Raw genomic sequence first — 56,421 nt, 5'->3', positions numbered from 1 at the left:
ATTTGGCTGTCTCATCAGGTTCCGCGTGTACATCGGCAAGCCTCGAACCTTCATATGTACTAAGGGCATTGGGAATGAATGATGAATTAGCTCATAGTTCAATTCGTTTCTCTTTTGGTCGATTCACCACAGAAGAAGAAATCGATTATGCCATCCAGCTAATTCATAATGCGATAGGTCGGCTGCGTGATCTTTCTCCTCTATGGGAGATGTATAAGCAGGGTGTCGATCTTAATAGCATTGAATGGGCTCATCATTAATAGACGGATTAAGGAGTTTGCAATATGGCATATAATGAAAAAGTGATTGATCATTATGAAAATCCACGTAACGTAGGTTCGTTTGATAATGATGATCCAATGGTGGGCAGTGGGATGGTAGGGGCACCTGCATGCGGTGATGTCATGAAGCTTCAGATCAAAGTTAATGACGCAGGCATCATCGAAGATGCGCGTTTCAAAACCTATGGCTGTGGTTCGGCAATTGCATCTAGTTCATTAGTAACGGAATGGATGAAAGGTAAGACATTGGATGAAGCGGAGACTATCAAAAATACGGCTATTGCAGAGGAATTAGAGCTGCCTCCGGTTAAAATTCACTGTTCTATTTTGGCAGAAGATGCGATTAAAGCCGCCATTGAAGACTATAAAAATAAACGGCAAAGCAAATAATTAATTAATTAATTAATTAATTAATTAATTAATTAATATAAAAATCCCTTTTAGGCGTGATGCTATTTTATTTTTGTTTATGGTATCCGCCTGCACTGGTTTTGATTGAGAGGTGTTGTATGTCAATTTCTCTAACAGAAAATGCTGCAGAGCGTATTCTGACTTTCTTACATAACCGAGGAAAAGGTGAAGGATTACGTTTAGGTGTTAGAACTTGTGGCTGCTCGGGCATGGCTTATGTGCTTGAATTTGTTGATATCATTAATGAAGATGATATAGTATTTGAAGACAAAGGCGTAAAAGTTATCGTTGATGGTAAAAGCATTGTTTATCTCAATGGGACAGAATTGGATTTTGTTAAAGAAGGTCTTAATGAAGGTTTTAAGTTTAACAATCCTAACAGCCAAAATGAGTGTGGCTGCGGTGAAAGCTTTAACGTATGAGAATTTATTTATTATTTGTTAAGTCCAAAACTAAATAGACGACGTGATAAATTTTTTAACCGTCTATTTAATATTTTCAACTTAGAGCATTTATGGATTATTTTACCCTTTTCGGTCTGACATTTTCATATTCTATTGATCTTGAGCAATTAACTTACCGTTATCAGGAGTTACAGCGCCAGTATCATCCTGATCGCTTTGCTAACCAATCTGACAGTGAAAAAGTATCTGCACTGCAACAGGCTGCGACAATTAATGCTGCTTATCAAGCCTTAAAACACCCTTTGAAACGTGCTGAATATATGCTCACTTTATATGATATTGATATCAATAATGAGCAATATACTATGCATGATACAGCTTTTTTGATGGAGCAACTTGCGCTACGTGAAGAATTGGAATGTATCGAAACCAGTGTTCAAGCAGAAGAGGCATTAGCCTTGTTTTCCTCTATTTTAGTTAAAACAATAAAAAGCAACTTACAGGAAATGGAAAAACAACTAAATAGTGAACAGTGGATAAATGCAGCTGATACTGTTCGGAAACTTCGTTTTCTTGATAAGTTGCAGCAACAAGTTGAACAATTGGAAGAGCGCTTATTCAATCGTTTTTAGAGTAAATTTTATGGCATTATTACAAATTAGTGAGCCGGGCATGTCGTCGATGCCACATCAGCACCGTTTAGCCGCTGGTATTGATTTAGGTACCACAAATTCGTTGATTGCAACGGTTCGCAGCGGAAAAGCGGAAACAATACCTGATCCAGCAGGATATGAATTGCTACCCTCAATAGTTAGTTATCAACCAACGGCTATTACAGTAGGTAAGCAAGCGCAAGCAAAAGTAGAACAAGATCCGGCTAATACCATTATTTCAGCTAAGCGCTTATTGGGACGCTCACTGGCTGAGATCCAGCAACGTTATCCTAATTTGCCCTACCAATTGACAGCAAGTAAAAATGGCTTACCGCTGATCCAGACAGCCATAGGGCAAGTTGATCCTATTCAAGTTTCTTCTGAGATATTAAAGTCGTTGGTGCAGCGGGCAGAAGAAACATTGAATGGTAGATTAGAAGGTGTAGTGATCACTGTGCCTTCTTATTTTGATGATGCACAACGTCAAGGAACTAAAGATGCGGCGCGGTTGGTCGGATTACAGGTATTACGTTTATTGAATGAACCTACTGCGGCTGCTATTGCCTATGGTTTAGATTCACAACAAGAGGGTATCATCGCGGTTTATGATTTGGGTGGTGGTACTTTTGATATTTCCATTCTTAGGTTACAGCGTGGCGTATTTGAAGTCTTAGCAACGAGCGGAGACACGGCATTAGGAGGTGATGATTTTGATCATCTGCTGGTGGATTGGATATATCAACAAGCGGGTATTACTGATCGCCAAGATCATCGCCTACAGCGACAGATTTTAAATATAGCCAGCCAGGCTAAAATAGCATTAACGAATTGTAGCCATACTGAAATTGAAATCAATGGTTGGCGAGGGGTTTTGTCAAGGGAGCAGCTAAACACATTAATTTGGCCATTGATCAAACGCACTTTATTAACCTGTCGTCGTGCATTGAAAGATGCAGCGCTTGATATCGATGATGTTTTGCAGGTTGTCATGGTGGGTGGTTCGACGCGTGTACCGTTGGTGGTTTCTATGGTTGAAGAATTTTTTGGCCTTACACCATTAACTTCCATTGATCCGGATAAAGTTGTTGCTATTGGAGCGGCTATTCAGGCAGATATTTTAGTTGGTAATAAACCTGATAGTGAAATATTGCTACTGGATGTTACTCCTTTGTCGCTTGGCTTAGAAACCATGGGGGGACTGGTTGAAAAAGTGATCCCACGCAATACGACATTGCCTATCGCTAAGGCACAGGAATTTACTACCTTCAAAGATGGGCAAACAGCCATGACATTTCATATTGTCCAAGGAGAACGTGAAATGGTTAATGATTGTCGTTCCGTAGCGCGTTTTACCCTACGTGGGATACCGCCACTAGCTACCGGCGGAGCGCATATTCGGGTCGTTTTTCAAATAGATGCAGATGGATTATTGAGTGTCAGCGCAGTAGAAAAGTCAACTGGTGTCAGTTCTTCGATTCAAGTTAAACCTTCATATGGTTTAACCGATGAAGAAATTGCCAATATGATCACTGATTCAATCACTAATGCTCAAGGTGATATGGTAGAGCGTCGCCTTGCTGAGCATAAAGTTGAAGCTGCTCGGGTAATAGAAAGTTTAATGGCTGCATTAAAACAAGATGCTCATTTATTGAATAAAGAAGAAAAAACAGCAATTAATAATGCTGTAAATAAATTAGTCAACTGCACACAGGAAAGCTCCTCCCCTGTTGCGATTGAAAATGCAATTAAACAACTGGATAAGCAAACACAGGATTTCGCTGCCAGACGGATGGATATCTCTATTCGTCAGGCATTATCAGGTCATTCTGTGGACGAGATATAATAATGCCGAAAATAATTTTTTTACCGCATAAAGAGTTATGCCCTGAAGGGGCGGTTGTGGAAGTCGAGAAAGGTGAATCAATTCTTAATGCTGCTTTACGTAGTGGTATTGATATTGAACATGCTTGTGAAAAATCTTGTGCTTGTACCACATGCCACTGTATTGTTCGTGAAGGTTTTGATTCACTGGAAGAAAGTTCTGAGCTAGAGGATGACATGCTAGATAAAGCATGGGGGTTAGAGCCTGAAAGCCGCTTAAGTTGTCAGGCTATTGTGACTAACGAAGATCTGGTAATAGAAATTCCTAGATATACGATTAATCATGCCAGAGAGCATTAATCCTTATATTTAATCGCAGGTGGGAGGGGATGATGAGTTTAAAGTGGACTGATAGCCGTGCAATTGCAGAGGCACTCTATGATAAATATCCTAATATTGATCCGCAAACGGTTCGTTTTACCGATATGCATCAATGGATTTGCCAATTAGACGATTTTAATGACAATCCGCAAGCTTCAAATGAAAAGATCCTAGAAGCCATTCTATTAGTATGGCTTGATGAGTATCAATGATGATTGATTAAAGCAATCAATTACATATAAAGCTGGGAATTGCCAGCTTTTTTATTGCTATCACTCATCGTGCAATGTATTAACTCATGATAACCTCTATGATTAATATCTTATATCTATCAATTATTCCATAAACACAATATGACAAACTAAGGTGGGAAGAGGGAATGGAAAAGCAGATCATGCAAGTCTCGCTATCTTATCAAGCAGCGGCGCCTTGTTGGGGAAAGAATGCATTAATCAGTTCTAGTGAACAAGGGATAGTCATTCATCTGAAGCCACAAGCAAAACTGTGTGCTATCCAAAGTGCTGGTCATAGATTGGACAGTCAAGGCATTCATCATGTGCTGTTAGCAGGTAATGACTGGGACTTGGAAAAAAGTTGGGCATTTTGGCAAGGTTTTAGAGCACCTAAGGGAGCGCGTTCGATTGAATGGCCAAACTTATCTGAAAATGAAAAAAAAGAGCTACAATATCGCATCCGAATTATTGATTGAGTACGCGATATTATTAACGCACCGGCTGAAGAATTATCGCCTGAACAGCTGGCTCAGCGTAGCGCTGATTTATTATGTGAAATAGTAAAAGATAATATTAACTACCGTATCATTCAGGGTGAAGAGTTAGCCAAACAGAAATATAGTGAATTTATACTGTAGGCCGTGGCTCAAGCCGCCCACCCACATTACTAGTGCTGGATTATAATCCAATTAGCAATTTAAAAGTACCGGTATTTGCTTGTTTATTAGGAAAGGGAATTACGTTTGATTCTGGTGGTTATAGCATAAAGCCATCTTCATCAATGAATTCAATGAAAGCCGATATGGGTGGGGCGGCTATGCTAACTGGGGCGTTAGCCTTAGCAATAAGCCGAGGTTTAAAACAACTAGTAAAACTTTTCCTCTGCATTGCCGATAATATGGTTAGTGGTAATGCCTTTAAATTAGGTGATATTATTCGCTACCGTAACGGCAAATCTGTTGAAATTATGAATACCGATGCGTAGGGAAGACTGGTTTTAGCAGATGGACTGATCGATTTTTGCAAAGAAAAACCAGCATTAATTATTGATGCTGCTACGTTAACTGGCGCTGCCAAAATCGCGGTTGGTAATTATTATCAATCGGTATTGAGTTTTGATGACAAATTGGTGGCTGAATTGATGTCAGCAGCAGAAATGGAGAATGAACTCTTTTGGCGATTACCTTTAGCTGAATTTCATCGCCGTCAATTAACTTCTGGATTTGCTGATCTCAATAATATTGCATCACCTTCTCATACTGCGGGCGCCTGCACCGCTGCTCCTTTCTTATCTCATTTTGTTGAAAATTATCATAAAGGGTGGTTACATATCGATTGTTCGGCGGCTTATCGTAAATCTGCTATGAATTTATGGGCGGAAGGTGCGACTGGTATTGGCGTCAGGACGATTGCTAGTTTATTGCTAAAAAAAGCAAAATAGCGGTTATTTGGTATGATTATTTACCCAGAAATATTATTTCCTAGGGTAAATAATTAGTTAGTTAGCAAAAGAGGATTAGTTAGGAAAGAAGCTAAAATGGCAGTTGATAAAATCAATCAAGCCGCGCTGATTACTACCATTACGGTGCCAGGTGGTAGTGTCATTAAATTGTGCATACCTGAAACTTTGCCGCAACAATTAATCAATGTACTGTGTCAATTTTTCCAACAACATAAAATCATACGCCGTGCATTTTTGCTGCAGGCGGAGGATGATACCACAGTAGAAGCGTCGGTTATGCTTATTGCTTTAGAAATTAATATTGGCTATGAAAAAGAAGGGCAACAATTAATTCCGCAGTTAGGAAGCATAGTACTTGATTATCTGGAAGCTAATCAGTCAGTTGATTTTTATTTTTTGCACCGAATGGTACAGGTATCGATCATTTTATTGTGTGCCATACGCAGCCATTTTATCAACGTAAAATAGGGAGCTAGTTGCGTAGCACCATCGCTGTTAAAAATTGTTAAATTATGTCACTCATTATTCCCTTATTTATACCCCGCTTTTTTATATTTAAATTTGTTTATGCCTAAATCTTAAAGAGAATTGGGCAGATTATTGTTTGTGATTATGTCTGGTGTTTTAAGTTTTATAAAAATGTGATTTAAGCTAAAGAAATAAAAAAATTGTATAAAAAAATTAACAAAATTTATCGTTAAGTGGGCAATTGAATTGCCAATATTTATAATAGCTAGCTATTTTGCCTTAATAAAAATGATGACAAATCTTTTTCTTGGCAGGCAGAATGGATGCAAGGCAAAAATATCCTGATGAAAAATAACAGCAAAGAGGATTTCTAATGACGATACAACGCACGTTTTCCATTATTAAGCCAAATGCAGTTAAGAAAAATGTTATTGGTGCGATTTATGGCCGGTTTGAGCAAGCTGGATTCGAAATTATTGCTGCTAAAATGGTGCATTTAAGCGAAGAACAGGCAGCTGGATTTTATGCTGAGCATAAAGGTAAGCCTTTTTTTGCTGGATTAGTCGAGTTTATGACCTCAGGCCCCATAATGTTGCAAGTTTTAGCGAGTAACGATGCTATACAGCGTTATCGTGATTTGATGGGCGCAACGGATCCTGCTAAGGCATTGCCAGGGACATTACGTGCTGATTATGCTGATAGTTTTACCGAAAATGCAGTCCATGGTTCAGATTCTGTCGCGTCAGCAGAGAGAGAAATTGCTTTTTTCTTTACTGATGACGAAATTTGTCCACGTTAACAAACAGAAATAGGATATTATTAGCAAAATATTAATAAAGTTTGTAAAATACCATGCCTTGTTAAGTGATTTATTGACAAGGTTATGGCATATAAAGCTATTAAAATAAGATTTAATGCCAATGAATATAGTTAATTATTAAAAATCTACAGTTTTCGCCGAAAAGTGTAATAACGAGGCAATAAAAATGTTTAAATCTAAAACAACAGCACAGTGTGTGCCCTCTTTTTCTCCTGTTACCAAATCAACAAAAGTTAATTTATTGGATATGGATCGTAAACAGATGCGGCAATTTTTTAGTAACATGGGCGAAAAACCATTTCGAGCCGATCAGGTAATGAAATGGATTTATCACCACTGTTATGATGATTTTGATTTGATGACTGATATCAATAAGGTGTTGCGGACTAAATTAAAAGCAGTTGCTGAAATTCGGGCTCCTGAAATTGCGCAAGAGCAGCGCTCTGCTGATGGCACTATCAAATGGGCAATGATCACGGTAGGTGAGCAACAAGTCGAAACAGTCTATATTCCTGAAGATGATCGAGCGACACTTTGTGTCTCTTCTCAAGTTGGCTGTGCCCTTGAATGTAAGTTTTGTTCAACTGCTCAACAAGGTTTCAATCGTAACTTACGCGTTGCAGAAATCATAGGCCAGGTGTGGCGGGCTGCTAAAGTCATTGGCTCTTTGAAATCCAGTGGCCGGCGCCCGATTACCAATGTTGCGATGATGGGAATGGGAGAGCCCCTATTAAATCTAAACAATGTTATTCCAGCAATGGAAATTATGATGGATGATTTTGGCTTTGGATTGTCAAAACGACGGGTGACTTTATCGACGTCAGGTGTTGTGCCTGCGCTTGATAAATTGGGTGATATGATCGATGTTGCTTTGGCAATTTCCTTGCATGCTCCGATTGATGAAATTCGTGACCAGATTGTACCTATCAATAAAAAATACAATATTGAAACCTTTCTGGCTAGTGTTCGGCGTTATCTCACTAAATCTAATGCAAATCAGGGACGTGTTACAGTTGAGTATGTCATGCTAAATGGTGTGAATGATAGTATTGAACATGCTCATCAGCTTGCTGAATGTCTTAAGCATACGCCTAGCAAAATTAATTTAATTCCTTGGAACCCAATTCCTGGTGTGCCTTACAGCCGCAGCTCTAATAGTCGTATTGATCGCTTTGCAAAAGTATTGATGAAATATGGTTACACTACTATTGTGCGTAAAATACGTGGTGATGATATTGATGCGGCCTGTGGTCAATTAGCGGGTGATGTTATTGATCGAACAAAACGAACATTGAAAAAACAGCTTGTTGGTGAACCAATTATAGTAAAAGCAGTCTGAATATTAATTATATAAATAAAGGGAATTAGATATCATAATTCCTTTTATTACCAGCTATATAAACAAACGAGAGTGATATGATAAGGATATCTATCATTAATATTCTATTGTTAGTGGGTTTATTAATAGGATGTACTAGTATTAATAAAGACGTTGATATTGCGATTGTGACACGGACACAGCTAGGCATTGCTTATTTACCAGTAGGGAATTATCCAGCAGCATATTATCATTTTAAGAAGATAATACTGGCAGAGCCAAAAAATGGGATAGCAAATTTGGGCATGGCGGTCATTATGGGTCAGCAAAAGCAACCAGCGTTAGCATTAAAATATTTTAAAGTGGCAATTCGTTCATCAGCAATCAATAATACAAGTATGCGATATTATTATTTAGACTTTTTATGCTCTGAAAACGTATCTGAGGAGATAATTAAATTGAGAAAAGAGGAAGAACGTAGTGGGCTGAATTGTTAAAATATTTCAAAAATAAAATAAGAAATATTATCGGTATGAAGGTTTTTTATTAACTTATAGATGAAGTTTTTTAAAAGCCTTCATGATGTTAAAACTCAAAAAAGACCAATATTTCCGCGAATGAATAGCAAACCTAAGACAGAAAAAACAGAAATCACCGTTGGCCAACGTTTATTGCAGGCACGGGAAACGCTTGGTCTTTCCCGAGAAATCGTTGCCGAGCGACTTTGCTTAAAAGTATGCACAATACGTGAGATAGAAGAAAACAGCAATTCCCATAATGTTGATCCTACTTTCTTACGTGGCTACATTCGTTCTTATGCAAAATTAGTGAAAATTCCAGAAAAAGAAATTCTTGAATTATTGGATAAACATACACCAGCAAAAGCAGCTGTAGTTTCTCCTATGCAGAGTTATTCTCTAGGAAAAACCCGCAAAAAACGCGAAGGCTGGTTAATGAAATTTACCTGGCTAATTATCATTATTTGTATTGCTATGGTAGGTATTTGGTGGTGGCAGGGTTATAAAGTACAAAAACAAGAAATTGCTACGATGGCTGAACAGAATCGCTCGAATACTGCTAAAATGCCGGCAGATTTAGCTTCCTCTACTCCTGGTGAAGCGGCAGAGACTGAACGAAATAATTTAAATACATCGTCGACAGAAACTAATGTACAGCCGGTAACCTCATCGATAGCTAATAATGTCATATCACCGGCTCCTAAAACGCCATTAACTTCTGAAACACAGAGAAATAGTGATATAAATGCTAATATAGAGTCAGTAAATCCAGCAGAAGTAAAAACAGTACCATTGCCAAGCAGTATGAATAATAATAGTAATCCAGAACGCGATAGGACAGCAGAGGCTTCTGCTGATACTGATGCTGCTAGTAATAGAATCTGGTGATAGAGTTGTGATGAACTTTAAAGGGGAGTGCTGGTTAGAAGTTCGGGATGCTAAAGGTAAGATTTTATTTAGTGGTTTAAAAATGCAGTCCAGAAACTTGAATTAAATGGTGAACTTCCTTATCAATTTAATATTGTTATACCCGCCAATATTAATCTGTTATTCAAAGGTAATTCCGTTGATCTAAATTCGCTTTATTAAAGCTAATCGTCCAGCCAAGTTTAAATTGCCTAGATTGTAAATGAATATTGTAAGACAACATCTATAAATAATGATAAATTGTGAACAAATAAGAAGCCATCGTCAATTCGATGGCTTCAATTATAGAAATAGCGCAACTTATTAAACATGGATGTTGAAGGAGAGTAATATGCATAATCAATCCCCGATAAAAAGGCGTAAATCAACGCGCATTTATGTAGGAAATGTTCCCGTTGGTGATGGTGCACCCATCACAGTACAATCTATGACAAATACGCGGACAACGGATGTTGAAGCGACAGTTAAACAGATTAAATCTTTAGAACGTGTGGGCGTTGATATTGTGCGTGTTTCTGTGCCTACAATGGATGCAGCAGAGGCGTTTAAGCTTATTAAGCAACAAGTTAATGTTCCTGTTATTGCTGATATCCATTTTGATTATCGCATTGCACTAAAAGTTGCTGAATATGGTGTGGATTGTTTACGTATCAATCCAGGTAATATTGGTAATGAAGAACGTATTTGTCAGGTTGTTGACTGTGCACGTGATAAAAATATTCCTATTCGGATTGGCGTTAATGGTGGTTCATTAGAAAAAGATATTCAAGAAAAATATGGGGAACCCACGCCAGCAGCGTTAGTTGAATCGGCTATGCGCCATATTGATATATTAGATAGATTGAATTTTGATCAGTTTAAAATTAGCGTTAAAGCTTCAGATGTTTTTTTTGCCGTAGGCGCATACCGTTTACTGGCTGATAAAATTAATCACCCTTTACATTTAGGTATTACCGAAGCGGGTGGAGCGCGAGCCGGTTCGGTGAAATCTGCTATCGGACTGGGAATGTTATTGTCAGAGGGGATTGGTGATACATTACGCATCTCATTAGCGGCTGATCCGGTTGAAGAAGTTAAAGTCGGTTTTGATATTTTGAAATCTCTGCGTATTCGCTCGCGAGGTATTAATTTTATTGCTTGTCCAACCTGCTCACGTCAAGAGTTTGATGTCATTGGTACCGTTAATGCATTAGAAGAACGGTTAGAAGATATTATTACCCCGATGAATGTTTCAATTATTGGTTGTGTTGTTAATGGTCCTGGTGAAGCTGAGGTTTCTACCCTTGGTGTCACAGGGGCAAGAGCAAAGAGCGGATTTTATGAAGACAGGGTTCGTCAAAAAGAACGTTTAGACAATGTTGACATGATCGATCAGTTGGAAGCTAAAATTCGGGCAAAGGCCGTTATGCTGGATGAAAATCGGCGGATTGATATTGAACAATTAGATAAATAATTTAATCATATTGGCTCATAGAGTAATGAGCCGATTTTGTTTATGGATTGCACCCTGTTAATATTCACTTTTATAATCCATATTATGGTAGATTTTTAAATAGAGAAATAACGTGGCTAAAAACATTCAATCTATTCGCGGTATGAATGACTGTCTTCCTGCCGATATTCAATTCTGGCAAAAAATTGAAAACAAATTAAAACAAATCCTTGTTAGTTATGGTTTTAGTGAGATTCGAACTCCCATCGTAGAGCAAACCTCATTATTTTCTCGCGCAATAGGTGAGGTCACTGATGTAGTTGAGAAAGAGATGTATAACTTTGATGACCGGGATGGTGACAGTTTAACACTGCGCCCAGAGAATACAGCTGGTTGTGTACGTGCTGGGATCGAACATGGCTTATTGTATAATCAGCAACAACGTCTCTGGTATTCAGGCCCGATGTTTCGTTATGAGCGGCCACAAAAAGGGCGTTATCGCCAATTCCATCAGTTAGGTGCTGAAGTTTTTGGTTTAGCTGGGCCCGATATTGATGCCGAACTTATCATGATGACAGCACGTTGGTGGCGTGAGTTGGGGATCGCTAACCATGTTTCACTGGAATTAAACTCGATTGGTTCATTAGCAGCGCGCGCAAAATACCGTCAGGCATTAGTCACTTTTTTGCAACAGTACGAAGATAAATTGGATGAAGATTGCCGACGTCGACTGTCGACTAATCCGTTACGCATCCTTGATTCAAAAAATCCTGACGTGCAAAAACTGCTTAATGATGCGCCATTACTTGCTGATTATCTTGATGATGAATCGAAACAACATTTTGCCGGACTTTGTAAATTACTTGATGCAGCAGGCGTTCAATATCGAATTAATCAATGTTTAGTTCGTGGTTTAGATTATTATAATCGTACTGTATTTGAGTGGGTTACTGATGCATTAGGTACGCAGGGTACGGTATGCGCTGGTGGCCGTTATGACGGTCTAGTTGAGCAGCTTGGCGGGCGGGCGACCACCGCAGTAGGTTTTGCGATGGGAATGGAGCGCATGGTGTTATTGGTGCAACAACTTAATCCAGATTTTGTTGCTGGCTGTACCTTAGTTGATGTTTATTTGGTTGCCTGTGGTGAGGTAAGTCACCAGGCAATATTAGTCCTAGCGGAAAAAATTCGCGATAAATTGCCGGCTTTGAAATTAATGATCCATTATGGCGGCGGTAACTTTAAAAAACAGTTAGCTCGTGCAAATAAACACCAGGCGAAAATTGCTCTAATTTTAGGTGAAGATGAATGTCAATCTGATGAAGTCACAATAAAGGATTTGCGTACCGGCGAACAGGAAAAAATTTCTCAGCAGAATGTTGCTATACGTTTGGCTGAACTTTTAGCTTAAAGGAGACTCTGTGGAAGTCTATACCACTGAAAACGAGCAGATAGATGCTATTAAGCGCTTTTTTGTTAACAATGGCAAAGCATTAGTAATTGGGTTAGCTGTCGGCGTTGGCGCGATTATTGGTTGGAATTATTGGCAATCACATCAGGCAAGTCGTTTGCAAGAAAGTGCTCAAGCCTTTGAACAAATTTCCTCTCAATTGCAGATAGGATTAAAACAAGCGCTAACCGCTGGTGAACAATTTGCTAATGAAACAAACAATATTTATGGTGTATTGACCAATATTGAGTTAGCCAAAATTGCGGTGGAAAAGAGTGATATTGCTGGTGCAGAAAAAGCATTATTAAAGGCATTAGCAGTAGCAAAATTAGATGATCTTAAAGATTTGATCAATGTCAGATTGGCACGCGTACAGTTAGCTTTGAACAAGCCAGATCAAGCGCTGATCACCTTGACTCAAGTACAGGATAAAGGATGGAGTACGGTTGTTGAAGATATTCGGGGCGATGTATTACTGAAAAAAGGTAATGTCGCAGGTGCTCGTGCAGCTTATTCTAAAGGGATTGAATCAAGTGGAGCTGAAATGATGAAGACAATATTAAAAATAAAAATTAATAGCTTGCTAAACTAAGAGGAATATTAACATGCGATTGGCTAGAACGCTATTGGTTGGTTTGTTGGCAATGACTTTATTAGTGGGATGCTCAACGGAAAAAGATTCTATCGTAATGTCTCCTTTACCTGAGGTTGACAATCAATTTACCCCTTCTATCATCTGGCATCGCTCGATAGGGGATGGTAGTGGAAAATATTATTCTCAACTTTCACCGGCTTATGATGATTCTGTTGTTTATGCAGCCGATCGTAAAGGAACGGTGAAAGCAATGGATGTTGATTCAAGTGAGATACTATGGTCAATTGATTTATCAGAACATGTTGGTTTTTTCACGGCTAATTTGCCAGCCTTACTTTCCAGTGGATTAACGGTTTCAGGAGATAAACTTTATATAGGCGCAGAAACCGGCAAAGTTATCGCATTGAATAAAGCCGATGGAGAAATGGCATGGGAAACAGATGTTGCCGGAGAAGCACTTTCGCAGCCAGTAGTGAGTGACGGTTTGGTATTGATCCATACCAGTAACGGTGTGTTACAAGCGTTAGATGCACAGACTGGACAAAGTAAATGGAGTATTAATTTAGACACCTCGACATTATCAGTAAGAGGAAAATCAGCGCCAGCTACCGCTTATGGAGTCGCGATTGTTGGTAGTGATGTTGGTCGTATTAGCGCCATAATGCTTGCTCAAGGGCAGATTGCTTGGCAACAATATATTTCTCAGATCCGTGGTGCAACGGAAATTGATCGTTTGCACGATGTTAATATGACGCCGGTTATTGATACCAATTCAGGCGCTATCTTTGCTATTGCATATAATGGTGATTTAGTTGCAATGGATATGCGCTCTAGCCAAATTATCTGGAAGTGTGATCTAGGCACGGTTAATGATATTATTGTTACCAATGATATTATCTACTTAGTTGATCAAAATGATCGTGTGCTGGCCATTCGCAAAAATGATGGTGTCACTTTATGGACTCAAGATGCTTTATTACATCGCAATTTAACCGCACCGGCTATTTATGATGGTTATTTAGTAGTTGGTGATGGGGAAGGTTATCTTCATTGGTTAGATACCCAAGATGGTCAATTTATGGCACAAAATAAAGTTGATAGTTCGGGCTTACGCAGCCGTCCGATTATTGCCAGTGATAAATTACTCATTCAGGCAAAAGATGGAACTGTACATCTGATTGAACGTTAATTGCCTGACATTTTCTTATTTTCCAGATAGAATTAATGGCTGCTGATTCCCACAGCCGTTTTATTTTTTAGTATTCTGAAGATTGGAATCAGAATACCGATTTTAATTTTTATGAGGCATCTTAAAAATGATACCTGTCATTGCGCTAGTAGGGCGTCCAAATGTAGGAAAATCTACCTTATTTAACCGATTAACTCGAACTAGGGATGCGCTGGTTGCTGATTTTCCTGGTTTAACCCGTGACCGAAAATACGGCACAGTAGAGTTTGCAGGACATGAATTCATTATTATTGATACCGGTGGTATCGATGGTTCAGAAGAGGGAATAGAAACCCATATGGCTTCTCAATCCTTACTGGCGATTGAAGAAGCTGATATTGTTTTTTTTATGGTTGATGCTCGTTCAGGATTGATGCCAGTAGATCATGAGATTGCGAAACATTTGCGCAGTCGCAAAAAGGATCGTTATCTGGTAGCAAATAAAACTGATGGTTTGGATATTGATACAGTTTTAGGTGATTTTTATGCACTTGGGATCAAGGATATTTATCCCATTGCCGCATCTCATGGACGTGGTGTTACTCAACTGATTGAAAAAGTGGTTTCTCCCTATTCGCCGCAAAAATTAGCCAATGATATTGAGTTATCCCCAGAGGAGGCTAATGCAGCTTATTGGCTTGCTCAGGAGGAGAAAGAGGCGCTTGATAATAATAGTGAAGAAGAAGCCTTTGATCCGCGTTCACTACCGATTAAGTTAGCGATTGTTGGTCGGCCAAATGTTGGTAAATCGACCTTAACTAACCGTATTTTGGGCGAAGATCGGGTAGTTGTTTATGATATGCCAGGTACAACGCGTGATAGCGTTTATATTCCGATGGAACGGGATGGATGTGAATATATACTGATTGATACAGCGGGTGTGCGTAAGCGCGGAAAAATAACTGAAACGGTCGAAAAATTTTCGGTGATCAAAACGTTGCAATCAATTGAAGATGCTAATATTGTTTTACTGGTTATTGATGCCAGAGAGGGTATTTCTGATCAAGACTTATCATTACTAGGCTTTATTTTGAATGCAGGGCGTTCTCTGGTGATTGTAGTAAATAAGTGGGATGGCATGTCGCAAGAGGATCGTCAATCGGTTAAAGATATGTTGGATTTGCGATTAGGTTTTGTTGATTTCGCCAAAGTGCATTTTATTTCAGCGTTGCATGGTAGTGGTGTTGGTAATTTATTTGAGTCTATCCATGAAGCTTATAAATCGGCAACACGGCGAGTAAGTACAGCCTTATTAACACGTATTATGAAGATGGCAGAAGAAGAACATCAGCCACCCCTAATACGAGCTCGCAGAGTAAAAATGAAATATGCTCATGCCGGCGGTTATAATCCACCGATTGTGGTTATCCATGGCAATCAAGTTGCTGAATTACCCGATTCTTACCAACGTTATTTAATGAACTATTTTCGTCGCACATTACAGGTTATGGGGACGCCGATTCGTATTCAATTTAAAGAAGGCGCTAATCCTTATACCGGTAAGAAAAGTAAATTGACACCAACGCAGCTACGTAAGCGTAAACGTCTAATTGCCCATCTTAAAAAACGTTAATAAAAATTGCACACTTAAAAAATAAGTATGCTGCTAATATTTATACCCATTCTTTTTCGATTAGAAAATGATTATAAAGTTTTTCTTCATCTGAATTGGACTCAGGAAGATAGCTATATTCCCAGCGTGCTAGTGGTGGTAAGGACATTAAAATTGATTCTGTTACCACCACCAGTCTGCAGCCCGAATAGGGTTCCACGATCGCATACCAGATGAAATCCTGTATAACGTCCTCCGCGGTATAATTGAAATTGACGCTCGCGTTCATCCCAAGCTGTCTGTTTTCTTTTTTCAACAATAGGTAAATATGCCTTAAGAAAACCATTGCCAATATCCTGAGCAAAGTGAAAGCAGGTAGTAAAATCGGGTTGGCTTAAATCGTCAAAGAAAAGACCGCCAACCCCGCGCGGCTCATTGTGATGTTTGATAAAAAAATAGCGATCACACCATTTTTTATAGTTGGGATAAATTTCTTTTCCATAAGGTAAACATAGAGACTGTGCAATCTTATGCCAGTGTGTAATATCTTCTTCAAAGCCATAATAGGGAGTTAAATCAAATCCACCACCAAACCACCATACTGATGGTTCACCTGGTTTTTCTGCAATGAAAAAACGGACATTAGCATGGGCTGTTGGAATATAAGGATTGAGTGGATGAGTAACTAAAGAAACTCCCATTACTTGATAGCGACGACCTACCAGTAGCGGACGATTTTCTGTGGCAGAAGCAGGTAAATACTCTCCACTTATACGGGAAAAATTGACTCCTACTTGCTCAAAAGTCGTCCCATTTTTTAGTATCCGGCTACGACCGCCACCTTTTTGTTTATGTTGCCAGTTATGTTGGGCAAATTTTGCGGTGTTATCGATAGGTTCAAATTGCTGACAGAGCTTATCTTCCAAAGTGAGAAGATAATGCTTTCACTGCATTAATATCAGGTATATTCATAACATTCTTTTATTATTAGAGTAGTAGATTAACGGTTAATTATACACTCAATACGGTCTGAATACATTTTGTTATTGATTGGATTTGTTAGTATTGCAATAACGATAGCAAAATATTAAGTATGATTTGCCTATAAATATTAATAGTAGAGTTGTGCATGTATCTGTGAATCAAGTAAGCTAATTATAGTCTATTCAAAAACTGTCGTTGTTGGCATTTTAAGTCTATGGTTAATACTATAATTGTTGATTAGTAAAGTTAACCACAACCCAATTTCAGCTAAAAAGCAGAAGTATTTATCTATTCTCTTATTGTCAGAATAGAATGGATTTAATATAAAATTCTGACATTATTTAGTGTTGGTATTATTATTTAGGTAAATTTTAATTACTTACTATTGAAAAGCCAATTAGAGCGGTGTTAAATAAACAGAATAATAGATTTACGTAATAACCATATGATTTTATTGTAAATAAATTAAATTATTTAAAAGTGAAATAATGATTCATGGAGTATAAAATCAACATTTTCGGCGCTATTTTATTCATTTTATTTTGCTACCATCATTCTTGTTTAGATAATAAGAATGCCAATGTTTATTCTTTACTAATACTAAGTAGGTAAAAAAATATGGAAATAAGAACCTTTCAACAAGATGATTTCGAAGAAATTATCACATTATGGGGGCTTTGTCAGCTAATTCAAACAGATAGAGATCCTGAAGCAGATATCGAGCGTAAAATGTTATCGGGGGCAGATCTTTTTTTAGTTGCTGAAATGGCAGGTGAAGTTGTTGGTACCATCATGGGAGGATACGATGGTTATCAAGGATCTGCATATTATTTAGCGGTGCACCCTGAATACCGTGGTAGAGGGATTGCCAATGCATTAATTAGTCGTTTAGAAAAAAAATTAATTGCTAAAGGTTGCCCACAAATTATGTTTTTAGTACCTGAAGAGAATGATGCTACCATCTGTATGTGTGAGAAAATGGCTTACGGAGAGTTACAACAGGAAAATATTTTATATACTAAACGATTAATTGATGATCAAGCGTTTGAGTGATTAATGCAATTAATTTGATGATACCAATATTTATCTTTTTTGATATAAAATTTCATTAATTTATTTTTTGTAAAAATTTTTTATCGGTATTAGTGGGTTATTTTTAAACTGTCAGATTAATAAAAGTTAATTTCATCTTTATTTGAAAATCACTTGTTTTACTTACTTTTTTGTGGATTATTAACTTGTATTCTATCATGCTGCTAATTTCACACATTATAAACAAATTTTAAATAAAATTATTAATATTTTTACTTTTTTTATTATATTGTAAATTAATTTTAAGGGATTTTTATGCCACAACTTTTTGGCAACAGTCGATTACTTTGGTTAAAAGTGTCATTTGTAACAAGTCTATTATCACTAACCGGATGTAGTAGTATTTCATGGTCAAGTTTATATCCAATGAATTGGTTTGCCAGTTCAGTTAAAATTTCCGCTACCGGAGTTGGTCAGATTAATAAAATAACTCCGATGGAAGAACAGATTATTGCAGCAGCGTTAAATAACCGATACCATTTTCGTTCTGACATGCAAATTGAGCAGGGGCAATTAATATCTCTTTTCCAAGGTATAAATAATTTTCAAGAAAAGATAGTTATTTATGGTGTTGAGAATGGGAAAGTTAAGCGAATCGAAATTATGGATGAAGATATTAAAACAGTATGAGATACACAAATAGGAACACTATTCTCGCAAATCTATCAAAATGCAGTGCAAGGTAGTTGTTACCCTGATTCAAAGCAAACTAATATGTTAACTATCAATTGTATTTCTCCTCAATCTAGCCATGTTACTTATCGTTTTACTGGCAAATGGAGTGGTCCCAAAAATCTAGTGCCATCAAATGATGTTTTAGCTAATTGGAAAGTAAGTGGTATTATTTGGTCTGCACAATAATGATTTAATTTAGTAATAAATTATATCAAGACATGACATAAAAATTGAATTGTTTAAAACCCTTTAATCAAAGTTGCGTATTATAACTTTATTGCAAAGATTATCAGCTAGTTATGTTGCTATTAGCGTTGTTTTATTCTTTATAATAAAAATAATTAAGTAAATAATGTGGATTATTTGGAAAAATTTATTGGTAATAAAACGCCACTAGTTAAGTTTAAAAGATTGACTAAAAATAAGGATGCTGAAATTTGGGTAAAACTAGAGAGTAATAATCCTGCCGGTTCAGTCAAAGATAGAGCTGCCCTTTTTATGATCCAGAAAGCAGAAAAACGAGGTCAAATTACACCTGGTAACACCTTAATTTAAGCAACTAGTGGTGATATAGGGACCGTATTGGCAATGATGATAGTCACCATAAAGGGATATAACTAAAATTATTAATGCCAGAAAATATGAGTGTTGAACGTCAGTCAGTGATGCGAGCTTATGGTGCTGAAATAGTTTTGGTTAGTGAAGCGGAAGGGATGTAAGGGGCACGTGATCGTGCATTAGAGATGCAATTTCGAAATGAAGGTAAAGTGCTTGATCAATTTAATAATTTTGATAATCCGTTAGCTCATTTTATATGACGACAGGCCCTGAAGTTTGGTGTCAGACTGCGGGGGCGGATTACGCATTTTGTCTCAAGTATGGGGACAACTGGGACAATTACCGGTGTCAGCCAATATCTAAAATCTGAATCTAATAAAATAGAATAGAAATTATCGGTTTGCAACCAGCAGAAAATAGCTATATTCCAGGAGTTCGGCGCTGGTCTCAAGATTATATTCCAAGTATACTCAGATCTGCACAAGTTGATAGAATATTGGATATTACTCAGATAAAAGCAGAACAAATGATAAAGAACCTAGCAATAGATGAAGGTATCTTTGTGGTGTTATAGTTCAGGGCGCGCGCGTGGCAGGGGCATTACGCGTTGCTAAACAGAACCCTGTGGCAGTTATTGTGACTATTATTTGTGACAGAGGGGGATCGTTATCTTTCCACCGGGTTTATTTAATTGAATTAAATAATATCAAAAATAAATAGTTGCTTATAGGAAATAATTCTTGTTATTAAATAGCGAAATAGCGAAGAAGTTCCCTTCATAAATAATTAATGAAGGGATGAATAGTGGTTTATTTTTTGATCTGCATAATAACGGTTTCACCTACAACAATAGAACCACTAAGTTTAGTTAGCTCTTTTATTTCATCCATATTAGAAATGACCACAGGTGTTAATGTCGATTTTGCTTTTTCTTCTAGTAGAGGAAGATCAAGTTCAAGCACTAAATCGCCTTTTTGTACTTTTTGTCCTTCCTCTGCTATGCGGGTGAACCCTTCACCCTTTAATTCAACTGTATCAAGACCGCAATGGACAAATAACTCAATACCATTATCTGATTCGATAGAAAATGCATGGTTCGTTTCAAATATTTTACCAATAGTGCCATCAACTGGAGCAACAATTTTGTTACCAGTAGGCTTGATAGCAATACCATCACCAACAATTTTCTCGGCAAAAACAACATCTGGCACATCTTCTATATTAACAACTTCACCTGAAATTGGCGCAATAATATCAATAGTACCAGCGCTATTTTTATCATCTGAAACCAGTGATTTGAGTTTGTCAAACAGACCCATGGATCTTCTCCTAATTAATTGTTTTCTTATGGGGTCAAGAGTTGGTTGATGATTTTAACAAAGTGTTTTTTCTTTAATAAATGTTTCAACCAAATCCATCAATTCCTTCGCTGTCGGTTGATTAAGAGCTTGTTCTGCTAATGTTTTTGCATCTTTGAAATTTGCGTTTCGGATAATTTTTTTAATAGTTGGGATTGAGATTGCACTCATACTAAATTCATCTAATCCCATACCAAGTAATAATAGTGTAGCACGTTCATCACCAGCAAGCTCACCACACATACCTGTCCATTTCCCTTCTGAATGAGAAGTATCAATAACTTGTTTAATAAGTTTTAACACTGAAGGAGACATTGGATTATAAAGGTGAGAAATCAGATCATTTCCGCGATCAACCGCTAAGGTATACTGTGTTAGATCATTGGTTCCGATACTAAAAAAATCGACTTCTTTTGCTAAATGATGCGCAATAACCGCAGCTGCTGGTGTTTCAATCATAATTCCAACTTCAATCGACTGATCGAAAGAGTGCTTTTCCTCGGTTAATTGCTGTTTAAGTCTTTCTAGCTCTTCTTTCAAGGTGTGAATTTCTTCCACAGAAATGACCATGGGAAACATAATACGTAGATGGCCGAAGGCAGAGGCTCTTAAGATAGCACGTAATTGAGCATGCAGGATTTCTTTACGATCAAGGGAAATGCGAATTGCTCGCCAACCAAGAAAAGGATTTTCTTCTTTCGGTAGGTTCATATAGGGAAGATCTTTATCCCCACCAATATCTATGGTACGAATAATAATAGCCTGTGGCCCCATAGCTTCTGCAACCGCTTTATAAGCTTGAAATTGTTCTTCTTCGCTAGGTAAATTATTGCGATCCATAAACAGAAATTCAGTACGGTACAGACCCACACCTTCAGCACCATTACGCTCAGCACCTTCTACATCACGTACAGTACCAATATTGGCGCAAACTTCAACTTGATGACCATCTAAAGTTATTGCGGGCAAATCTTTCAATTTTGCTAGTTCACTTTTTTCACGTAAATATTCATCTTTAATTTGTTTAAGTTCGTCAATCTCACTATCAGATGGATTTTGATAAATATGATTATTGAGAGCATCTAAAACGAGATAATCGTTTGGCTGGATATTCTTGGTTGCATTGCTTGTGCCAACAGTAGCCGGAATTTCGAGTGATCTGGCCATAATTGAAGTATGAGAAGTGCGTCCGCCTATATCAGTAATAAAGCCAAGCACTTTCTTCAAATTTAATTGTGCGGTTTCAGAGGGGGTAAGATCTGCCGCAACCAAAATGACTTCTTCTGTAATTGAACCAAGATCAACAATAGGCAACTCTAAAATATTTTTTAGTAGGCGTTTACCAATATCTCTGATGTCAGCGGCACGTTCCTTGAGGTATTCATCATTTAATTCTTCTAATGCTGTGGCTTGTTCTTCAATCACTTTTTGGGCTGCAGCATCCGCAGTTTTGTGCTCTTTTTCAATGAAAGAAAAAATTTCCTGCTTAAATTCTTCATCATCAAGCAGCATTATATGGCCTTCAAATATTTCCGCTTTTTCTTCACCAAGATTTTTTTCTGCGGTTTTTTTTATCGTTTCTAATTGTGCTATTGCTTTATCGATTCCAAGCTTAACGCGTTCAATTTCACTGTCAATTTGGTTGTCAGAAATTTTCTTTTGATCGACAACAATTGGTGCTTCTTTAAGAATTAATGCCTTGCCGAAGGCGATACCTGGTGATACTGAAATACCTGAAATCATAAATGTTACCTTACTACCAATCGGCGAAAAATAGCTAGTTCATAGGACTGGTTTTGATACTAATAGTTAAATAGATAACCCCAGATAAAGGTATCCGAGGATAAAAAATAGAAAATAAATATTATATTGCCCGTTGTCATTACTCCAATTCAGCCATTAGCTTAACCAGATGTTTTACTGCTTTCTGCTCATCTTCACCTTCAGCAGAAATAGTGACAACCATTCCTTGAGTCAGGCCGAGTGTTTGTAGTTTAAATAAACTTTTAGCGCTCGCAGATTTGCCGTTATAGGAAAGTGTAATTTCAGAAGAAAAACTTTTTGCCTCTTTGACAAACTGAGCCGCCGGGCGAGTGTGAAGACCATTAGGTGCTGTGATGGTGACTTCTTGTTGGAACATATTTTTTCCCTCAACAAACTTAATATTTTTTATTAGTAAATCCAAAATATTTTAGCTGAAATAATCTGAATTTGCTTAATTACTTTTCAGTGATAATAAAAGAAAAACGTTTTTATTCCATTTATCAATCATAAATTTTATGTATATCGACATTATAGAGCCAGACATGCTAATTTGCCTGGTTTATGCCCTATTTGTAAATTTTTACTGCTTATTTTTTGATTAATTTCGATAGTCGAAATAATTAATGACTTAAATACTAAACTCGTTTCAAGAAATCATCTTAATACACACTAAACTTTGATCTACGACACAAAAAAAGCACTTTTAAAGTGCTTTTTTAGCTAATTGTGCGCAAAAATAGTCATTAGCTTGCATTGGCAGCAGAAAATAAATCTGTACTCAAATAACGTTCACCGGAAGAAGGTAAAATAACCACAATATTCTTATTTTGAAATGCCGGTTTTGCCGCTGCGTCAAATGCAGCACCTGATGATTATACAGGCTAAAATACCTTCTTTTTGCATAATTAGATGAGAGGTTTGTATAGCTTCGTCATCACTAATAGCAAACACATCATCAATAAGAGTAAGATCCAGGTATTAGGGATAAAACCAGCACCTATGCCTTGGATTTTATGTGGACCAGGTTTTATTTCTAGGCCAGCTAATGTCTGGCTTATTACTGGCGATGCGGCTGGCTCGACAGCAATCATTTTAATGGCTTCACCCGCCTGCTTTCTTTTTTAGATAACGGCCGATGCCAGTAATTGTGCCACCGGTACCAACTCCAGCCACGATGGCGGCTATCTCACTATCAGTATCTAGCCAAATTTCAGGTTCAGTTGTTTTTTGATGAATTTCAGGATTGGCTGGATTATTAAACTGTTACAAAAGAAGATAACGATCGGGAGCAGTGGCAACAATTTCGATGGTTTTTTCAATGGTGCCCTTCATGAGCCCTTAGCACCTTCAGTTAGGACTAAATTAGCGCCAAGCGCTTTTAATAATTTACGCCGCTCAGGGCTCATAGTTTCAGGCATGGTCAAGGTAAGCTTATATCTGCGCGCAGCGGCAACGTAAGCTAGGGCAATTCCGGTATTGCCACTGGTCGGATCGATTAAAGTTTTATTGGTTGTCAATTTGTCTAGTTTAAGGGTTAACAGACCTTTTTTTCTGCGTCCCAAATCATATTCGCACCAATACGGCATTTTACGCTAAAACTTGGGTTACGTGATTCGATTTTTGCTAACAAATTTCCGTTACCAAAGTGTTTCAAACGAACTAATGGAGTATGACCAATAGTTAGCGAGTTATCTTCAAAGATGTTGCTCATCGATCGTCCTTACTATTTTTCAGAAGCTATAAACATGCTCAAATATAGTACTAATCACCATACACTAAGCGAATTATTTTGGAAATAAAAATTTATCCTATCGTTATATCGCACGGGTGTTTATAGTCGCTTTGATTAATTTTTACTAACTGATATAACGGGATATTTGCTGGTAACTAATAACTATTTTTAGTAAATTAAGCTTAATTTTTATGTTGATTGCGGTTACTAACATCAAATATGCCACAATCATTTATTTTGATTATTATTACTATCTGATAATAGCTGAAGTTAGGGTAAGAAATTTTAGCTAACTTCAGCGTTTGAGTTAATGACGGTTATGTTTCAGACGGTAGAGATCAACCCACATTGCTGTTGCACTACATATTGCAACAGCATGATAACCAGATTGATATAGGGATCATTCGTCAGCAAATTGACTATTGCGTCAAACTGGATACTGGTTGTTCGATTATTGGCTAGTGCCAACTTCATTTGATCAAATTTTACTTTATGGTTATCAAAAGGATAATCACAATATTGAATTGCCATCATCCAGGCACCAAATAAAAACCATAAAATCGGTGCGATTGTCTGAGCAATACCGGGAATGAAAAACAGGATCAGCAACGGAATAACACGAATAAGATGGTAGCATAATTTTGTTACTTCCCGCGCTAAGATCATTGGTATGTCGGCAATAAGTACTGCAAAACTGGTATCGGGCGCTGGTGTTCCTGTTAATTCGGCTTCCAGTTTTTCCGCTAACCAGCAATTAAAAGGAGAAGCAATAAAATTGGCCATGGTACTAAAGAAATAGCCAAATATAAGTAAAATAGAGATCACCGCAATAGGCCATATTAGATAACTTAACCACTGCATCCAAATGGGAACATAAGAAAGTAATGTTTGGATCCAATCGCCTAATTTGCTGTAAAGCCACTACCGAGTAAAATAATATTTGCTAATAAGGGTAGGATAACAAAAGGTCTTATACTTGGACGAGTAACTAGCTGCTATCTCTGAGGAAAATAATAGAAACCATTCGCAGTTTTTAGTAATTTTCTTGAATTAATCATACTTCATATTATCTCCTTTAGGTTTGATCTTGTATCATATAGGTAGGATTTTTAGCTGGCTAGTCTTTTGTTGGCTAAAAAAACAGCGAAAAAAGAATAAATATCTAACTTTTTGTAAGAAAATTATGTAGAGGGTTGCACTTAACGTTATTGGCAAATACTCTTAATATAATGATACCGCTATGGTGGCGATTATTTTTTCAAACAACAGAGATAGAGCGATGCAGGATTTGCGTCTAATATTAGTGGTCGTTGGTGCGATAGCTATAATAGCTTTACTGTTACATGGCTTTTGGACAAGTCGTAAAGAGCGTTCGAAGCTATTTAAAGATCGCCCTATGAAGCGCCGTAAACAACCTAATCAGGATACACCTGAGAGTGCAGGCGATCCATCCCTTGGCGATAAAATGATGGAGGAGGCACAACAATCAGCATCTAAATTGACTAGTCAGAAGGCAAATGAACAATTTGCTTCCCGGAAATCTGAATCATCTAAGGTAGTGAAAGCACCTAACGATGATTCACATCTAGCTGATACTGAAGTAGAAACTGGATCTCGTGCTAAGCAACAAAAGAGAGTTCAGACTAAACAGCTTGAACTTGAGATTTCTGAGCCTGCGCTAAATTCAATTAATAGTGAAGAAAGGGAAGACGCTTTCGTAGCAAACACAGCAGAAAGCAGCCAACAGGCTGTTGATGGAGTTGAACATCCTGATGGTGAAAAACAACAAAGTAACTTAGCTGATGAAGCTGATAAAAAGGATATTATTGTTGTTTTACATGTTGCGGCACTGCAAGGTCAAGTTTTAGGCGGTGATCTGTTGTTACAAAGTATTTTTCAATCGGGTTTTCAGTTTGGTGAAAAGCAGATCTTTCATCGTCATGTTGATCCTTCTGGTTCTGGGCAGATTTTATTTAGCTTAGCCAATATGGTGAAACCTGGTTCTTTTGAGCCAGAGGCCATGTCTGATTTCACTACTCCGGGTGTATCTATATTTATGATGGTACCTTCATATGGTGACTCAGCACAAAATTTCAAATTGATGTTGCAAGCAGCACAACGTATTGCGGCTGATGTTGGTGGTGTCGTGCTTGATGAGGATCGCAAAATGCTGACACCTCAAATGATAGCGGAATATCATAGCCGAATTAGAAAAGCATTAACTTAAATATTAGATGATTAGTAATCGATCCCCGTGATAGCGGGTGTTTTGTCTTTAGTTGTATGGTGAATAATGAAAGAACAACAAAATTATCTTGCTCGGCTTAAACAGCAATTACAACATCATGAATATCTTTATCATGTATTAGATACGCCTGAAATACCCGATGCAGAATATGATCGGCTGATGCAGGAATTGAAAAAAATGGAGGCTGAGCATCCAGAATGGATCACTGCTGATTCGCCAACACAACGGGTTGGTGCTGGGCCATTAAGGGCTTTTGAGCAGGTACGCCATGAAATACCGATGCTGTCATTAGATAACGTTTTTGATGAAGAGAGTTATTTAGCCTTTGATAAGCGAGTACATGATCGTTTAAAAAATAATAGCCAGTTGACATTTTGTTGTGAACTTAAATTAGATGGTTTGGCGGTTAGCTTGTTGTATCAACATGGCGAACTGGTGCAGGCTACGACGCGTGGTGATGGTACAACAGGCGAAAATATTACGGCCAATATTCGTACCATTCGAGCAATTCCGCTCCGTTTGACCGGCGATAATATTCCTGCCTGTATTGAAATTCGTGGTGAAGTTTTTATGACTCATCGAGGTTTTGAAAAACTGAATGAAGAAGCTCGGCGTAATGATGGTAAAATTTTTGCCAATCCACGTAATGCCGCAGCAGGTTCATTGCGTCAGCTTGATCCTCGTATTACTGCCAAAAGGCCATTAGCCTTTTTTTGTTATGGTTTCGGCTTGTTAGCGTGCGGACAATTGCCTGCTAGCCAATATCAATGTCTAATGCAGTTTAAAAAATGGGGCTTACCAGTTAGTGATAAGGTAGCGCTTTGCCAAAATAGCCAACAAGTTTTAGCCTATTACCATCAAATTGAGCAAGAGCGTTTAGGCTTAGGTTTTGATATCGATGGTGTCGTTGTTAAAGTGGATCCGTTGTCGCTGCAAGAAGAGCTTGGTTTTGTTGCTCGAGCTCCTCGTTGGGCTACGGCATTTAAATTTCCCGCTCAAGAACAGATAACTTTATTGAATGATGTTGAATTTCAAGTAGGACGTACCGGAGCTATTACACCAGTTGCCCGATTAGAGCCTGTTCAGGTTGCAGGGGTCACGGTAAGCAATGCAACATTGCACAATACTGATGAGATAGAACGTTTAGGTATACGCATTGGGGATACTGTCGTTATTCGTAGAGCGGGTGATGTGATCCCGCAGATTGTTAATGTGCTCACTGAAAGACGTTTTACTGATAGCAGAGAAATTCTGTTTCCTATTCACTGCCCGGTTTGTGGTTCAGCCATTGAACGTATCGAAGGTGAGGCTGTGATCCGTTGTAGTGGTGGTTTAATTTGTGCCGCACAACGTAAGGGTGCATTGAAGCATTTTATTTCGCGCCGAGCAATGGATATTGAGGGCATGGGTGATAAGATTATTGATCAATTGGTTGATAAAGAGTATGTAACGACAGCGGCCGATCTTTACCGTTTAAATTCTGATATTTTAGCCAGACTGGAGCGTATGGGGCCAAAATCCACACAAAATCTAATTAATGCGCTTGATAAATCTAAACAAACCACATTAGCCCGCTTTATTTATGCGTTGGGTATTCGGGAAGTTGGCGAAGCAACGGCAGGCAATTTGGCGACACATTATGCGACGTTAACTTCGCTCATGTCAGCAGATATAGAGTCGCTAAAAACGGTACTCGATGTTGGCGAGATAGTAGCAAAGCGTATTATTAATTTTTTTCACGAACAACATAATCGCGATGTTGTTAATGAATTAGTGAACGAAATTGGTATTAGCTGGCCAGCTATACTAGTTAAGAAAACCAATAGTCCATTTGCCGGTAAAACATTAGTTTTAACCGGTAAATTAAATCGTTTAACGCGTGATGAGCTTAAAGACAAATTAATATTACTTGGCGCAAAGGTCACTGCCAGTGTTTCTAAAAAAACCGATCTGGTGATCGCAGGTGAAGCCGCTGGTTCTAAATTGGCAAGAGCAAATGAGTTAGGAATAAAAATTATTAATCAGGATGAATTAATGGAGTTACTACAAGAACATTAATCTTTTATGGCTTTTCTGCGTAGTAATTCGCAGGTTGTTGACTGCCTTGATTTCGTAATCGTTTTATTCATTATTTTAGCTATCAGTAAGTTAAATCACTAAATTACCCACTTAATACGGTTTTTAGCGATTAAAATCACGCCCGATTATTTTCTATTACATAAAATAATATAACTATTTGTTAAATTAAAAACCTACTTGGAAATATGTATGTCTGCCGTTTTTCACTTTCTTTTATCCATTATTCTTATTGGTGGGTTATCGATTTTAACCAGTAGCGATCGTGCTAGTATTCGCATTCGCTATGTTTTTCAACTATTAGTTATTGAGTTAATATTAGCCTGGTTCTTCCTTAATTCAGATATTGGTCAGGGATTTGTGGCTGGATTTGCTAAATTTTTTGATTATTTATTGGTTTATGTCGCAGCAGGAACTGATTTTGTATTTGGTGGCATGATGGACGCAAATCTCGCTACCTTCTTTTTGCGAGTATTATGTCCAATTATTTTTGTTTCAGCTTTAATTGGCATCCTGTAACATATCAAAGTGCTACCTTTTATTATTAAAATAATAGGAACATTACTGGCTAAAGTTAATGGTATGGGAAAACTGGAATCTTTTAATGCGGTTAGTTCATTAATCCTTGGTCAGTCAGAAAACTTTATTGCATATAAAGTATATTGAGAGTCGAATGTCATCACGTCGTATGTATACGATGGCAGAAACAGCCATGTCGACGGTTTCTATGGCGATTGTAGGCGCCTATATGGGAATGCTTGATCCTAAGTATGTCGTTGCGGCGCTGATCCTGAATATGTTTAGTACATTCATTATTCTATCATTAATTAATCCCTATTCGGTTGACGAAGAAGAAGACATTCAAGTCAGTCATCTTTATGATGGACAAAGTTTTTTTGATATGTTAGGCGAATATATTCTGGCTGGTTTTAAAGTTGCTTTGATTGTAGCGGTAATGTTGATAGGATTTATTGCGATTATTGCCGGAATTAACACCATTTTCAGTGCAGTGATAGGAATAAGCTTTCAGGATTGTTTAGGCTATGTGTTTATCGATTAGCATGTATCTTGGGTATACCTGCTGAAGATGCACTTAAAGTAGGTAGCATTATGGCCACCAAATTAGTGTCAAATGAATTTGTCGCTATGGGATATTTGAAACAAGTTGCCGCTGAATTATCCCCTCGGTTCAGTAGGTATTTTGTCGGTCTTTTTAGTTTCTTTTGCTAACTTTTCATCAATAGGCATTGTTGCAGGAGCAATAAAAGGGCTCAATGAAAAGCAGGGAAATGTTGTTTCTAGCTTTGTCTTAAAATTATTATATGGTTCCACGCTAGTCAGTTTCTTATCAGCAGCGATAACGGGATTAGTTTTGTGATAATTTGAGTATGTTTGCAAAGCGGCATTCTTGATTAACGAATGCCGTGTTTGGTTCTATTAACCAATAATATAGTAGAATTCTGCATGCAGAAACAGGATTTGATCGATATTGCTAATACCGTTATGCCATTCGGTAAATACAAAGGACGGGTTTTGATTGATTTACCCGAAGAATATTTACTTTGGTTTGCACGTAAAGGTGAATTTCCTCAAGGAAGACTAGGTTATTTAATGGAAATGACGTTAATAGTCAAAGTGTAAGGGCTAGACAACTTAGTTAAGCCACTAAGGCATTCATAGTAAGTAATGGGGTTTAATTATTTCATTAAATCTAAATTGGCTTGAATTTAAATTTGGTGGAGCTAAGCGGGATCGAACCGCTGACCTCTTGCATGCCATGCAAGCGCTCTCCCAGCTGAGCTATAGCCCCTACACAAAGTCGGTAAGACGGGCGCATAATATGCAAGCTGAATAAGACTGTCAATCGATTAATAGGAAAATAGTGTTTAACCGTTGAAAAAATGCTCATACAGCTTAGTGTGAAGAAAAAAGGCACAGTGAAATGTGCCGTTATGCTAAGCTAATTTTATTCGCTAACCCTATTTTCACGCTCATTAATATAAACCAAAGCGTTATCAATGCGTTTTAATGAACGATTTTGGCCAATAGCATGTACAGTGGCATCAACACTCGGTGATTGGCCTGTTCCTGTCACAGCGACCCGCAGAGGCATACCCACTTTACCCATCCCAATTTCCAGTTCTGTAGCCGTTGCTTCGATTACATGATGAACATTTTCACCTGTCCAGTTGCTAATAGCCGACAATTTTTCCCGTACAGTTTCTAATGGTAAGCGCGCTATCGGGCGTAAATGTTTTTTAGCGGCGTCGCCGTCAAATGTAACAAAATCCTGATAGAAATAGCGACATGAAGCGGCTATTTCTTTTAAGGTCTTACAACGTTCACCGAGAAGCTTAACTAAATCTGCTAAGCTTGGCCCAATTTGGGTATCAATACCTTGCTGTTCAATGTGCCATGCTAAGTGAGTAGCAACATATTCTGCCGGTAATGAATTAATATAATGATGATTTAGCCATAATAATTTGTCAGTATTAAAGGCACTGGCGGATTTATTAATGGCATCTAAGGAAAAATACCTGATCATTTCCTCACGGTTAAAAATTTCTTGATCACCATGAGACCACCCGAGACGAACCAAATAGTTTAATAAGGCTTCTGGTAGATAACCGTTATCGCGGTATTGCATGACACTCACTGCGCCATGACGCTTAGATAATTTTTTACCATCATCACCCAAAATCATTGAAACATGCGCATATACAGGTATTGGCGCACCGAGAGCGGTTAATATGTTAATTTGCCGTGGGGTATTATTAATATGATCTTCACCACGGATCACATGGGTGATTTTCATATCCCAGTCATCAATTACAACACAAAAATTATAGGTAGAAGAGCCATCGGTGCGGCGTATAATGAGATCATCTAGCTCAAGATTACTAAATTCAATTGGGCCACGGATTTGGTCTTTAAAAATAACAGAGCCTTGCTGGGGGTTGCGAAAGCGCACTACATGAGGTTCATTCGGTGTATGGTTATGAGCATGCGAGCGGCAATAGCCATCGTAACGTGGTTTTTCGCCTCTAGCCATCTGTTCTTCACGTAAATTGTCTAACCGTGTTTTAGAACAGTAACAGCGATAAGCTGTCCCCGCACTAAGCATTTGATTGATAATTGCATGATAACGATCGAAGCGTTTAGTTTGATAGTAAGGACCTTCATCCCAATTTAAACTTAACCAGTTCATTCCATCCATTATGGCGTCAATGGCTTCTTGTGTTGAACGTTCAAGATCGGTGTCTTCAATACGTAAGACAAACTCCCCGTTATTATGTCGACTATAAAGCCATGAATAGAATGCGGTACGAGCACCGCCGACGTGAAGATAACCGGTTGGACTTGGTGCAAAACGGGTTTTTATTTTATTCATTAGGATTGCCTTAATGATCTTTTTTATATCGAATCTAATCTAGTGATAAATTTACAGTTGGTTATTTTATCACTGCAACTTAATTCCTCAATACTGTTAGCGCGATAATGATACTTTATTTTGCTAATTTAATGGTAAAACCGCTTAATTTATGCTGATGGAGCTAGACTAAATAAGTTTAAATAAATATTATTTAGCGTCGATAATATTTGGTGTATCTTGCTTAATTTTGCAACGAACGGATATTTTCCTTAGAAAAACCGTTGACTCATGCAGAACTATCCCTATAATGCACCTCCATCACGCCGGGCGATTAGCTCAGTTGGTAGAGCATCTCGCTTACAAGGACGGGGTCATCAGTTCGAATCTGGTATCGCCCACCAATTGTTGTGATGATTTAGTTATGATTGGGCGATTAGCTCAGTTGGTAGAGCATCTCCCTTACAAGGAGGGGGTCATCAGTTCGAATCTGGTATCGCCCACCAATTGTTGTGATGATTTAGTTATGATTGGGCGATTAGCTCAGTTGGTAGAGCATCTCCCTTACAAGGAGGGGGTCATCAGTTCGAATCTGGTATCGCCCACCAATCATGATTAAGTAAAAATGTTATTTATTTTTGTTATGAATGGGCGATTAGCTCAGTTGGTAGAGCATCTCCCTTACAAAGAGGGGGTCATCAGTTCGAATCTGGTATCGCCCACCATTCATCCAAAAAAATAAAGCATTATTTGTTTAAATTATTTATGCTGTGTTTTGTTATTAATAGGGTCGTTAGCTCAGTCGGTAGAGCAGTTGACTTTTAATCAATTGGCCACAGGTTCGAATCCTGTACGACCCACCAATTAAAACAAGAAGTTACAGTTAATGTCATCTTATACAACTTTCTTGCGTGCCATATTTGTGACATGAAACCCGAGTATCCTATCGATATTTTTAGCGTGCTTTTGCAAGTGTGAAGGGGATAAATGAGCATACCGCTTAACCATTTGTATACTCTCCCATCCCCCCATTTCTTGCAATGCCGATAGAGGCACACCCGACTGAATTAACCAATTTGCCCAAGTATGCCTCAGATCGTGGAATCGAAATCCCTCGATTCCGGCTTTACGCATGGCAGATTTAAATGCCTTGTTAGCATCCGTTCTCATTGGTATCATATCAGTAATGCCCTTTTAATTTTTGCTCTCTGACAAAAACATACTGGCTATGTCTACCCATTTGATCATGGATAATCTGACAGGCTGTGTCATTGAGCGAAACGCCAATTGTTCTAAAATTTTTTGACTGGTCAGGATTAATCCAAGCAACTTTATGAACCAAATCAACCTGTGACCATTCTAATTCTAGAATGTTGGATCTTCGTAAACCCGTAGCCCAAAGCAAATGTTATTACTCGCTTGAGATAATCAACGGTATTATTAAGGGATGGACTTGTTCTTTTGTGAGCCAATTAATCCTTGATTGTCTAGGAGGTAGCGCTTTTATATAAGGTGCATTTTTTAACCATCCCCACTCATTTGAGGCTATTTTTAGTAAAGCACGAATAAAAGCCAATTAAGCATACCTTGATGATTGCGATGAGAAACCCACTTTACCTCTTCTATTTTTCATCCTTGAAACAATATCCTGACATTCATTATTCGTGATCTCACTAATCTTTCGACCTGAAAAATACTGCCGCCAAAATTTAATTTTTCCTTTATCTTTATCTATTGTTCGCTTGTGTTGCTTTTCCTTTAGCTAGCGCAAACACGCTTCTTCGAAGAGATACTCTGGCTCTTCACCGAGACGTTCAACTTTCCAAATATCCGATTTGAGTTTATCGTGTAGCTCTTGCGCTAATTTTTTATTGGCTGTGCCAAGACTCTGTCTAATTCGTTTACCGCTTGGCGAAACGAAATCACAGTGCCAGACATTGTATCGTAATTTGATTGACATGTTTTAAACCTCTGTTTTGATTTATCACGACAATAAGCTTTTACGCTGACATTCTGATGTAACTGATGCATATATGCAATACAGGAAGACTTTAGTATTTCATAAGATCCTTCGTTTCTTTTCCCCTTCTACGGGCGGGTAACTCACCCTCTTTAATGAATCGCCTGACTTTCCTGACTGAACATTTTAAAAGGGCTACCACATGATGTGTTAAAAGAATCTCGTCATTCGTATTCATTTTAAAAAATCCTTAAACCTTAATAGAGATATAAATTTTTTAGCTTTTTGAAAAACACACACTCTCAGGTACTTGGTTTCCCCACATAAAACAATGACAAAGCACGAATGGTTGCATTCGTTCTTGGTTAGGTCAGCGGTATGAGATTCGTTGAATGTGAATGTTGATCAGAAAGCGATTACTTTTTTAATTGTTTTTGGTAGCATTATTGCTATTGTGTGTTGGTAACCACAACGTAATTTTCCCTGGTGTTGGCCAGCCTTGCACTGGTCTTTTTTACTTAGCATGTTGCATTAACAAGAATGGATAATTTGCTGAGTCCTTTAGGCGTAATTCTTACTTGTTCCGTTAGTTTTTCTGAACCATCATTTCTGGCAACGACAGTCACTTTATGCTTAATTAAATCCTGCTTAATTTTATCCTGATAGCCTACCCAGCTTTTTCCGCCAATACGCCGATAAATCCAGTCATGTCCTTGTAACCATGAAAAAATGGCTTTCGGTTTCATTTGGAGTGATTTAGCCGCATCAGTAATACAAAGAGCCTTCTGAGTAGCTAATTCGTTTAAGTGCTTCGACTTGTGCGGTTTCATCTCATCGACTTTATGTTCAAGTGCAATGACTTTTCTGTGTAATTGAGTAGCAATCCTCGCATCGCTGATGGATTATTTAGTATCTCAACCGGATTGACAGCTTCTAATGTTTTTCTTTCGCATTCAATAAAATACTGTCTGGCCTGTTTACCTTTTTCATTGCGCTCAACCATGGATAACTTTTTGGCCATATTGATGGAGATTGCGTATTCTATAGACGGTCTACCTTTTGCGGTTTTTTCCGCAAAAGTTGCAAAGTCCTCATTTTCAATGAATCCATACTTTTCAATGCGGTCTTTATCCAATCTTTGAAATGGTTTTTTATCTCTAAAAACGTATGTAAATCACGAGCATTAGCCGTTTGGATTAATTCACCGTTGATATTTTTTGTTTCGATGTTAATTAAATTTTGCATATAATAATTTCTCAAAGTTAATTGATGAATGAGTATTGATGTTGATTAAGTGGAATAGATTAGGTGGGTAATGATTTCTTGCTTTGTAACTATTTCTTCAGGGTATCGATGAATATTCCTATATAAATTAAGAGTGCTGGCACTATCATGACAGCGATAGCCAGTAGCTCTTGACCGCCTAAATGAATGCTTCCTAATTCGCCACGCTTAAATCTAATTTGCGGGTCTACGACAGTATCGGCATGTGCGAGATGTCCCACTACCATTTCAAAGGCGAATGCTGCACTGATAAACAATAATGTCGTGATTAATAATTTGATGATATTAAGTTTTATAACTTAACCTCCGGTATAATTAGTGTACATGGACAGTATTAATATCCTCATGGTCGGTGCTCCTCTGTTTAAAAGGGGATGTCTTGGTCTTCAAAATCAGCTTGATGAATAGCGTTACTATTTGGCTGGCCTGTTGTTGGCATATTCAGTTTACCTTGGCTTTCCTGTTGTTTTTTTGCTTTCCAGTTTCCCAATATTTCAATGTCATTGACTAAAAATTCGGGGGATATCCTTTGCTGACCGGATTTGTCTGTCCATTTATTCTCGTAATGTGATAGGTTGCTGTAATGCGAACGAAAGTACCTCTTTGTGCATAATTATTGATATATTCCGCTATTTGCTTAAATGCTTTACAATTAATCCATGTTGTGTCATCAATCCATTGACCGTTGTTATCTTTCTTTGATTTACGAATAGCGAGAGAGAATGCGGTGATGGGAAGGTTATCTTGGGTATAGCGGATTTCTAGGTTTCCGATGCGTCCGGTAAAGTGACACTGGTTCTGGTTTGTCATGGCGCCTCCATATAGTGATGAATGTTGTTGATTTCTGATTTCAGTTTTTCGATAAAGGTTTTAACAGCCTGTTCAATCTCGTTAACTAATTTATCATCCTTGATAATTCGGATTTTATAGTAGGCAAAGTTAGGAGGAAATCTATCATCATAGCTGACAAAATCGCACCAGTTTCTCCCCGTGCACATCATTTGCCCCTGCATTTGTAACAGGTATTCGTGTTTCGGTTTTCTGGTGATGAGGGTTTCGAGATGAGTGGTGGTGTTGGGGCATTTTATTTCGATAAGCCCGTTATCATTCACTAGCCCATCAGGACTGGCGCCAAATAGCGCAATAGTCGGGTGGGGAATAAAGCCCACTTCAGTGACCGTAACATCAGATTCATTGAGGCAATATCGCGCTCTGGCTTGAGGCTCAAGAGCGATACCTCGTTCAATGGCCTGATTGGTTTTCATGTCTTCTCGTTGTCCGGTCAAGGTTTCACAAACTAACTGCATGAGGTAGTTTCGTTGGGTTGTTCCCTTGCCATTTGATAAGACCTTGTGTAAATTGCTGGCGGTGACTTTCCCCAGTCTTGCCTGAAACCACGCGTTCGTTTTCTGCTTCATGATGAGCCTCATTTTTCATTGCAATATGGCGATAAATAGCCATTTTATTTTCTTCGCCAATGATATCGGTTTCTTCGGGTGTTAATTGTTGCCAATGCATCTTCATCGATTCAACACCGCTTTTTGCGGCGGTTTTTAAATCACGAATTAATTGGTCGTAACGCTCTTTTTGTTGGGCTATTTCTTTCTGTATGATTATTTTTTCCTGTTCGGGTAAGTCTTCACCGGCATAAATATAAAACCATAATCCAAACATGGAAATGGCTTTAGTCAGGCAGCGCATCAGGATTTTATTGATATCAACCGCATTCGGGTTAGAAATCGCCTGATTCCGGTAATCCATCATAGGTAGCCACATTTTGCGGGGAAATTCGTTATCGCCTTGTTTAACCGTGAGCGTTAATGATACCATAGCACTGCCATCATTGTTATAGCTAACCGTATCAATGGTATAATAGGATTCGGGATAGTGAGCCTGAGCCATCAATACACCCCACGCCCAAGCCCATGAAAGATAGGAAAGGCCGTTTTTCTTTTCTATCTTTTCGTTAACATTAATCGTAGAAAGGGTTTCCCAAACTTGCTGTTGAAAACTTTTTTCTTTTTCGGTATGTTGTATTTCGCTCATAGATATTTCCTCTTAAGCACTCGAATTGCATTGTATCGATGTATGTTCTCATTTTTGAAATGGCTAAACAGTGCCTGCCAGATATCGTCAAAATCCTCATGATTGAGTTTTCGCATGACGGGGGAAGGCAGGCAATCATAGATAGGCTGGACAAGCTCGATGATTTCGTCATCCAGCCTGTCTTCCCAATAAGCAATGTCTTGTTGTTGTTCATACCAGTCATCTTGCATGGCGTAAGGGTTCATTTGACCTCCTTCTTGCTAAGAGTAAAACGAGGCTTGCCAACGCGATGATGAGCAAGGTGGGGATAATTTTTATGGCGTCTTTTTTAGCGAAACTGTCGCTATTTAAACGATAGCAAAGCTCCTGCTGTTTAAGCTGGTTCATGTTTTTAGCTCTTGATTAATTGAGGATTGAACATAGAAAGGCGATTAATGTTTCAGATAAATATCCTGAATGGATTTGTCATGATTATGTAAGCCATTCCACGTTAACTTCATAGGCAGCTTATAATCCAGATACAAATCGTAAAGACGTTAGACGCTTTTTTTGAGTAGAACAGGCTGATATCTGATGAATCTGTCAACGCCATGGGGATTTATTTCATTTTGTCTTTCGGTTAAGTATTTATCCCTGGCACAAGAAGAAACACGCCAGCGCGTAAACTATTGCCGGATTTACTTTCGTTATAGAGCCCACTTCCGCTCAGCTAGAAAATGATTTATTTGTTGACTGCTCACCCCGTTAAGCATTTTGCTAAATTGGGTAGGTGGTCCCATGCCTTCTTTAAAGAGATTTTTAAGACAATCCACTTCCGTTGATAGGGTTTTATTTTCCAGTAATAACTTTTCATTCTCTTCCTCGGCACGAATGACCATAAGTGCCAGTTCTTTTTTGTTGGTAGTAATGTTTGAGGTTGTAAAATCCGTTTTTCACATTCGATAAAGTATTGTCTGGCGTGTTTACCTTTTTCATTACGCTCAACCATGGATATAGCTAAGCGACTTTAAAATGATTACAATTAATTACTCTACATCAGTAAATTAATATTGGATAAAAACATATTTTTTGTAATCAAAATAATGTCGCTTAGCTATAGCTCTTTGGCCATATTGATGCTGATGCAATAATCTTTCATAGGCCGTTGGCGAGATTTTGCACTACTCAAACTTGAGTAGCTCAAATTTTCAACAATAATATAGTCAATGTTCTCTTCAAAATCATATTCTGTTACGCTCCTATTTATCCAATCATTAAAACGCGTAGTAATTTCTAAAAAGGCATGTAAATCATGGGCATTAACCGTTTGGATTAATTCGCCGTTAATATTTTTTGTTTCAATATTAATTAAATCTTTCATGTAAGAATTCCTCGCTACTAAAAACGATGATAAGTTTTGATCTATGCTTGTATTAAATAAGAGAAGTTGTTAGCTTAATCGTATCTTATCGGATTTACTTCTTCGGTTGTAGGTTCAAATCCTGCACAATCCGCCAATTTCACGATTTATCTTCAGGAGTCTGCGATTTTCTTTTTTGAGGTAGGTATTTTCTGCTGTTAAATAGTGAATTATTGTTTTAAATGTTCTTGTTTCCCTGTCGTCGTCATTCCGTATATCAATACTGCTGAGATAGTGTGAATCACAAAATTTATGACTCCCGTTAGTGACACCAACCAGGTTGACCATATTGGGGTGCTTTGCCGTTACAATTTGTGGATTGTTGAGTTTCATCCTTTTATTTCTTTGGTTAGAAAAAATTAGGGGTTATTCTGTGAGCAATGACGCATTGAAAATCTGCTAAGATTATGAGAACAAAAATAAATTACACTTTTGCGGTCATTTCCCTTAACCCAAAAAGATGACGACGACGTTGATTTTTTACTGAATACAAAGCCACCTTTGGAAGACAATAATTATTAAAGGCGTCATAAATTTTAGTTCTGCTGAATAATAGCGCTAGCTCTACGCGGCGCATCACGTTCCTTTTGAGTGAAACTAGGGGGCGCTTAGGTTTTGATATTATTTGTTGATTCGATTGCTTTGTTGGATTTAATGCGACTTTTAAAGCCATATTAAGGGTTTTGTTTCTGTTATAGGCCTCTTGCTTGGCTCTTCTGCGTTCATTTCTTCGACTGCGCGCATTATTATAACCGTGAAAGTTACACATACCTACCTCCTAACAATGGGTTTTGGTGGTATGTGTTGAATGTATTCAGTGAGGTATCAACGTTGCTATTTCCCTGGTATAGAAACGAAAGTCAATGTTGATTGATGTATTCACACACCCCAAAACCAACTGTTGTCGCGGTTCGCTTTTTCAGCGAGATAGTCTTAAAGAGCGGGACTGCTTAATTGTCGTCACTTGCCTTCATGTTCATATGCCTTCGGCTGGCTACTTAGCAACGTTTGGCAAAGGTTCAGATGACTTGCAGTATTGTATGGCCTTTTACTGTTGCAGTGAGTTGATGAAGTGATGATAGGTTTTTCTATTTCAATTGTCAATCGTAAGAACGATTAAAATCGATAATAAATTCTTAGACGTTAAATGATAATATATGTTTTTTTTTAAAAATGATTGTTATTGATTTTGAAATGCAAAGTAGATTTGGAATATAAAGCGAGTTGAAGCCCACTATCCAAGTGGACTGGTTATGTTTAATCTATTTTACCTGCTACATAGTAGACTTTGTCTATTATTAGTAGCTCTGAGGCAGAAACGATAAATTCTGGGTAATCATCAGATTTATAATTTTTTAACTTAATTTTATTTTCAGGCAAACTGTAAAGTGCGCGTATCATAAACACCCCGCCATAAAATACCAAATAAATCTTACCATTTTTAATATCTTTTATACTTGTATCGAGCGCAACGGTTGAGTTTTCCTGAATAATCGGGGACATGCTGTCATCAGGCGCAATTATTGATATTGAATCTTTAATGGAGCTATTGGTTTCTTGAATTATATTTTTAGGTATTAAAAACATAGAATAAGTGTCCTTTTCACCCTTAACGCTAGGGGAAAGCACCCACTCAATACGGTTATATAATCTTAATTTAACAATATTATCCTTGTCATATTCCTGAGTCTTGTCCGTATAATCCAATATAGAATCAATAATTAATGGATTATTAGGTTTTATTTCATGAGCTTTCATTGTTCCAGTACCATCTGAAAGCCATTCAGGGTTGACACCTAAAACTTTCGCTATTTTTATTAATTTTTTTGTTCCTGATGCGCCGCCACTAGTCAGTCTCCATACGCTTGATTGAGCCATTCCTACCGCTTCAGCTAAAGATCCTTGAGTAAAGCCTTTTTCCTGCATTGCTTGTTTTAGTCTTTTTGAAAAACTCACATGAATAACCTCATTAAATAGTTCCTAAAATAATATCGTATAAACGATATATATTCAAAATAGCAATTACGATTGACTATTCGTTTATTCATTCTTATAATCACTCTAATTTATAGGAGATGAGATTAATGAAGAATTATGGAATAGAAAACGCTATAAAAATAACCGGAAGTCAAAAAGCATTAGCAAAAAATGTGGCTTAGCGCAATCAACTATTTCCGATTGGTTAAATGGTAAAAAACCAGTATCCCCCAAATGCGTACCTGATTTAGTTGAAGCGACTCAAGGTAAAGTACCAGCTTATCGTTTTAGACCAGATTTACCAAGGTTATTCCCTCATCTTGACAGTGAATAAAAAATAATTGCTATTTTTTAGTACAATCGCTCTTTAACAACTTTGGCCTCCCTGAAATTGGGAGAGATTACCTGCCCTGCCCTGCCCATCGGGAGGGATAACTGTTATCTATAACTTATGGAATTAAGTGTAGGTAAGATCGTTGTAAGCACTATCAAATCATTTCGTTTCTATGTTATTTGATTTGTATGTTTTCGAACATTTTCTTACAGAATAGAGATACGTATTCGGTAAGCAACAATTATCAAATGAAAGCTGTGGCTTTTTGTCTTTTAGATTGAAAATGATTGATGTGATAGTATTAACGGTGTCATCTTGCTTGTTGAATATGGAATCAAGGATTTGCTCTGTAGAACGGGGTATAGGTTTCGCTTCGTATTCAGCGCGTTTTCTACCCCAAAATGCCATTTGTTTCGCCAGGCGACGAGATTTAGCATTGTCTTTTTTAGGTTTAAAAATAATGGTTGCCATGTTGTTACTTCCGAAATAAGTTTTAGTGGTGTGTGCCGAATAGTTCGGATTTATACTCACAGTCGGTTTATTCCCTGGCGTAGAAACGAGATTTGACTGTTTTCTATATTCACACACCCAAAAACTCACTGGGTGGTGTTGCTCTAAAGCTTATTCAGAGCTGTGATTCCAATATGTTAAAGAGCGAAATGACTTAGTTACTGCACTTCACTTGTTCACTTGCCTTCATGTTCATACGCCTCGAGCTGGCTACTTAGCAACGTTTGGCTCGGCTTAAGATAACTCGAAGTCTTGTCTTGGCGTTTTGCCTGTTGCAGTGAGTTGATAGATATAATCTACAAATTAAAATTAAATTGTCAATAATAATTAAAATTTAATTTGTAATTTTGGTTGGTAAAATTTGATATTTTTACAGAGAATAGGGGGGGGAAAGAAATGGAAAAATTAGACTATATTTTTCTTTTGATTTAAAAGTTCAGCTATTTTCTTTTCATAAAAGGTTTTTTTAATTTCCAACTCTTTTAGAATGAGATTTACATCACTTTCAGGAAGAGCTTCAAATAGTTCAAGTATTAGCTTTTGTTTTTCTGTAAGTGTATTCTTCTCTTTATGAAAAGTTTCATAACTTTTTTTTTCTTGATTCTGTAATTGATGAGAGAAAAACCAATCTAAAGGTTTCCCGGTTACTTCAGATAATTTCTTAAGTTTATCCATTCTAGGTATTACATTTTTTAACCACCCTTGAACTGATTGAGGCTTCACTCCCATTCTGCGAGCTAATTCTGATTGATTCCAGCCTAGTTCATCTAATGCTTGCTGAAGTCTTTTAGGAAAACTCATACTTTTATCCATTAAATAGTTGTAACTGTTAAAGCATACAAAATTTTTTTGTTATTAACATTGCAAATATAATTTGAAACTTAAAATTAAATATGTAATATTTATAAGCTCGAATTGGAGGAGATCTTATGGACATAGATCTACAAAATAAAATATTTGCTATTACAACACAGTCTGAATTGGGACGTAAATTTGGTAAACGTCCACAAACAATTAGTGTTTGGTTTAAAAATCGTCTCCCAGCTGAATGCGTTTTTCTATGGCTAAAGCTCTAGAATGGGAGGTCACACCCCACGAGTTACGCCCTGATCTTTACCCAAACCCAATAGATGGTATCCCTGCTGATAAGCAAAATACTATCTGAGTAACACCGTTCTTTAACATTTTGACTCGCTCTGAATATGCGTTAGAGCCACCACAACCTCATAGGAATATCGAGGTCGGGAATTTTATTATTAAGGATTATCCATCATGGAAACAACAATTACACGCAAATCAAATGCGAAACAAATCGAAGCCAGGATTAGGAAAGGAATTTTATTAATTTCTGGTAGGAAAGCAGCCAAAACTATTGGCGTTCACGAATCACAAGTAACACGTTGGTAGGCAGAAAACGGATTGGTTGTGAAGATGGCAAAACTACTTGATGCTATTAGCTACGACTCACCATCACAGGATATTGTCATTACGAATATCTCAGGCGAAGAGATACGCAAGCTGATTGACATGCTAGAACATTTAAGATTAAAAAAAAGAAGCTTCAAAGTTAAAAAACGATGAAGCCTCTAAATGTCAGATAGAACTTTGCTTTTGATTAATATTTCAGGAAGTTTAACCGAAGGGAAACCACAAATTTCGCTTTTTTCTTTCAATTTCAGCGAAGTCATTATGCACAAAAATCCGTGCTTTTGCCAGTCAAATATCCATAAAAACATTATTCGAGAGAGGGTCAATCGCTCTTTCACGGAGTTAGCCGCCAAGAAGCTAAAAGCCGCATTTGAAGATGTAAAATTAAGGCTTAAACATCGTCAAGAATTAATTCGAGGTAATCAATGAAACATCTCACTCCAACCGAGACCGTTAACCAAATTGGTCGTTTAAATTTGTCTGGTAATATTATCCCTGCTAACTGGTGGCATCACATTAAAATGCCAAGTGGAAAGCCTGATAGCACGGCTATTATTTTGTTGTCTGAAATTATTTACTGGTATCGTCCATCTGAAATCAGAGATGAGTCTACGGGTGAACTGAAAGGATGGCGCAAAGCGTTTTCAGAGTGACAAATTACAGCGTAGCTATCAATCTTTTGCTGATCAATTCGGATTTACAAAACGAGAAGTGACTGATGCCTTAAAACGATTGAAATCGCATGGTATTATTACACTAGAACTCCGTACAATTAATACTTCAACAAGGGCTTGTAGCAATGTTTTGTTTATTGAACCTGTTCCTGCACGTATTGATGAAATAACCAACTCTAGACAATTCGCTGATAATCAACTTGAATCAGAGTCAGTTTATGTAACACCTCCTACGTTGAAACGTAAGAAGTATACAGAGACTACTACAGAGATTACTACAAAAAATAAAAACATATTGATCGAACCCGTTCGATCTGAGGTTGAAAAAACAGAGTTTGGAATGACAAAACCCAATCCAAATCCGATTGATGTAGTGTTTGAAGGCATATTCTGGCTACAGGTTCAGCGTAAGGTGGATAAGCAATCAGCCAAATCAGCATTTAGAACTCAATTCAAGTTGTGGCGGAAAGAAACAGGTGAGACACCGGAACAGTTTGCAGAATTTCTCGTAGCTGATATCCGTGTTAGATTACAGGCTAATCAATTTGGTTTTGAAAAGTTACATCCTGCCACTTACCTCAATGGTAAACGCTGGCTGGATGATAAACCGGTAATATAATCACATTCAACCAAACCCCAAACAACGACCACATCAACGTTTACGGTTAGTAACTGACTGGTATTTTTCTAAAAAAATCATCATGAAATCAATTATCAAATCAATACTCATCCGTGGGTACAACTACGGCCTGGCTGGGTGCTGGCATTATTCAATACGGTTTTAACAAATTTAATCTGAGGGAAGCATGATAACCATTACGGAATTGTCTGAGCGCTTATGGCTTGATGTTGTTAGAGTGACTAAATATCTCTTACCTGAAGGCAAAAAAGAGGGTCATGAGTGGGTAGCAGGCTCTGTGTATGGGGAGCCGGGGAAAAGTTTAAAAATTAATCTCTCTGGCAAAAAAGTTTGGTCAGATTTTGCTGAGGGAACAGGGGGTGATTTACTGGATTTGTGGGTTCAGGTCAGGGACTATAGTTTGCATCAGGCGATGGCAGAGGCGAAACAGTTTCTAGGGATAGCAGATGAATTCGGCGCATTTGAAGTAAAACGGAAAAAACAGTTTAAACGCCCACAAACAGCATCACTGAAAAAAACCGTTAGTAAACCGCATAACTGTTACGAATATCTTCAAGCACGAGGCATAGACCGTAAAATGGCAGAAGAATTCGAAGTCAGTGATGCGATTGTCTGGTCATTTGAAGATAACAGGAAATTACCCGCTATAGCGTTCACTTACAATCGAGAAGGCGAGCTGATACAGGTTAAGCGCATTAGCACAGTAAAACTCAGTGGGAAGAAGGTTATTTCAGTTGAAACAGATTGTGAGCCTTGCCTGTTTGGCTTGCAAGCGCTACCTCAAGCGATTCGTATAGTCATATTGTGCCGGGGGTGAAATTGATTGCATGAGTTATCATCAGTACGGGTTAAGTGCGTTATCGGTTCCCTTTGGTGGGGCTGTGGTGCCAAGCAACAGTGGATTGAGTATGAATTTCATAACCTTGATCGCTCTACTGAAATCTGGTTGTCGATGGACAATGACGAAGTGGGACAACAAGCAGCGTTAGAAATTGCTCGTCGATTAGGGGAATATCAGTGTCGTTTGGTCAAATTGCCCCACAAGGACATTAACGAATGTTTACAGGCTGGCATGACACAGCAGGAAATTGTACACTACCTTGAAACAGCCGCTTATTTTGACCCTGAAGAACTCTGTACAGCAAGAGATTTTTATCAGAGTACGCTTTGATGCATTTTACGGTAGAGAGGAATATTTTTTCAAAACACCATGTGAGTCATTAAATCGCCATTTCAGTTATCGTGAATCTGAGTTAACGTTACTCAATGGGGTCAATGGACACGGTAAGAGTGAAATTTTAGGGCATATTCTGTGTGAAGCGATGTGTCAGGAAATAAGAGCTTGTGTTGCTTCGTTTGAGTTTAAAACCTGCAACGTTTCTAAAGCGCCTAACCCGTCAGTCAACATGCACTAAATTATCCTCACAATTAGAAATTGAATCGGCTTTTAAGTTTTATGACGATAGACTCCTGGTTATTTGGCTTCACAGGGACAGCGAAATCATCACGATTACTGGAAATATTTAAATATGCAAACCGCCGATATGGTATCAATCTGTTTATCATTGATAGTCTCATGAAATGCGGACTTGCCGATGATGATTACAAACGGACAAAAAGCCTTCATGGATGCATTGTGTGATTTTAAAAACAAAACCTCAAGCCATGTTATTTTAGTGACACACAGTCGTAAATCGGAAAGTGAAGAAAAACCCACAGGGAAAATGGACGTAAAAGGTTCAGGTTCAATCACTGATCTTGCCGATAACCTTTTCATCATCTGGCGTAATAAACACAGAGAAAGGGCATTACAGAAGCGAGAGGCTAGTCAAATATTAACTGAAAAAGATCAGAAATATTTAAAAGAGCCTGCATCCATATTGTGTTTAGAAAAGCAGAGAAACGGGGAAGGATGGGAAGGAAAAATCTCATTGTATCTGGATAAACAAGCCCATCAATTTTTGGCAGAAGAAAATACAAGCCCTTACAATTACATCGCTAATAGTGCCCAACAGTGACTATGACCAAATTTGGATGAACAACAACGTATCAAAAGATTGATTTTTATTACTTAAATACCCTTATCAAACAAGCAGGAAACCCAAAATGAAATACCTCATCGAAGCAACCCTTGTTAAAAATAGCGGTGCACCTGTGCATTGGCAGCGCTATAGTGACAAGATGCTCTCAAAGCAGGATTGCCTGAAAATGTTATCGAAATGTGACTAGAATGAATTTAACCACTATCGACAGAATAAAATGAAAATAAGACTGGAACGGTTCGCTTGTAGAAAAGTTTGCTGATATAGCTAAGCGACTTTAAAATGATTACAAGTAATTACTCTATATCAGTAAATTTATATTGAATAAAAACATATCTCTTTGTAATCAAAATAATGTCGCCTGGCTATAAACTCTCGGTACTAAAAATATCACTTGTCATCACCTTTATCCGTTAAAATCCACTCAAATTAAATAGGCAACAATATGAAAATGCAAAGCATGGCAAATCGCCGTGAGGTGCTTTTTTGCGCCCAAAGTGAAGACCCCAGTATTTTAATTCAACATAGAACCGAGCCAAGGATAGATAGCCGGCTGTTTGCTAAACAGCTAAGTATTAAACACAAACATCTTTATGAATTAATCAGAAAGAACTCAAAAAACTTACGTGAGTTTGGCATCCTTCCGTTTCAAACTGAGCGATTAAATACTGTTCAACTGGGTGCCCGTGAACATAAGTATGTTCTACTCAATGAAAACCAGTTTGATTTTATGTGTCGTATTGTCCGTAGACGTGATTACCAGAAAATAACGCAATTTAAATTAGATGTGACAAAAGCATTCGCTAAAAAACGGGCGGCTGAACCTATCCGAAGAGAGTATTTACCCCTATTACCATGAGTCCCGTGATGCTTTACGTGATTTAGGTGCCGAGAAGCACCATTACATCAATCTGGCCAACATTGAGAATCGGTTAGACGGTTTATGTTTAGGTGAACCGAGTAAAGCCAACGAACAACAACTGGGTATTTTACTTTGTATGCAGAAGATAGAGCAAGCTGCCTTTCAGGCGGCCATTCAATCAGGCCTATCACCGACTCAGGCAGTACCCGAAGTGAGTAAACACATCGATATGTTTGCAACGCTAATGATGCCATCTCAGCAGATAGAAGGAAGCTGACAAATGCAATTGATAGAATCACAAGCCATTAGAGAAGTTGTTATTTCTAGTAACTGGGCAGCGATTAATAACGGTACCTGCACATTAACGGATTTGGGACTGAGACACAATGGCAATGGTCTGGTATGGTTTAACTCTGGGATTTCTGTTCATGAGGCAGATAGCGATATTGGACTAACAGGTCAGGATAAGCAATCTTATGATTACCATTCAGGGTTGTGCACAGCTAATGGATTGAAAAGTAATGATTATTATGAATTTGTACAGCCCAAAGATATTGATAGTTATACACTGAATATTATTTGCAAAGTCAGTCAACAATTCACTGAACGGAAAGAGGGTTCCCCTTTAGCTACCTGCGCGTTGTTGATTGACCAACAAGCACGGAAAAAAGCTATCGATAATTGGACGCTTTACCGTCATCCGGAACACGGTGATAAATACACCATTCTGAATAAATATTATTATCGCGCATTGATGAAAATCTATCATGCTAAAGGCTGGCAAGCTGAACCGCTAGGATATATCGGGAGCTTAATCCGCAATGACGCGGAATTTAGCCAACTCTTGAAGCTACTGGTTTATATCAAAGTACGTACCAGAAAGATAACCGGAAAGCTCAATGATTTTTGGATTTACCGATTTAAAGACAAAACGCTCAAAGAGGCGAGTACACAAAAGAAAGTATTAAAAATAATAATTTAACTACATTTGCGCAGTATACAAAATAACCAATGAAAGCGTTTAAACTTCTTCTGGTCGATGGGGAATACTGTTATGTTTATGAAGACCATATCCATTTTTTGACAAAGAAACGTCAACGGATAGCAGGTAAACATTTAACCGGTTATACCGCTAAAGGCGTTGAAATGAGAGAGATTAAGCTATGAATGAAAATCGATAACATCACCATTACCGTTCCTTTCCCACCTTCTGTCAATCACTACTGGTATCACGCCAAACACGAACACTTCATCACCGCAAAAGGCAAATCATATCGTCAGTTGGTAGCTGCTGAAATAATGCGTCAAAAGCTTTATAAATAATTATCACAACGATTAGGAGTCGAGATAAGGGTATATCCACCTGACCGTCGCAAGCAAGATTTAGATAACCTGATGAAAGCGCCGATTGATGCCCTGTGTCATGGTGGTTTGATAATTGATGATGCGCAGATAGATGTGTTGCATATCGAGCGGAAAGAAATCGTTAAGAGTGGGAAACTGATTATCAATATTTGGCAAATTGAGTAGCAGGAGTGATGATGCGCAGAGATACTCAATAATTGTTAGCACGATGGGAAACCTGGGCCCGGGATAACGACACAGGGGATAGACTGGTCGCCGATAGCGGCAGGTTTTAAGGGATTACTCACTTTACGCCCATCCCTGCGCCCTTCGTGCTCAGATGATGATGGGCTGATTATTGATAATTGTGTTTTACAACTGCAAAAAGTGTGCCAGCCAGAAGAACTAAACCTGATTATCGCGTATTACGTCAAGGGTTATTCGAAGCGGGCCGCACGCCGACATCGAGTAGATGAGCGGCTAATCCGGGCAAAATTACAGATTGCTGAAGGATTTATTGACGGTTGCTTATCCCTGCTGGCTGTGCGATTAGACATGGACCCTGAGGTTAAAATTTATTCGCCCCAAAAATGTGAAAAAAGTATTAGTGCGGTCCGCAAAAAGTTTGGTAATATAGTATGAATGGTAGCTTGTAAAGCTCAATAAGTTGTTCTATAATCGTAATTTATTTTGCTGTGTAACATGAGTGGTTCTTATTATTATAGTATAGTAATAAATTCTCCTGCTATCTATTGAAAATCATATTTATCGAACAAGTTGGTGATTAGAAGTTTGTTTTAAAGAAAACTCTACCTCCATTAACATATTGGTATAAATATAGGTATGGGTATCATAATATAAATAAAGGTGAAAAATGAAATCAATTCAATACGATAATCCAAACGATATCGATTATCTATCTACGCTAAAAATAAAAGCATATTCTGGTAACCTTTCACCTCAAATATATGCTAACGGGAAAAATCAGCTTCCAATTCAGATTACTGTACAAGCAGTGAACAAGGATGGTAAAGTTCTTAACTTTTCTAACGATACGTGGCTAAGTATACTAGGCTTATGCTTTTCTGAAAATGGAGAAAAACTTACTAAAAAAGGAAGTAGTGGTTGGTGTTACACTGATGTGATAAATGATTATAGCGAAGAAATTCTATCCACTGAGAATTTTCAAATAGAACCACTGTCAGTTCAAATAAAAAAACATTTAATATTTTATAAAGAAAGCGAAAATATAAATATTATTATGTATGTTTACAGCTATGATGCAAATAAAATAAAACGGATTTCAGTCAATCTTGATACTAATAATGGCAAGCATTTTACTACCGCAGATAACCCTGTTGGTGCAGAGAAAATGTCTGTCGCAATTAAAACACTAAGACCCATTTACTATGATACCAAAAATATAGATTTTAATTATACTGACTTTAGTAGAGGGGAGGCAAAGTGGTCAAAAGATAAGCATGTTTATTTAACGACTAGGCAAAGAAATTATAGTTTAACTACTGTGTATAATAATAGATTTATAAAAAACCACAGTTTTTCAAATTTCTCAGAAACTGAAAATAATAAACAATTAGGAAGTGGTTGGTTTTATTTCGATTTTCATAGATACCTTTATGTTGGTTATTGTTGGCAACCCGATGTAATTTCACCACATACTGTGACAATTTATGATAAAAAAGATGATACTTTTGACCAAAGTATAAATATTGATAGAAAGAATGGGGTTTGCTTAACTATTATGCGTTATCTTGCAAATAATACCGTTCAGTATATTAGTGATGTATTTAATCCTGGTATGAATGATTATTATTATTCAACATCATTAATCATTTATGATCAATATGGTAATAAGGGTGAGTTTTATATTAAAAATTCTGACTATGATGAGCTTTATTTAGAAGTAAAATAAATTGATTAAAATTTATTTATAATAATGGTCGTGAATAAAATTTATTTTAGTAACCGTCTTTGACGTCGAACTGAAGAGTAAAAAAACAAGACTTCATTTGAACTTCCAAGACGGATGCTAAGGCCAAAAGAAAGCCATACTTCAGAGATGATTATATGAAAGACTCATCAAATTATTATACTAATGCAAATAATTTATTAGCACTGTTCAAGGCAGCATCAATCCGCGCACCGGACTTTTTAACGTTCACTTACCGTTAGCTAATGCGTTAATGGGTCCCCGTTATCGCTCGTCCTCTTGTACTCACCTTTATCCACTGTCAATAACGGTTTTGGGATAGGATTTCGGCTTAATTTCTCCCAATATAATAAAAATACCCAGCAGTTATTGCTTTCTAATGCTGAGGAATATCGGATTGGTAACAATGACCAAGTAAAACAACAAAAATTAAAAAACTTTATCTTTAAAAAATTGAATGATAACACCTGTCAGATTACCTATAAATCTGGACTTATAGAAAGGCTATCTCTACGTAGCGATGAAATTTATGTTCCCCCCAAGATTTCATCCCCTGATGGACGTTCACTCAATCTGACGTGGGATTCACATTTCTCCCCTGCTCGGGTCACTGATGATGACGGACATATTCTTTGTTCTGTGACTTATCCCGATAATACCTTTGCCACCAGACGTTTCACCCTTTTGCCTGACAATTCAGAACTTAGCCATAAAATAACTTTCACATTCATGAACGAAAGGCTTAAAAAGGTCACTAATTATGCCACTGCTCCTGAGCAGGTTTGGTCTTTTGACTACGATGATATTGGCCCACAAGGGAGTTATAAGGGGTATTACAGGTGTTCATTCATCTACTGGGCTGATAGAAAAAGTCAGCTATTACACTCAGGCCGAGGATAGCATGGCTTTTCCGACCATAGCTAATCTCCTTCCATTGCCCTGTGTGCATCGTCACACACTTATCCCTGGAGGTGGGCAGCCTGACAGTGTCACCTCATGGAATTACACCCATGAAAAATTATTTAGGGAAAGATGCCCCGATGGAGCAGTGGCAGCCTGACACAGACTAGATGCTGAACTTATTTACTCGTGACTATCAGTACGGCTCCACCGAGGAGCGGTTGGATGCTAAAGGTAAAACTCTGTGTAAGGTCACTCGGCGTTACAATGCCTATCACCTGCTAGCGTCTCAAGAAACGGTGCGACAATGAAAAACATATTTCAATGAGACAGAGTATTACGCCAAATCGGGGGTCAAATTTGATAATCAACCCACTCAGTATGCCTTACCGAAAACGCAAATAGAATTTTGGTCAGAACCTAACGAAAAAGGGGTAACCTCTTCCCGTGATACTGTTACACACTATCAATTTGATGAATTTGGAAATCCTGTACATTAGAAGGCCTAGGACGGGACAATTAGTGAATATATCTATTACCCTACAAAAGGCGAAGGTAGTGACTGTCCAGCCGACCCGTATGGGTTTACCCGGTATTTAAAAATACAAACTGTCACCCCCACCGAAGAAAAATGGTGATGAACCGATAAGCATAACGCGTTACACCTGGCAGAAATTGGAAGCATTAACAGGTGACGGGCATGCTGTAGTGCAGAAAACCATCGAACAAACCACGGGTCATAAACGTAGCCTAACGAATAATACCTATTATTCTGATAAGATTTCACCGACACTATATGGTCGAGTTAATCGTCAACATGTGACGTTGACACCCGATATTAATCAAAAAGAAACCTTGATTAATAAAGCGCTATTCACTTACAATATTAGCGCTAATGAAGTTAATGAAAGTTATGCGTTCACTGGACACGATAGTTTAACGGCAACAAAAACTACGGTTCGGAATCTGTAGACCGGTAATACGCTATCTGAAACTTCAGCCCAAGGAATAGAAACACGTTATGCCTATGATAAGCTGGGGCGTCTTATAAATCGCACCATTTGTCCAGGTTTAGACTACGAAAACTCCACCACCTGGGAATATGGTATTAATAGCGAGGGGCCTTACTCAATCTAAATAGATGCATTCAGAAATAAAAATAAGACAGGTTTTGACGGTGCTGTACGTGCTATTAGTGAGCAAAGATTTGATGGGGATACTGCAAAGTGGTACGAAACTTTTTCGTGTGCGCACAATTCATTAGGTGAAATTGCCACTAGCACGGTAAAAGACTACCTGCTAGCGGGTAATTCTAACAATTATCCTCTGACATCCTATATTACCTATGGTGGGTGGTGAGAAAAGAAAGAAGTCGGCTTCTCCGATGGTAGACAAACGCTGCAACAAACTGACCCCATTGCCCTCACACAAACGGTTTATAGCCAAGGTGACGAAATCACCAGCGGCCGCATAACAAACCACTTTAGATAAAAAAAGCCAGCTTCCACTTAACAAGGTACTAAAAGACACCACTGGTGATAAATATAGTGAATACACTTACAATTGGGACGGACTTGGTCAGCTACGCGAAGAAAACGATGAGCTAGGGCATATTACGAAAAGAACTTATGATGAATATGGTCGGGTATTAAGCCAAACATTAGCTGATGGGACTATCGTTAGCCGCACCTACGCGCCCCACTTAACCGGCAATGAGATTGCCTCCATCAGTGTCACGGGACCCGATGCGAAAGGTACGTCCAAAACCTGGGGGAGCTTGGGACGCAAACATTTGACAGTTTGGGAAGGGTAACGAAACGTGTTAGCGGTGGTCGCACCACTTCATACAGCTATCAGGGTGCCTCGCCTGTGCCTTCAACGGTTACCTTGCCATCCAGTAAAAAGGTCGAATATACTTATATTCCAGAATTAGAAAATGCCGTTAATAGCATGAAGGCTGATGGCATTGTCCAAACATTCAATTATAACAAGCAAACTGGACAATTGCTGAATGCTCGAGAAGCGAGTTCCAAGCTTGAAAAAATCTGGTCAAAGGCCGAACAGTTGAAAGAAGAGGCGTTTTCGCATAATGCGCAGAACCGCAAAGCAAAGCATACCTATACCTTGAAAGGGGCTCCTGTTGCTTATACTGATGTTACGGGTAAACAAACGCAGTACAGCATGGGATACGCATGGCCACGTCATCAGTATTACCGATGATAGCTTAACGGTTAACCTAACCTATGATGCTCTGGGGCGATTACATAGCCAAACAGTGCGTGATAAGCCTTTCCACCTCGTCTTTGACGACTGCGTTCAATTATGATAGCTTTGGGCGCGAAATTACCTGTACCGTTACGGACAAAGGGGGGCATCACATTAATGTTGTCACAAACTTGGTTAAAAAACGGTCTACTGGCTGCCCGCACTACACAGAAAAACGGTATTAAACTGCGGGAAGAACAATATGCTTATGACGACCGTAACCCGGCTAGTGAGTTATATTGCATCGGGTGATAGCCTACCGATTGACGCGTATGGGCGCAGAATGACCGCGCAAACTTACTGCTATGACGCGTTAAATAACCTAACGTCAGTGAAGACGACGTTAGCGGACCGCGTAGTACGAACACAGCGACCTATAGTTATCAAAACGCTCGCCAACCCCACACAACTGACAACGCTAACTAATACACACGATAACTATCCGAAAACCATTAATTTAAGCTATGACGCTGAAGGTCGGATGACCTGTGATGAAGCAGGTAGAACCCTAACCTATGACGTCATGGGACGTTTGACTAGCGTGAGCGATGAGAAGACCCACCGCTCAGGTACCTATAGTTACGATGCATTAAACCGCTTGATTACCCGTAATGCTAGCAACAATGATACGAGGGAACTGTATTATCGAGGGGCTGAATTGGTTAATGAAGTGACTGCCTCAACAAACAAAGAAACTCGGCTGATTAAAACCGGTCACACTTGTTTGGGTGTAAGTGACGACAAGGGATTGACACTAACTGCGGGAGACAAAAACGACAGTTTGCTGTGGTCTGAAGATACAGGTACGTCTAACGAAGGTGAGCTCCACGTCTGGTCACCTTATGGCAGTGATAAACCGAGCGATAGGCTGCCTGGCTTCAACGGTGAGCGGGTTGATCCAGTAAGTGGCACCTATTTCATTCGGGTAATGGCTACCGGGCCTACAATCCGGTCCTAATGCGTTTTAACTGTCCGGATAACCTCAGTCCCTTTGGTGCGGGTGGCATTAATCCTTATGCTTACTGTTCAGGGGACCCCATCAATCATACCGATCCTTCAGGTCATCTGAGCTGGCAGGCGATTACAGGGATTATAGCGGGCACCATAGGACTTGGTTTGGCAGTGTTTACAGCTGGTTCATCAATAGCAGCTGCCGGTGGCGTTATGGTGGCCCTGAGTTCAGCATCAGCCTCATCATTGATTATCCCGGTGGGCTTGGGTGTTGCTTCGGATATCATGGGCATAGCTAGCGGCGCGATGGAAGATTCAAATCCGGAGGCTTCAGCTACTCTGGGCTGGGTATCACTAGCTACGGGGCTGGCGGTGGGCATTGGCAACTGGGATACTAACAAGGTTTTTGGAAAAAATGGTAGTTATAATCTTTTTAGGTCATTAAGAATCTCAACTTTTCGACCTGATGACTATAATGGAGGCCCTAGTTTTTTTGCTGGAAACGGAACAAATAGAACTCTAAAATGGCACCCAATTAGTCATAGTGGGAAAGTCATTTATGTTTCAGATCAGTAAGTTACTTATAATGACGTACTTGATCTTATTACAAGAATCAATAATAAAAAAATAAACTAACAGGGAACTCTAGAAATATAACTGTTATATCTGCAACACATGGAACTGAATTAGGGGATAACTTTGCAGTCAGTGGATTTCGTCGTGAGGATCTTATTCATAGAGATTTTTATCGTGAAGATAGACGTCTCAAAAAAATTTCTAATAAAAATATTACGATAGATGTTCGTACATCTTCAAAAATGACTGCAAAAAATTATAAGCATATTTATGATGACCCTTCTTGTGATGTAATTTTAGCTTTTTGTTTTAGTCGCAATGACAGTTCACTTTGTGAACATCTTGATTTACCACTTGTAACTCCTTATCTAAGTGATTTTTATGATGATATAGAGTTTGGCCATATAGATCTTATTTCACTTTAAAGTTATATATTGTGGAAAAATACACTACCGGCTCCGCTTACAGCTGGAGTTTTGCCACTTGTCTATTGGGCGTATTTTCACTCAGTGACTGTGCGCTGATTACCGGTATCGTTTGTACGCTATTGACCTGTGGGGTGAATTGGTATTACCGGCATAAGGAATACCGTTTTCGGGTGAAAAAGAGAATGAGTCCTGACCTTAAACGACGACTGGTGACTGCGATGGCCGGAGGTGCCATCGCGATTACGGCAGTATTATTACAGTGGCACGAAGGACTCAGGCACAAAACTTACAAAGACGGTGTGGTATATTAACCGTGTGCTACGGGCATACCGGGAAAGAGGTTACTCCCAGTAAGCGCTACACAGACGCGGAATGTCAGGCTTTACTGGATAGTGACCTGAAGGCGGCGATTGCAGTGGTTGAGAGTAACGTTATCGTGCAGCTTACGGACACAGAGAAAGCCGCACTTACCTCATTTGTCTACAACGTGGGGAGTGGGGCTTTTGTGTGGCCAACGTTACTGAAAAAACTGAATGCCGATGATATGCGTAGCGCCTGTAATGAGATGCGGCGGTGGAAATATGACGAAGGCAACGTATCAAAAGGGCTTGTTAATCGCCAAGCGGTAGAGCGTGAACTGTGTCTATCGGATTAACATTATGTACGTCAAATTCCTTTTCGCAGCGATATTATTTATCATAATCACCGCACTTTCTATCGTGGTCCGGTTTCAATATGTTGAGAACGTCCGTCTGAAATTGGCCAACCAGTCGATAATAGCCAAGCGTGATGCTGCACGGGCACAGTTTACTCACTATGAGAAGGTGGTTGATATTTTTAACACGATAGCAGGAGCCACCCAGGATGCGCACCAACAGGCGATACACGAATCGCAGCCCGAAATGGTTGAGATACAAAAAGCGATTACGCCTGAACGCTGCGCTCGTCTGCCTGTGCCTACTGCCGCTGTTAACCGGTTGCGTGCACACGCAAATAAAATATCTCCCCGTGCCGCCAGCACCCATTCCAGGAACGTTAC

At 38.4% G+C, this 56,421-nt stretch carries 64 protein-coding genes, 6 tRNA genes and 15 pseudogenes (3 of these 85 only partly in view); 60 read left to right on the top strand and 25 right to left on the bottom strand.

What is annotated here, in order from left to right; genetic code table 11:
• The 19 genes and pseudogenes from ARADI_RS06805 to der form a co-directional block, all read left to right on the top strand.
• Positions 1–260 (top strand): annotated as a pseudogene (locus ARADI_RS06805) (IscS subfamily cysteine desulfurase) (it extends 955 nt beyond the left edge of the window).
• A 24-nt stretch (positions 261–284) separates the two neighbouring features.
• A complete protein-coding gene (iscU, locus tag ARADI_RS06800; RefSeq protein WP_119711532.1) occupies positions 285–671 on the top strand; it encodes a Fe-S cluster assembly scaffold IscU in 387 nt (128 codons plus the stop codon).
• Positions 672–790: 119 nt separating this feature from the next.
• Positions 791–1,114, top strand: a complete 324-nt coding sequence (iscA, locus tag ARADI_RS06795; RefSeq protein WP_119711531.1) for an iron-sulfur cluster assembly protein IscA — start codon at positions 791–793, stop codon at positions 1,112–1,114.
• 92 nt (positions 1,115–1,206) lie between these two features.
• On the top strand, positions 1,207–1,728 hold the full coding sequence (hscB, locus tag ARADI_RS06790) for a co-chaperone HscB (RefSeq protein ID WP_119711530.1): 522 nt from the start codon (positions 1,207–1,209) through the stop codon (positions 1,726–1,728).
• A 10-nt stretch (positions 1,729–1,738) separates the two neighbouring features.
• Positions 1,739–3,592 carry a Fe-S protein assembly chaperone HscA gene (gene hscA / locus ARADI_RS06785; RefSeq protein WP_119711529.1) on the top strand — a complete coding sequence of 618 codons (1,854 nt, stop codon included), beginning with the start codon at positions 1,739–1,741 and terminating at the stop codon, positions 3,590–3,592.
• A gap of 2 nt (positions 3,593–3,594) precedes the next feature.
• Entirely contained in the window at positions 3,595–3,930 is a 336-nt protein-coding gene (gene fdx / locus ARADI_RS06780) for an ISC system 2Fe-2S type ferredoxin (protein ID WP_032114746.1), read from the top strand.
• A gap of 32 nt (positions 3,931–3,962) precedes the next feature.
• Positions 3,963–4,163, top strand: a complete 201-nt coding sequence (iscX, locus tag ARADI_RS06775) for a Fe-S cluster assembly protein IscX (protein ID WP_119711641.1) — start codon at positions 3,963–3,965, stop codon at positions 4,161–4,163.
• A 167-nt stretch (positions 4,164–4,330) separates the two neighbouring features.
• Positions 4,331–5,625: pseudogene (gene pepB / locus ARADI_RS06770) on the top strand (aminopeptidase PepB).
• Positions 5,626–5,721: 96 nt separating this feature from the next.
• On the top strand, positions 5,722–6,114 hold the full coding sequence (locus ARADI_RS06765; RefSeq protein WP_119711528.1) for an enhanced serine sensitivity protein SseB C-terminal domain-containing protein: 393 nt from the start codon (positions 5,722–5,724) through the stop codon (positions 6,112–6,114).
• A gap of 373 nt (positions 6,115–6,487) precedes the next feature.
• Entirely contained in the window at positions 6,488–6,913 is a 426-nt protein-coding gene (gene ndk, locus ARADI_RS06760; RefSeq protein ID WP_119711527.1) for a nucleoside-diphosphate kinase, read from the top strand.
• A gap of 187 nt (positions 6,914–7,100) precedes the next feature.
• On the top strand, positions 7,101–8,273 hold the full coding sequence (gene rlmN / locus ARADI_RS06755) for a dual-specificity RNA methyltransferase RlmN (protein WP_119711526.1): 1,173 nt from the start codon (positions 7,101–7,103) through the stop codon (positions 8,271–8,273).
• 77 nt (positions 8,274–8,350) lie between these two features.
• The gene (locus tag ARADI_RS06750) at positions 8,351–8,749 is read left to right on the top strand and encodes a fimbrial assembly protein (protein WP_147392382.1); all 399 of its coding nucleotides are present in this window, start codon (positions 8,351–8,353) and stop codon (positions 8,747–8,749) included.
• 120 nt (positions 8,750–8,869) lie between these two features.
• Complete coding sequence (rodZ, locus tag ARADI_RS06745; RefSeq protein WP_119711640.1) at positions 8,870–9,658, top strand: cytoskeleton protein RodZ; 789 nt, start codon at positions 8,870–8,872, stop codon at positions 9,656–9,658.
• The gene (locus ARADI_RS06740; RefSeq protein WP_119711524.1) at positions 9,633–9,764 is read left to right on the top strand and encodes a RodZ domain-containing protein; all 132 of its coding nucleotides are present in this window, start codon (positions 9,633–9,635) and stop codon (positions 9,762–9,764) included. Before rodZ ends, ARADI_RS06740 begins: the two co-directional genes overlap by 26 nt.
• A 264-nt stretch (positions 9,765–10,028) precedes the next feature.
• The gene (ispG, locus tag ARADI_RS06735; protein WP_119711523.1) at positions 10,029–11,150 is read left to right on the top strand and encodes a flavodoxin-dependent (E)-4-hydroxy-3-methylbut-2-enyl-diphosphate synthase; all 1,122 of its coding nucleotides are present in this window, start codon (positions 10,029–10,031) and stop codon (positions 11,148–11,150) included.
• A 112-nt stretch (positions 11,151–11,262) separates the two neighbouring features.
• Positions 11,263–12,540, top strand: coding sequence for a histidine--tRNA ligase (hisS, locus tag ARADI_RS06730; protein WP_119711522.1), 1,278 nt, complete (start codon positions 11,263–11,265; stop codon positions 12,538–12,540).
• A gap of 10 nt (positions 12,541–12,550) precedes the next feature.
• Positions 12,551–13,171, top strand: coding sequence for a YfgM family protein (locus ARADI_RS06725; protein WP_119711521.1), 621 nt, complete (start codon positions 12,551–12,553; stop codon positions 13,169–13,171).
• A 13-nt stretch (positions 13,172–13,184) separates the two neighbouring features.
• Positions 13,185–14,363 (top strand): outer membrane protein assembly factor BamB, encoded by a 1,179-nt coding sequence (gene bamB, locus ARADI_RS06720; protein WP_119711520.1) that lies wholly within the window; start codon positions 13,185–13,187, stop codon positions 14,361–14,363.
• Positions 14,364–14,490: 127 nt separating this feature from the next.
• Positions 14,491–15,975 (top strand): ribosome biogenesis GTPase Der, encoded by a 1,485-nt coding sequence (der, locus tag ARADI_RS06715; protein ID WP_119711519.1) that lies wholly within the window; start codon positions 14,491–14,493, stop codon positions 15,973–15,975.
• A gap of 40 nt (positions 15,976–16,015) precedes the next feature.
• Here der and hemF read toward each other — a convergent pair.
• Positions 16,016–16,926, bottom strand: a pseudogene (hemF, locus tag ARADI_RS06710) (oxygen-dependent coproporphyrinogen oxidase).
• Positions 16,927–17,556: 630 nt separating this feature from the next.
• Between hemF and ARADI_RS06705 the strand changes: the two are divergent.
• The 3 genes and pseudogenes from ARADI_RS06705 to cysM all read left to right on the top strand — a co-directional run bounded on the left by ARADI_RS06705 (position 17,557) and on the right by cysM (position 19,954).
• On the top strand, positions 17,557–17,991 hold the full coding sequence (locus tag ARADI_RS06705) for a GNAT family acetyltransferase (RefSeq protein WP_119711518.1): 435 nt from the start codon (positions 17,557–17,559) through the stop codon (positions 17,989–17,991).
• Between the two features lie 294 nt (positions 17,992–18,285).
• Positions 18,286–18,891 (top strand): annotated as a pseudogene (locus tag ARADI_RS17640) (RpoE-regulated lipoprotein).
• Between the two features lie 168 nt (positions 18,892–19,059).
• A pseudogene (gene cysM / locus ARADI_RS06690) lies at positions 19,060–19,954 on the top strand (cysteine synthase CysM).
• Positions 19,955–20,072: 118 nt separating this feature from the next.
• Here the strand turns inward: cysM and crr are convergent.
• The 5 genes and pseudogenes from crr to cysZ form a co-directional block, all read right to left on the bottom strand.
• The gene (gene crr, locus ARADI_RS06685; protein ID WP_119711515.1) at positions 20,073–20,582 is read right to left on the bottom strand and encodes a PTS glucose transporter subunit IIA; all 510 of its coding nucleotides are present in this window, start codon (positions 20,580–20,582) and stop codon (positions 20,073–20,075) included.
• Between the two features lie 54 nt (positions 20,583–20,636).
• The gene (gene ptsI / locus ARADI_RS06680; RefSeq protein ID WP_119711514.1) at positions 20,637–22,364 is read right to left on the bottom strand and encodes a phosphoenolpyruvate-protein phosphotransferase PtsI; all 1,728 of its coding nucleotides are present in this window, start codon (positions 22,362–22,364) and stop codon (positions 20,637–20,639) included.
• Positions 22,365–22,503: 139 nt separating this feature from the next.
• Positions 22,504–22,761: a phosphocarrier protein Hpr gene (gene ptsH / locus ARADI_RS06675; protein ID WP_119711639.1), complete on the bottom strand. Its 258-nt coding sequence runs from the start codon at positions 22,759–22,761 to the stop codon at positions 22,504–22,506.
• A gap of 367 nt (positions 22,762–23,128) precedes the next feature.
• Positions 23,129–24,096, bottom strand: a pseudogene (cysK, locus tag ARADI_RS06670) (cysteine synthase A).
• A 328-nt stretch (positions 24,097–24,424) separates the two neighbouring features.
• A pseudogene (gene cysZ, locus ARADI_RS06665) lies at positions 24,425–25,091 on the bottom strand (sulfate transporter CysZ).
• Positions 25,092–25,396: 305 nt separating this feature from the next.
• Between cysZ and zipA the strand changes: the two are divergent.
• The 4 genes and pseudogenes from zipA (at position 25,397) to ARADI_RS06645 (ending at position 30,082) form a co-directional block, all read left to right on the top strand.
• Positions 25,397–26,344: a cell division protein ZipA gene (gene zipA / locus ARADI_RS06660; RefSeq protein WP_119711638.1), complete on the top strand. Its 948-nt coding sequence runs from the start codon at positions 25,397–25,399 to the stop codon at positions 26,342–26,344.
• 66 nt (positions 26,345–26,410) lie between these two features.
• On the top strand, positions 26,411–28,423 hold the full coding sequence (gene ligA / locus ARADI_RS06655) for an NAD-dependent DNA ligase LigA (RefSeq protein WP_119711513.1): 2,013 nt from the start codon (positions 26,411–26,413) through the stop codon (positions 28,421–28,423).
• A 210-nt stretch (positions 28,424–28,633) separates the two neighbouring features.
• Positions 28,634–29,819, top strand: a pseudogene (locus ARADI_RS06650) (NupC/NupG family nucleoside CNT transporter).
• Between the two features lie 86 nt (positions 29,820–29,905).
• Positions 29,906–30,082, top strand: a complete 177-nt coding sequence (locus ARADI_RS06645; protein ID WP_119711512.1) for a DUF3820 family protein — start codon at positions 29,906–29,908, stop codon at positions 30,080–30,082.
• Positions 30,083–30,175: 93 nt separating this feature from the next.
• On the opposite strand, the gene ARADI_RS06640 is transcribed toward ARADI_RS06645, so the two are convergent.
• Together ARADI_RS06640 and gltX are read right to left on the bottom strand one after the other, a co-directional pair.
• Positions 30,176–30,251, bottom strand: a tRNA-Ala gene (locus tag ARADI_RS06640).
• Between the two features lie 156 nt (positions 30,252–30,407).
• On the bottom strand, positions 30,408–31,832 hold the full coding sequence (gltX, locus tag ARADI_RS06635; RefSeq protein WP_119711511.1) for a glutamate--tRNA ligase: 1,425 nt from the start codon (positions 31,830–31,832) through the stop codon (positions 30,408–30,410).
• Positions 31,833–32,139: 307 nt separating this feature from the next.
• Here gltX and ARADI_RS06630 point away from each other — a divergent pair.
• The 5 genes from ARADI_RS06630 (at position 32,140) to ARADI_RS06610 (ending at position 32,674) form a co-directional block, all read left to right on the top strand.
• Positions 32,140–32,215: transfer RNA gene (locus ARADI_RS06630), tRNA-Val, on the top strand.
• A 26-nt stretch (positions 32,216–32,241) separates the two neighbouring features.
• Positions 32,242–32,317, top strand: a tRNA-Val gene (locus ARADI_RS06625).
• A gap of 26 nt (positions 32,318–32,343) precedes the next feature.
• A tRNA-Val gene (locus ARADI_RS06620) sits at positions 32,344–32,419 on the top strand.
• 41 nt (positions 32,420–32,460) lie between these two features.
• Positions 32,461–32,536: transfer RNA gene (locus tag ARADI_RS06615), tRNA-Val, on the top strand.
• Between the two features lie 62 nt (positions 32,537–32,598).
• Positions 32,599–32,674, top strand: a tRNA-Lys gene (locus ARADI_RS06610).
• Positions 32,675–32,705: 31 nt separating this feature from the next.
• Here the strand turns inward: ARADI_RS06610 and ARADI_RS06605 are convergent.
• The 15 genes and pseudogenes from ARADI_RS06605 to ARADI_RS06550 all read right to left on the bottom strand — a co-directional run bounded on the left by ARADI_RS06605 (position 32,706) and on the right by ARADI_RS06550 (position 40,456).
• Positions 32,706–33,771 (bottom strand): annotated as a pseudogene (locus tag ARADI_RS06605) (tyrosine-type recombinase/integrase).
• 91 nt (positions 33,772–33,862) lie between these two features.
• Positions 33,863–34,009 (bottom strand): helix-turn-helix domain-containing protein, encoded by a 147-nt coding sequence (locus tag ARADI_RS20800; protein ID WP_369406948.1) that lies wholly within the window; start codon positions 34,007–34,009, stop codon positions 33,863–33,865.
• A 280-nt stretch (positions 34,010–34,289) separates the two neighbouring features.
• Positions 34,290–34,601, bottom strand: a complete 312-nt coding sequence (locus tag ARADI_RS06600) for a phage antirepressor KilAC domain-containing protein (protein ID WP_119711508.1) — start codon at positions 34,599–34,601, stop codon at positions 34,290–34,292.
• Entirely contained in the window at positions 34,598–34,906 is a 309-nt protein-coding gene (locus tag ARADI_RS06595; RefSeq protein ID WP_238149189.1) for an antA/AntB antirepressor family protein, read from the bottom strand. Before ARADI_RS06595 ends, ARADI_RS06600 begins: the two co-directional genes overlap by 4 nt.
• 199 nt (positions 34,907–35,105) lie before the next feature.
• On the bottom strand, positions 35,106–35,282 hold the full coding sequence (locus tag ARADI_RS06590; RefSeq protein ID WP_238149188.1) for a hypothetical protein: 177 nt from the start codon (positions 35,280–35,282) through the stop codon (positions 35,106–35,108).
• A 137-nt stretch (positions 35,283–35,419) separates the two neighbouring features.
• Complete coding sequence (locus ARADI_RS19555; protein WP_255420622.1) at positions 35,420–35,545, bottom strand: hypothetical protein; 126 nt, start codon at positions 35,543–35,545, stop codon at positions 35,420–35,422.
• Positions 35,546–35,562: 17 nt separating this feature from the next.
• Entirely contained in the window at positions 35,563–35,865 is a 303-nt protein-coding gene (locus ARADI_RS06585) for a single-stranded DNA-binding protein (protein WP_119711507.1), read from the bottom strand.
• Positions 35,862–36,437, bottom strand: a complete 576-nt coding sequence (locus ARADI_RS06580; RefSeq protein WP_238149257.1) for a lambda exonuclease family protein — start codon at positions 36,435–36,437, stop codon at positions 35,862–35,864. The genes ARADI_RS06585 and ARADI_RS06580 overlap by 4 nt, the downstream gene beginning before the upstream one ends.
• The gene (locus tag ARADI_RS17635; RefSeq protein ID WP_238149187.1) at positions 36,346–37,101 is read right to left on the bottom strand and encodes a Sak single strand annealing protein; all 756 of its coding nucleotides are present in this window, start codon (positions 37,099–37,101) and stop codon (positions 36,346–36,348) included. The genes ARADI_RS06580 and ARADI_RS17635 overlap by 92 nt, the downstream gene beginning before the upstream one ends.
• Complete coding sequence (locus tag ARADI_RS06575; protein WP_119711505.1) at positions 37,098–37,346, bottom strand: hypothetical protein; 249 nt, start codon at positions 37,344–37,346, stop codon at positions 37,098–37,100. Before ARADI_RS06575 ends, ARADI_RS17635 begins: the two co-directional genes overlap by 4 nt.
• A gap of 441 nt (positions 37,347–37,787) precedes the next feature.
• Entirely contained in the window at positions 37,788–37,979 is a 192-nt protein-coding gene (locus tag ARADI_RS06570) for a hypothetical protein (RefSeq protein ID WP_182853127.1), read from the bottom strand.
• Positions 37,980–38,194: 215 nt separating this feature from the next.
• Positions 38,195–38,461 (bottom strand): antA/AntB antirepressor family protein, encoded by a 267-nt coding sequence (locus ARADI_RS06565; protein ID WP_119711504.1) that lies wholly within the window; start codon positions 38,459–38,461, stop codon positions 38,195–38,197.
• A gap of 114 nt (positions 38,462–38,575) precedes the next feature.
• A complete protein-coding gene (locus ARADI_RS06560; protein WP_119711503.1) occupies positions 38,576–38,833 on the bottom strand; it encodes a hypothetical protein in 258 nt (85 codons plus the stop codon).
• A gap of 91 nt (positions 38,834–38,924) precedes the next feature.
• Entirely contained in the window at positions 38,925–39,269 is a 345-nt protein-coding gene (locus ARADI_RS06555) for a transcriptional antitermination N peptide (RefSeq protein WP_119711502.1), read from the bottom strand.
• A gap of 488 nt (positions 39,270–39,757) precedes the next feature.
• Entirely contained in the window at positions 39,758–40,456 is a 699-nt protein-coding gene (locus ARADI_RS06550; protein WP_119711501.1) for an XRE family transcriptional regulator, read from the bottom strand.
• Between the two features lie 128 nt (positions 40,457–40,584).
• Here ARADI_RS06550 and ARADI_RS06545 point away from each other — a divergent pair.
• Positions 40,585–40,811 (top strand): annotated as a pseudogene (locus ARADI_RS06545) (transcriptional regulator).
• A gap of 159 nt (positions 40,812–40,970) precedes the next feature.
• Here ARADI_RS06545 and ARADI_RS06540 read toward each other — a convergent pair.
• The gene (locus ARADI_RS06540; protein WP_238149186.1) at positions 40,971–41,342 is read right to left on the bottom strand and encodes a hypothetical protein; all 372 of its coding nucleotides are present in this window, start codon (positions 41,340–41,342) and stop codon (positions 40,971–40,973) included.
• 384 nt (positions 41,343–41,726) lie between these two features.
• Entirely contained in the window at positions 41,727–42,134 is a 408-nt protein-coding gene (locus ARADI_RS06535) for a helix-turn-helix domain-containing protein (protein ID WP_238149185.1), read from the bottom strand.
• Between the two features lie 116 nt (positions 42,135–42,250).
• Here ARADI_RS06535 and ARADI_RS21625 point away from each other — a divergent pair, with 116 nt between their 5' ends.
• A complete protein-coding gene (locus ARADI_RS21625; protein WP_439647080.1) occupies positions 42,251–42,397 on the top strand; it encodes a hypothetical protein in 147 nt (48 codons plus the stop codon).
• Between the two features lie 196 nt (positions 42,398–42,593).
• The gene (locus ARADI_RS20795) at positions 42,594–42,728 is read left to right on the top strand and encodes a CII family transcriptional regulator (protein ID WP_119711498.1); all 135 of its coding nucleotides are present in this window, start codon (positions 42,594–42,596) and stop codon (positions 42,726–42,728) included.
• 24 nt (positions 42,729–42,752) lie between these two features.
• The gene (locus tag ARADI_RS06520) at positions 42,753–42,902 is read left to right on the top strand and encodes a hypothetical protein (RefSeq protein WP_182853126.1); all 150 of its coding nucleotides are present in this window, start codon (positions 42,753–42,755) and stop codon (positions 42,900–42,902) included.
• A gap of 9 nt (positions 42,903–42,911) precedes the next feature.
• On the top strand, positions 42,912–43,178 hold the full coding sequence (locus tag ARADI_RS06515) for a hypothetical protein (protein WP_119711497.1): 267 nt from the start codon (positions 42,912–42,914) through the stop codon (positions 43,176–43,178).
• Positions 43,175–43,402 carry a hypothetical protein gene (locus tag ARADI_RS06510; RefSeq protein WP_119711496.1) on the top strand — a complete coding sequence of 76 codons (228 nt, stop codon included), beginning with the start codon at positions 43,175–43,177 and terminating at the stop codon, positions 43,400–43,402. Before ARADI_RS06515 ends, ARADI_RS06510 begins: the two co-directional genes overlap by 4 nt.
• Positions 43,403–43,460: 58 nt before the next feature.
• Complete coding sequence (locus tag ARADI_RS06505) at positions 43,461–44,042, top strand: hypothetical protein (protein ID WP_119711495.1); 582 nt, start codon at positions 43,461–43,463, stop codon at positions 44,040–44,042.
• Between the two features lie 190 nt (positions 44,043–44,232).
• Positions 44,233–46,124: pseudogene (locus tag ARADI_RS06500) on the top strand (toprim domain-containing protein).
• A 45-nt stretch (positions 46,125–46,169) separates the two neighbouring features.
• Positions 46,170–46,292 carry a DUF1187 family protein gene (locus ARADI_RS20790; protein WP_119711494.1) on the top strand — a complete coding sequence of 41 codons (123 nt, stop codon included), beginning with the start codon at positions 46,170–46,172 and terminating at the stop codon, positions 46,290–46,292.
• 258 nt (positions 46,293–46,550) lie between these two features.
• On the top strand, positions 46,551–46,964 hold the full coding sequence (locus tag ARADI_RS06490; RefSeq protein WP_182853125.1) for a Rha family transcriptional regulator: 414 nt from the start codon (positions 46,551–46,553) through the stop codon (positions 46,962–46,964).
• 139 nt (positions 46,965–47,103) lie between these two features.
• Complete coding sequence (locus tag ARADI_RS06485; RefSeq protein ID WP_182853124.1) at positions 47,104–47,244, top strand: hypothetical protein; 141 nt, start codon at positions 47,104–47,106, stop codon at positions 47,242–47,244.
• Positions 47,245–47,247: 3 nt separating this feature from the next.
• A complete protein-coding gene (locus ARADI_RS06480) occupies positions 47,248–47,949 on the top strand; it encodes a hypothetical protein (RefSeq protein WP_119711493.1) in 702 nt (233 codons plus the stop codon).
• A gap of 29 nt (positions 47,950–47,978) precedes the next feature.
• Positions 47,979–48,134 carry a hypothetical protein gene (locus ARADI_RS06475; RefSeq protein ID WP_182853123.1) on the top strand — a complete coding sequence of 52 codons (156 nt, stop codon included), beginning with the start codon at positions 47,979–47,981 and terminating at the stop codon, positions 48,132–48,134.
• Entirely contained in the window at positions 48,135–48,290 is a 156-nt protein-coding gene (locus tag ARADI_RS06470) for a RusA family crossover junction endodeoxyribonuclease (protein WP_182853122.1), read from the top strand.
• Positions 48,291–48,308: 18 nt separating this feature from the next.
• Positions 48,309–48,497, top strand: a pseudogene (locus ARADI_RS06465) (RusA family crossover junction endodeoxyribonuclease); the annotation flags it as partial.
• Between the two features lie 32 nt (positions 48,498–48,529).
• Positions 48,530–48,953 (top strand): annotated as a pseudogene (locus ARADI_RS06460) (antiterminator Q family protein).
• A gap of 232 nt (positions 48,954–49,185) precedes the next feature.
• Positions 49,186–50,244, top strand: a complete 1,059-nt coding sequence (locus tag ARADI_RS06455; protein ID WP_119711491.1) for a hypothetical protein — start codon at positions 49,186–49,188, stop codon at positions 50,242–50,244.
• A 297-nt stretch (positions 50,245–50,541) separates the two neighbouring features.
• The gene (locus ARADI_RS06450) at positions 50,542–51,162 is read left to right on the top strand and encodes a hypothetical protein (protein ID WP_147392380.1); all 621 of its coding nucleotides are present in this window, start codon (positions 50,542–50,544) and stop codon (positions 51,160–51,162) included.
• A gap of 1 nt (position 51,163) precedes the next feature.
• Positions 51,164–51,322 (top strand): hypothetical protein, encoded by a 159-nt coding sequence (locus ARADI_RS06445; RefSeq protein WP_182853121.1) that lies wholly within the window; start codon positions 51,164–51,166, stop codon positions 51,320–51,322.
• Between the two features lie 515 nt (positions 51,323–51,837).
• Positions 51,838–52,134: a hypothetical protein gene (locus tag ARADI_RS06440; RefSeq protein WP_119711489.1), complete on the top strand. Its 297-nt coding sequence runs from the start codon at positions 51,838–51,840 to the stop codon at positions 52,132–52,134.
• 828 nt (positions 52,135–52,962) lie between these two features.
• Positions 52,963–53,382 (top strand): hypothetical protein, encoded by a 420-nt coding sequence (locus tag ARADI_RS06425; RefSeq protein ID WP_147392379.1) that lies wholly within the window; start codon positions 52,963–52,965, stop codon positions 53,380–53,382.
• Positions 53,383–53,484: 102 nt separating this feature from the next.
• Complete coding sequence (locus ARADI_RS06415; RefSeq protein WP_147392378.1) at positions 53,485–53,679, top strand: hypothetical protein; 195 nt, start codon at positions 53,485–53,487, stop codon at positions 53,677–53,679.
• On the top strand, positions 53,657–54,385 hold the full coding sequence (locus ARADI_RS17630; protein ID WP_238149184.1) for a hypothetical protein: 729 nt from the start codon (positions 53,657–53,659) through the stop codon (positions 54,383–54,385). The genes ARADI_RS06415 and ARADI_RS17630 overlap by 23 nt, the downstream gene beginning before the upstream one ends.
• The gene (locus ARADI_RS17625) at positions 54,385–54,954 is read left to right on the top strand and encodes an RHS repeat-associated core domain-containing protein (protein WP_238149183.1); all 570 of its coding nucleotides are present in this window, start codon (positions 54,385–54,387) and stop codon (positions 54,952–54,954) included. Before ARADI_RS17630 ends, ARADI_RS17625 begins: the two co-directional genes overlap by 1 nt.
• Positions 54,955–55,031: 77 nt before the next feature.
• Entirely contained in the window at positions 55,032–55,379 is a 348-nt protein-coding gene (locus ARADI_RS20770) for a hypothetical protein (RefSeq protein ID WP_119711487.1), read from the top strand.
• 11 nt (positions 55,380–55,390) lie between these two features.
• Positions 55,391–55,540: pseudogene (locus ARADI_RS17620) on the top strand (phage holin family protein); the annotation flags it as partial.
• Between the two features lie 24 nt (positions 55,541–55,564).
• A pseudogene (locus ARADI_RS06395) lies at positions 55,565–56,037 on the top strand (lysozyme).
• A gap of 4 nt (positions 56,038–56,041) precedes the next feature.
• Positions 56,042–56,421 carry the 5' portion of a hypothetical protein gene (locus tag ARADI_RS06390; RefSeq protein WP_119711486.1) on the top strand. The gene runs 7 nt beyond the window's last position, so 380 of the gene's 387 nt are visible here — the first part of the coding sequence; its start codon is at positions 56,042–56,044; its stop codon lies beyond the right edge, outside the window.
• Positions 56,364–56,421: the 5' portion of an Rz1-like lysis system protein LysC gene (gene lysC / locus ARADI_RS21620; RefSeq protein ID WP_439647079.1), read on the top strand. Its footprint extends 143 nt past the window's final position; the window shows 58 of its 201 coding nt (coding positions 1–58); its start codon is at positions 56,364–56,366; its stop codon lies beyond the right edge, outside the window. Before ARADI_RS06390 ends, lysC begins: the two co-directional genes overlap by 65 nt.

The organism is Arsenophonus endosymbiont of Aleurodicus floccissimus (assembly GCF_900343025.1).
Classification (GTDB): domain Bacteria; phylum Pseudomonadota; class Gammaproteobacteria; order Enterobacterales; family Enterobacteriaceae; genus Arsenophonus.
The sequence above is the reverse complement of the archived record's forward strand: the minus strand, read 5'-3'. Positions and strand labels throughout refer to the sequence as shown.

What these genes read in the sequence shown, in the direction of transcription:
- ARADI_RS06765 (WP_119711528.1), top strand. Translation starts at nt 5,722, where the DNA reads ATGGCAGTTGATAAAATCAATCAAGCCGCGCTGATTACTACCATTACG.
- ARADI_RS20800 (WP_369406948.1), bottom strand. Translation starts at nt 34,009, where the DNA reads ATGAATACGAATGACGAGATTCTTTTAACACATCATGTGGTAGCCCTT.
- ARADI_RS06575 (WP_119711505.1), bottom strand. Translation starts at nt 37,346, where the DNA reads ATGAACCCTTACGCCATGCAAGATGACTGGTATGAACAACAACAAGAC.
- ARADI_RS06455 (WP_119711491.1), top strand. Translation starts at nt 49,186, where the DNA reads ATGAAATCAATTCAATACGATAATCCAAACGATATCGATTATCTATCT.
- ARADI_RS20795 (WP_119711498.1), top strand. Translation starts at nt 42,594, where the DNA reads ATGGAAACAACAATTACACGCAAATCAAATGCGAAACAAATCGAAGCC.
- ARADI_RS06645 (WP_119711512.1), top strand. Translation starts at nt 29,906, where the DNA reads ATGCAGAAACAGGATTTGATCGATATTGCTAATACCGTTATGCCATTC.
- ARADI_RS06705 (WP_119711518.1), top strand. Translation starts at nt 17,557, where the DNA reads ATGGAAATAAGAACCTTTCAACAAGATGATTTCGAAGAAATTATCACA.
- ARADI_RS06570 (WP_182853127.1), bottom strand. Translation starts at nt 37,979, where the DNA reads ATGGTCATTCGTGCCGAGGAAGAGAATGAAAAGTTATTACTGGAAAAT.
- ARADI_RS06480 (WP_119711493.1), top strand. Translation starts at nt 47,248, where the DNA reads ATGCAATTGATAGAATCACAAGCCATTAGAGAAGTTGTTATTTCTAGT.
- ARADI_RS06590 (WP_238149188.1), bottom strand. Translation starts at nt 35,282, where the DNA reads ATGGTAGTGGGACATCTCGCACATGCCGATACTGTCGTAGACCCGCAA.
- iscU (WP_119711532.1), top strand. Translation starts at nt 285, where the DNA reads ATGGCATATAATGAAAAAGTGATTGATCATTATGAAAATCCACGTAAC.
- ARADI_RS06515 (WP_119711497.1), top strand. Translation starts at nt 42,912, where the DNA reads ATGTCAGATAGAACTTTGCTTTTGATTAATATTTCAGGAAGTTTAACC.
- ARADI_RS21625 (WP_439647080.1), top strand. Translation starts at nt 42,251, where the DNA reads ATGGACATAGATCTACAAAATAAAATATTTGCTATTACAACACAGTCT.
- ARADI_RS06490 (WP_182853125.1), top strand. Translation starts at nt 46,551, where the DNA reads ATGAAAATGCAAAGCATGGCAAATCGCCGTGAGGTGCTTTTTTGCGCC.
- ARADI_RS17625 (WP_238149183.1), top strand. Translation starts at nt 54,385, where the DNA reads ATGCGTTTTAACTGTCCGGATAACCTCAGTCCCTTTGGTGCGGGTGGC.
- hscB (WP_119711530.1), top strand. Translation starts at nt 1,207, where the DNA reads ATGGATTATTTTACCCTTTTCGGTCTGACATTTTCATATTCTATTGAT.
- ARADI_RS06445 (WP_182853121.1), top strand. Translation starts at nt 51,164, where the DNA reads ATGGCTTTTCCGACCATAGCTAATCTCCTTCCATTGCCCTGTGTGCAT.
- ptsI (WP_119711514.1), bottom strand. Translation starts at nt 22,364, where the DNA reads ATGATTTCAGGTATTTCAGTATCACCAGGTATCGCCTTCGGCAAGGCA.
- ispG (WP_119711523.1), top strand. Translation starts at nt 10,029, where the DNA reads ATGCATAATCAATCCCCGATAAAAAGGCGTAAATCAACGCGCATTTAT.
- ARADI_RS06520 (WP_182853126.1), top strand. Translation starts at nt 42,753, where the DNA reads ATGGCAAAACTACTTGATGCTATTAGCTACGACTCACCATCACAGGAT.
- ARADI_RS06475 (WP_182853123.1), top strand. Translation starts at nt 47,979, where the DNA reads ATGAAAGCGTTTAAACTTCTTCTGGTCGATGGGGAATACTGTTATGTT.
- ptsH (WP_119711639.1), bottom strand. Translation starts at nt 22,761, where the DNA reads ATGTTCCAACAAGAAGTCACCATCACAGCACCTAATGGTCTTCACACT.
- ARADI_RS20790 (WP_119711494.1), top strand. Translation starts at nt 46,170, where the DNA reads ATGAAATACCTCATCGAAGCAACCCTTGTTAAAAATAGCGGTGCACCT.
- fdx (WP_032114746.1), top strand. Translation starts at nt 3,595, where the DNA reads ATGCCGAAAATAATTTTTTTACCGCATAAAGAGTTATGCCCTGAAGGG.
- ARADI_RS06565 (WP_119711504.1), bottom strand. Translation starts at nt 38,461, where the DNA reads ATGAAAGATTTAATTAATATTGAAACAAAAAATATTAACGGCGAATTA.
- ARADI_RS06510 (WP_119711496.1), top strand. Translation starts at nt 43,175, where the DNA reads ATGAAACATCTCACTCCAACCGAGACCGTTAACCAAATTGGTCGTTTA.
- der (WP_119711519.1), top strand. Translation starts at nt 14,491, where the DNA reads ATGATACCTGTCATTGCGCTAGTAGGGCGTCCAAATGTAGGAAAATCT.
- ARADI_RS17635 (WP_238149187.1), bottom strand. Translation starts at nt 37,101, where the DNA reads ATGAGCGAAATACAACATACCGAAAAAGAAAAAAGTTTTCAACAGCAA.
- ARADI_RS06535 (WP_238149185.1), bottom strand. Translation starts at nt 42,134, where the DNA reads ATGGATAAAAGTATGAGTTTTCCTAAAAGACTTCAGCAAGCATTAGAT.
- ARADI_RS06485 (WP_182853124.1), top strand. Translation starts at nt 47,104, where the DNA reads ATGCAGAAGATAGAGCAAGCTGCCTTTCAGGCGGCCATTCAATCAGGC.
- ligA (WP_119711513.1), top strand. Translation starts at nt 26,411, where the DNA reads ATGAAAGAACAACAAAATTATCTTGCTCGGCTTAAACAGCAATTACAA.
- ARADI_RS06560 (WP_119711503.1), bottom strand. Translation starts at nt 38,833, where the DNA reads ATGAAACTCAACAATCCACAAATTGTAACGGCAAAGCACCCCAATATG.
- ARADI_RS06750 (WP_147392382.1), top strand. Translation starts at nt 8,351, where the DNA reads ATGATAAGGATATCTATCATTAATATTCTATTGTTAGTGGGTTTATTA.
- rlmN (WP_119711526.1), top strand. Translation starts at nt 7,101, where the DNA reads ATGTTTAAATCTAAAACAACAGCACAGTGTGTGCCCTCTTTTTCTCCT.
- iscX (WP_119711641.1), top strand. Translation starts at nt 3,963, where the DNA reads ATGAGTTTAAAGTGGACTGATAGCCGTGCAATTGCAGAGGCACTCTAT.
- ARADI_RS06740 (WP_119711524.1), top strand. Translation starts at nt 9,633, where the DNA reads ATGCTGCTAGTAATAGAATCTGGTGATAGAGTTGTGATGAACTTTAAA.
- iscA (WP_119711531.1), top strand. Translation starts at nt 791, where the DNA reads ATGTCAATTTCTCTAACAGAAAATGCTGCAGAGCGTATTCTGACTTTC.
- ndk (WP_119711527.1), top strand. Translation starts at nt 6,488, where the DNA reads ATGACGATACAACGCACGTTTTCCATTATTAAGCCAAATGCAGTTAAG.
- ARADI_RS06470 (WP_182853122.1), top strand. Translation starts at nt 48,135, where the DNA reads ATGAAAATCGATAACATCACCATTACCGTTCCTTTCCCACCTTCTGTC.
- crr (WP_119711515.1), bottom strand. Translation starts at nt 20,582, where the DNA reads ATGGGTCTGTTTGACAAACTCAAATCACTGGTTTCAGATGATAAAAAT.
- hscA (WP_119711529.1), top strand. Translation starts at nt 1,739, where the DNA reads ATGGCATTATTACAAATTAGTGAGCCGGGCATGTCGTCGATGCCACAT.
- gltX (WP_119711511.1), bottom strand. Translation starts at nt 31,832, where the DNA reads ATGAATAAAATAAAAACCCGTTTTGCACCAAGTCCAACCGGTTATCTT.
- ARADI_RS06585 (WP_119711507.1), bottom strand. Translation starts at nt 35,865, where the DNA reads ATGACAAACCAGAACCAGTGTCACTTTACCGGACGCATCGGAAACCTA.
- bamB (WP_119711520.1), top strand. Translation starts at nt 13,185, where the DNA reads ATGCGATTGGCTAGAACGCTATTGGTTGGTTTGTTGGCAATGACTTTA.
- ARADI_RS06415 (WP_147392378.1), top strand. Translation starts at nt 53,485, where the DNA reads ATGATAGCTTTGGGCGCGAAATTACCTGTACCGTTACGGACAAAGGGG.
- ARADI_RS06600 (WP_119711508.1), bottom strand. Translation starts at nt 34,601, where the DNA reads ATGAAACCGCACAAGTCGAAGCACTTAAACGAATTAGCTACTCAGAAG.
- ARADI_RS06555 (WP_119711502.1), bottom strand. Translation starts at nt 39,269, where the DNA reads ATGTGTAACTTTCACGGTTATAATAATGCGCGCAGTCGAAGAAATGAA.
- zipA (WP_119711638.1), top strand. Translation starts at nt 25,397, where the DNA reads ATGCAGGATTTGCGTCTAATATTAGTGGTCGTTGGTGCGATAGCTATA.
- rodZ (WP_119711640.1), top strand. Translation starts at nt 8,870, where the DNA reads ATGAATAGCAAACCTAAGACAGAAAAAACAGAAATCACCGTTGGCCAA.